58 protein-coding genes and 5 tRNA genes (2 of these 63 cut by a window edge) are annotated in these 55,821 nt (G+C 50.3%); 36 read left to right on the forward strand and 27 right to left on the reverse strand.

Annotation, left to right across the window (positions count from 1 at the left end; genetic code table 11):
* The 3 genes from pqiB to rmf all read left to right on the forward strand — a co-directional run.
* Nucleotides 1–1,072, forward strand: partial view of an intermembrane transport protein PqiB gene (gene pqiB / locus EDC52_RS08650; protein WP_131864929.1) — the 3' portion only. It extends 569 nt beyond the left edge of the window; the window shows 1,072 of its 1,641 coding nt (coding positions 570–1,641); its start codon lies off the left edge, out of view; the stop codon is at nucleotides 1,070–1,072.
* Nucleotides 1,072–1,638: a membrane integrity-associated transporter subunit PqiC gene (gene pqiC / locus EDC52_RS08655; RefSeq protein WP_131864930.1), complete on the forward strand. Its 567-nt coding sequence runs from the start codon at nucleotides 1,072–1,074 to the stop codon at nucleotides 1,636–1,638. Before pqiB ends, pqiC begins: the two co-directional genes overlap by 1 nt.
* Nucleotides 1,639–1,900: 262 nt before the next feature.
* Nucleotides 1,901–2,074 (forward strand): ribosome modulation factor, encoded by a 174-nt coding sequence (gene rmf, locus EDC52_RS08660; RefSeq protein WP_131864931.1) that lies wholly within the window; start codon nucleotides 1,901–1,903, stop codon nucleotides 2,072–2,074.
* Nucleotides 2,075–2,139: 65 nt separating this feature from the next.
* Here rmf and fabA read toward each other — a convergent pair whose 3' ends face one another.
* Both fabA and EDC52_RS08670 read right to left on the reverse strand, forming a co-directional pair.
* On the reverse strand, nucleotides 2,140–2,658 hold the full coding sequence (gene fabA, locus EDC52_RS08665; protein WP_131864932.1) for a bifunctional 3-hydroxydecanoyl-ACP dehydratase/trans-2-decenoyl-ACP isomerase: 519 nt from the start codon (nucleotides 2,656–2,658) through the stop codon (nucleotides 2,140–2,142).
* A gap of 57 nt (nucleotides 2,659–2,715) precedes the next feature.
* Entirely contained in the window at nucleotides 2,716–4,467 is a 1,752-nt protein-coding gene (locus EDC52_RS08670) for a S16 family serine protease (RefSeq protein WP_131864933.1), read from the reverse strand.
* A gap of 207 nt (nucleotides 4,468–4,674) precedes the next feature.
* Between EDC52_RS08670 and matP the strand changes: the two genes are divergently transcribed.
* Nucleotides 4,675–5,133: a macrodomain Ter protein MatP gene (matP, locus tag EDC52_RS08675; protein ID WP_131864934.1), complete on the forward strand. Its 459-nt coding sequence runs from the start codon at nucleotides 4,675–4,677 to the stop codon at nucleotides 5,131–5,133.
* Between the two features lie 108 nt (nucleotides 5,134–5,241).
* On the opposite strand, the gene ompA is transcribed toward matP, so the two are convergent.
* Complete coding sequence (gene ompA / locus EDC52_RS08680; protein ID WP_131864935.1) at nucleotides 5,242–6,321, reverse strand: porin OmpA; 1,080 nt, start codon at nucleotides 6,319–6,321, stop codon at nucleotides 5,242–5,244.
* A gap of 350 nt (nucleotides 6,322–6,671) precedes the next feature.
* The gene (gene sulA / locus EDC52_RS08685) at nucleotides 6,672–7,178 is read right to left on the reverse strand and encodes an SOS-induced cell division inhibitor SulA (RefSeq protein WP_131864936.1); all 507 of its coding nucleotides are present in this window, start codon (nucleotides 7,176–7,178) and stop codon (nucleotides 6,672–6,674) included.
* A gap of 218 nt (nucleotides 7,179–7,396) precedes the next feature.
* Here sulA and EDC52_RS08690 point away from each other — a divergent pair, with 218 nt between their 5' ends.
* Nucleotides 7,397–8,002, forward strand: a complete 606-nt coding sequence (locus tag EDC52_RS08690; RefSeq protein WP_131864937.1) for a TfoX/Sxy family DNA transformation protein — start codon at nucleotides 7,397–7,399, stop codon at nucleotides 8,000–8,002.
* Nucleotides 8,003–8,055: 53 nt separating this feature from the next.
* Here EDC52_RS08690 and yccS read toward each other — a convergent pair whose 3' ends face one another.
* Together yccS and EDC52_RS08700 are read right to left on the reverse strand one after the other, a co-directional pair.
* Nucleotides 8,056–10,191 carry a YccS family putative transporter gene (yccS, locus tag EDC52_RS08695; protein WP_131864938.1) on the reverse strand — a complete coding sequence of 712 codons (2,136 nt, stop codon included), beginning with the start codon at nucleotides 10,189–10,191 and terminating at the stop codon, nucleotides 8,056–8,058.
* Nucleotides 10,192–10,213: 22 nt separating this feature from the next.
* A complete protein-coding gene (locus EDC52_RS08700) occupies nucleotides 10,214–10,630 on the reverse strand; it encodes a YccF domain-containing protein (protein ID WP_131864939.1) in 417 nt (138 codons plus the stop codon).
* A 154-nt stretch (nucleotides 10,631–10,784) separates the two neighbouring features.
* Between EDC52_RS08700 and helD the strand changes: the two genes are divergently transcribed.
* Nucleotides 10,785–12,839, forward strand: coding sequence for a DNA helicase IV (helD, locus tag EDC52_RS08705; RefSeq protein ID WP_131864940.1), 2,055 nt, complete (start codon nucleotides 10,785–10,787; stop codon nucleotides 12,837–12,839).
* Between the two features lie 6 nt (nucleotides 12,840–12,845).
* Here the strand turns inward: helD and mgsA are convergent, their stop codons facing one another.
* Together mgsA and EDC52_RS08715 are read right to left on the reverse strand one after the other, a co-directional pair.
* Nucleotides 12,846–13,304 carry a methylglyoxal synthase gene (gene mgsA / locus EDC52_RS08710; protein WP_131864941.1) on the reverse strand — a complete coding sequence of 153 codons (459 nt, stop codon included), beginning with the start codon at nucleotides 13,302–13,304 and terminating at the stop codon, nucleotides 12,846–12,848.
* A 92-nt stretch (nucleotides 13,305–13,396) separates the two neighbouring features.
* Entirely contained in the window at nucleotides 13,397–14,062 is a 666-nt protein-coding gene (locus tag EDC52_RS08715; protein WP_131864942.1) for a YccT family protein, read from the reverse strand.
* A gap of 178 nt (nucleotides 14,063–14,240) precedes the next feature.
* Here EDC52_RS08715 and EDC52_RS08720 point away from each other — a divergent pair, with 178 nt between their 5' ends.
* A complete protein-coding gene (locus tag EDC52_RS08720; protein WP_131864943.1) occupies nucleotides 14,241–14,672 on the forward strand; it encodes a CoA-binding protein in 432 nt (143 codons plus the stop codon).
* Between the two features lie 79 nt (nucleotides 14,673–14,751).
* Here EDC52_RS08720 and hspQ read toward each other — a convergent pair whose 3' ends face one another.
* Nucleotides 14,752–15,069 (reverse strand): heat shock protein HspQ, encoded by a 318-nt coding sequence (hspQ, locus tag EDC52_RS08725; RefSeq protein WP_131864944.1) that lies wholly within the window; start codon nucleotides 15,067–15,069, stop codon nucleotides 14,752–14,754.
* A 74-nt stretch (nucleotides 15,070–15,143) separates the two neighbouring features.
* Nucleotides 15,144–16,334: a 23S rRNA (cytosine(1962)-C(5))-methyltransferase RlmI gene (gene rlmI / locus EDC52_RS08730; RefSeq protein WP_131865149.1), complete on the reverse strand. Its 1,191-nt coding sequence runs from the start codon at nucleotides 16,332–16,334 to the stop codon at nucleotides 15,144–15,146.
* Between the two features lie 88 nt (nucleotides 16,335–16,422).
* On the opposite strand from rlmI, the gene yccX reads away from it, so the two are divergent.
* Nucleotides 16,423–16,701, forward strand: a complete 279-nt coding sequence (gene yccX, locus EDC52_RS08735) for an acylphosphatase (protein WP_131864945.1) — start codon at nucleotides 16,423–16,425, stop codon at nucleotides 16,699–16,701.
* A gap of 3 nt (nucleotides 16,702–16,704) precedes the next feature.
* Here yccX and tusE read toward each other — a convergent pair whose 3' ends face one another.
* Complete coding sequence (gene tusE / locus EDC52_RS08740; RefSeq protein WP_131864946.1) at nucleotides 16,705–17,031, reverse strand: sulfurtransferase TusE; 327 nt, start codon at nucleotides 17,029–17,031, stop codon at nucleotides 16,705–16,707.
* A gap of 122 nt (nucleotides 17,032–17,153) precedes the next feature.
* Nucleotides 17,154–17,813: an FtsH protease modulator YccA gene (gene yccA, locus EDC52_RS08745; protein ID WP_131864947.1), complete on the reverse strand. Its 660-nt coding sequence runs from the start codon at nucleotides 17,811–17,813 to the stop codon at nucleotides 17,154–17,156.
* Between the two features lie 229 nt (nucleotides 17,814–18,042).
* Here yccA and EDC52_RS08750 point away from each other — a divergent pair.
* From EDC52_RS08750 to EDC52_RS08765, 4 genes are all read left to right on the forward strand, one after another.
* Nucleotides 18,043–18,130: transfer RNA gene (locus EDC52_RS08750), tRNA-Ser, on the forward strand.
* A 470-nt stretch (nucleotides 18,131–18,600) separates the two neighbouring features.
* Nucleotides 18,601–19,524, forward strand: a complete 924-nt coding sequence (gene nac / locus EDC52_RS08755; RefSeq protein WP_131864948.1) for a nitrogen assimilation transcriptional regulator NAC — start codon at nucleotides 18,601–18,603, stop codon at nucleotides 19,522–19,524.
* Nucleotides 19,525–19,724: 200 nt separating this feature from the next.
* Nucleotides 19,725–19,991, forward strand: coding sequence for a sigma-S stabilization anti-adapter protein IraP (locus EDC52_RS08760; RefSeq protein ID WP_131864949.1), 267 nt, complete (start codon nucleotides 19,725–19,727; stop codon nucleotides 19,989–19,991).
* A gap of 448 nt (nucleotides 19,992–20,439) precedes the next feature.
* Nucleotides 20,440–20,730 carry a hypothetical protein gene (locus EDC52_RS08765; RefSeq protein ID WP_131864950.1) on the forward strand — a complete coding sequence of 97 codons (291 nt, stop codon included), beginning with the start codon at nucleotides 20,440–20,442 and terminating at the stop codon, nucleotides 20,728–20,730.
* Between the two features lie 96 nt (nucleotides 20,731–20,826).
* On the opposite strand, the gene EDC52_RS08770 is transcribed toward EDC52_RS08765, so the two are convergent.
* The 3 genes from EDC52_RS08770 to wrbA all read right to left on the reverse strand — a co-directional run bounded on the left by EDC52_RS08770 (nucleotide 20,827) and on the right by wrbA (nucleotide 23,321).
* Complete coding sequence (locus EDC52_RS08770) at nucleotides 20,827–22,200, reverse strand: NAD-dependent succinate-semialdehyde dehydrogenase (protein ID WP_131864951.1); 1,374 nt, start codon at nucleotides 22,198–22,200, stop codon at nucleotides 20,827–20,829.
* Between the two features lie 142 nt (nucleotides 22,201–22,342).
* Entirely contained in the window at nucleotides 22,343–22,552 is a 210-nt protein-coding gene (locus EDC52_RS08775) for a YccJ family protein (protein ID WP_131864952.1), read from the reverse strand.
* Nucleotides 22,553–22,721: 169 nt separating this feature from the next.
* Nucleotides 22,722–23,321, reverse strand: a complete 600-nt coding sequence (gene wrbA, locus EDC52_RS08780; RefSeq protein WP_131864953.1) for an NAD(P)H:quinone oxidoreductase — start codon at nucleotides 23,319–23,321, stop codon at nucleotides 22,722–22,724.
* 536 nt (nucleotides 23,322–23,857) lie between these two features.
* On the opposite strand from wrbA, the gene EDC52_RS08785 reads away from it, so the two are divergent.
* A complete protein-coding gene (locus tag EDC52_RS08785; protein WP_131864954.1) occupies nucleotides 23,858–24,037 on the forward strand; it encodes a con-10 family general stress protein in 180 nt (59 codons plus the stop codon).
* Between the two features lie 237 nt (nucleotides 24,038–24,274).
* Here the strand turns inward: EDC52_RS08785 and EDC52_RS08790 are convergent, their stop codons facing one another.
* A complete protein-coding gene (locus EDC52_RS08790; protein ID WP_131864955.1) occupies nucleotides 24,275–24,532 on the reverse strand; it encodes a DUF1883 domain-containing protein in 258 nt (85 codons plus the stop codon).
* Between the two features lie 729 nt (nucleotides 24,533–25,261).
* Between EDC52_RS08790 and EDC52_RS08795 the strand changes: the two genes are divergently transcribed.
* The 4 genes from EDC52_RS08795 to EDC52_RS08810 all read left to right on the forward strand — a co-directional run bounded on the left by EDC52_RS08795 (nucleotide 25,262) and on the right by EDC52_RS08810 (nucleotide 28,276).
* Nucleotides 25,262–25,921, forward strand: a complete 660-nt coding sequence (locus tag EDC52_RS08795) for a helix-turn-helix domain-containing protein (protein ID WP_131864956.1) — start codon at nucleotides 25,262–25,264, stop codon at nucleotides 25,919–25,921.
* 178 nt (nucleotides 25,922–26,099) lie between these two features.
* Nucleotides 26,100–26,175, forward strand: a tRNA-Lys gene (locus EDC52_RS08800).
* Between the two features lie 562 nt (nucleotides 26,176–26,737).
* Nucleotides 26,738–27,037 (forward strand): anti-adapter protein IraP, encoded by a 300-nt coding sequence (iraP, locus tag EDC52_RS08805; protein ID WP_131864957.1) that lies wholly within the window; start codon nucleotides 26,738–26,740, stop codon nucleotides 27,035–27,037.
* A gap of 213 nt (nucleotides 27,038–27,250) precedes the next feature.
* Nucleotides 27,251–28,276, forward strand: coding sequence for an AraC family transcriptional regulator (locus EDC52_RS08810; RefSeq protein WP_131864958.1), 1,026 nt, complete (start codon nucleotides 27,251–27,253; stop codon nucleotides 28,274–28,276).
* 4 nt (nucleotides 28,277–28,280) lie between these two features.
* Here the strand turns inward: EDC52_RS08810 and EDC52_RS08815 are convergent, their stop codons facing one another.
* The 3 genes from EDC52_RS08815 to EDC52_RS08825 form a co-directional block, all read right to left on the reverse strand.
* Complete coding sequence (locus EDC52_RS08815) at nucleotides 28,281–29,312, reverse strand: PLP-dependent cysteine synthase family protein (protein ID WP_131864959.1); 1,032 nt, start codon at nucleotides 29,310–29,312, stop codon at nucleotides 28,281–28,283.
* Nucleotides 29,313–29,456: 144 nt separating this feature from the next.
* Nucleotides 29,457–29,798: a GlpM family protein gene (locus EDC52_RS08820; RefSeq protein WP_131864960.1), complete on the reverse strand. Its 342-nt coding sequence runs from the start codon at nucleotides 29,796–29,798 to the stop codon at nucleotides 29,457–29,459.
* A gap of 127 nt (nucleotides 29,799–29,925) precedes the next feature.
* Entirely contained in the window at nucleotides 29,926–30,150 is a 225-nt protein-coding gene (locus EDC52_RS08825) for a DUF2594 family protein (protein ID WP_131864961.1), read from the reverse strand.
* 645 nt (nucleotides 30,151–30,795) lie between these two features.
* Between EDC52_RS08825 and uvrY the strand changes: the two genes are divergently transcribed.
* From uvrY to EDC52_RS08860, 7 genes are all read left to right on the forward strand, one after another.
* Complete coding sequence (uvrY, locus tag EDC52_RS08830; RefSeq protein ID WP_131864962.1) at nucleotides 30,796–31,452, forward strand: UvrY/SirA/GacA family response regulator transcription factor; 657 nt, start codon at nucleotides 30,796–30,798, stop codon at nucleotides 31,450–31,452.
* The gene (gene uvrC, locus EDC52_RS08835; protein ID WP_407924208.1) at nucleotides 31,424–33,277 is read left to right on the forward strand and encodes an excinuclease ABC subunit UvrC; all 1,854 of its coding nucleotides are present in this window, start codon (nucleotides 31,424–31,426) and stop codon (nucleotides 33,275–33,277) included. The genes uvrY and uvrC overlap by 29 nt, the downstream gene beginning before the upstream one ends.
* Before the next feature lie 57 nt (nucleotides 33,278–33,334).
* A complete protein-coding gene (pgsA, locus tag EDC52_RS08840) occupies nucleotides 33,335–33,883 on the forward strand; it encodes a CDP-diacylglycerol--glycerol-3-phosphate 3-phosphatidyltransferase (RefSeq protein ID WP_131864964.1) in 549 nt (182 codons plus the stop codon).
* Between the two features lie 146 nt (nucleotides 33,884–34,029).
* A tRNA-Gly gene (locus EDC52_RS08845) sits at nucleotides 34,030–34,104 on the forward strand.
* Between the two features lie 424 nt (nucleotides 34,105–34,528).
* Nucleotides 34,529–35,287: a class I SAM-dependent methyltransferase gene (locus EDC52_RS08850; RefSeq protein WP_131864965.1), complete on the forward strand. Its 759-nt coding sequence runs from the start codon at nucleotides 34,529–34,531 to the stop codon at nucleotides 35,285–35,287.
* 358 nt (nucleotides 35,288–35,645) lie between these two features.
* Nucleotides 35,646–35,719 (forward strand) — tRNA-Cys (locus EDC52_RS08855).
* A gap of 19 nt (nucleotides 35,720–35,738) precedes the next feature.
* A tRNA-Leu gene (locus EDC52_RS08860) sits at nucleotides 35,739–35,824 on the forward strand.
* Nucleotides 35,825–35,984: 160 nt separating this feature from the next.
* Here the strand turns inward: EDC52_RS08860 and EDC52_RS08865 are convergent.
* Together EDC52_RS08865 and EDC52_RS08870 are read right to left on the reverse strand one after the other, a co-directional pair.
* On the reverse strand, nucleotides 35,985–37,244 hold the full coding sequence (locus tag EDC52_RS08865) for an AI-2E family transporter (RefSeq protein WP_131865150.1): 1,260 nt from the start codon (nucleotides 37,242–37,244) through the stop codon (nucleotides 35,985–35,987).
* Nucleotides 37,245–37,526: 282 nt separating this feature from the next.
* Nucleotides 37,527–37,820 (reverse strand): I78 family peptidase inhibitor, encoded by a 294-nt coding sequence (locus tag EDC52_RS08870; RefSeq protein ID WP_131864966.1) that lies wholly within the window; start codon nucleotides 37,818–37,820, stop codon nucleotides 37,527–37,529.
* Nucleotides 37,821–38,036: 216 nt separating this feature from the next.
* Between EDC52_RS08870 and rlmF the strand changes: the two genes are divergently transcribed.
* The 4 genes from rlmF to EDC52_RS08890 all read left to right on the forward strand — a co-directional run bounded on the left by rlmF (nucleotide 38,037) and on the right by EDC52_RS08890 (nucleotide 40,359).
* Nucleotides 38,037–39,002: a 23S rRNA (adenine(1618)-N(6))-methyltransferase RlmF gene (gene rlmF, locus EDC52_RS08875; protein WP_131864967.1), complete on the forward strand. Its 966-nt coding sequence runs from the start codon at nucleotides 38,037–38,039 to the stop codon at nucleotides 39,000–39,002.
* 32 nt (nucleotides 39,003–39,034) lie between these two features.
* The gene (locus EDC52_RS08880; protein ID WP_131864968.1) at nucleotides 39,035–39,490 is read left to right on the forward strand and encodes a GNAT family N-acetyltransferase; all 456 of its coding nucleotides are present in this window, start codon (nucleotides 39,035–39,037) and stop codon (nucleotides 39,488–39,490) included.
* Between the two features lie 132 nt (nucleotides 39,491–39,622).
* Nucleotides 39,623–39,934 carry a hypothetical protein gene (locus tag EDC52_RS08885; protein WP_131864969.1) on the forward strand — a complete coding sequence of 104 codons (312 nt, stop codon included), beginning with the start codon at nucleotides 39,623–39,625 and terminating at the stop codon, nucleotides 39,932–39,934.
* A gap of 131 nt (nucleotides 39,935–40,065) precedes the next feature.
* Entirely contained in the window at nucleotides 40,066–40,359 is a 294-nt protein-coding gene (locus EDC52_RS08890) for a hypothetical protein (protein WP_131864970.1), read from the forward strand.
* Nucleotides 40,360–40,481: 122 nt separating this feature from the next.
* Here EDC52_RS08890 and EDC52_RS08895 read toward each other — a convergent pair whose 3' ends face one another.
* Entirely contained in the window at nucleotides 40,482–41,651 is a 1,170-nt protein-coding gene (locus tag EDC52_RS08895) for a L,D-transpeptidase family protein (RefSeq protein WP_131864971.1), read from the reverse strand.
* A gap of 321 nt (nucleotides 41,652–41,972) precedes the next feature.
* On the opposite strand from EDC52_RS08895, the gene EDC52_RS08900 reads away from it, so the two are divergent.
* Nucleotides 41,973–42,671, forward strand: coding sequence for a phosphohydrolase (locus EDC52_RS08900; protein ID WP_131864972.1), 699 nt, complete (start codon nucleotides 41,973–41,975; stop codon nucleotides 42,669–42,671).
* Between the two features lie 50 nt (nucleotides 42,672–42,721).
* Here EDC52_RS08900 and EDC52_RS08905 read toward each other — a convergent pair whose 3' ends face one another.
* A complete protein-coding gene (locus tag EDC52_RS08905; protein ID WP_131864973.1) occupies nucleotides 42,722–43,090 on the reverse strand; it encodes a hypothetical protein in 369 nt (122 codons plus the stop codon).
* A gap of 609 nt (nucleotides 43,091–43,699) precedes the next feature.
* Here EDC52_RS08905 and EDC52_RS08910 point away from each other — a divergent pair.
* From EDC52_RS08910 to EDC52_RS19855, 3 genes are all read left to right on the forward strand, one after another.
* Nucleotides 43,700–43,882 carry a DUF2158 domain-containing protein gene (locus tag EDC52_RS08910; protein WP_131864974.1) on the forward strand — a complete coding sequence of 61 codons (183 nt, stop codon included), beginning with the start codon at nucleotides 43,700–43,702 and terminating at the stop codon, nucleotides 43,880–43,882.
* 215 nt (nucleotides 43,883–44,097) lie between these two features.
* Nucleotides 44,098–44,238 carry a hypothetical protein gene (locus EDC52_RS19850; protein ID WP_165911679.1) on the forward strand — a complete coding sequence of 47 codons (141 nt, stop codon included), beginning with the start codon at nucleotides 44,098–44,100 and terminating at the stop codon, nucleotides 44,236–44,238.
* Between the two features lie 25 nt (nucleotides 44,239–44,263).
* Complete coding sequence (locus EDC52_RS19855; RefSeq protein WP_165911680.1) at nucleotides 44,264–44,425, forward strand: hypothetical protein; 162 nt, start codon at nucleotides 44,264–44,266, stop codon at nucleotides 44,423–44,425.
* A 146-nt stretch (nucleotides 44,426–44,571) separates the two neighbouring features.
* Here the strand turns inward: EDC52_RS19855 and EDC52_RS08915 are convergent, their stop codons facing one another.
* Nucleotides 44,572–45,762: a beta-glucosidase gene (locus tag EDC52_RS08915; protein ID WP_230467983.1), complete on the reverse strand. Its 1,191-nt coding sequence runs from the start codon at nucleotides 45,760–45,762 to the stop codon at nucleotides 44,572–44,574.
* Nucleotides 45,763–46,104: 342 nt separating this feature from the next.
* Between EDC52_RS08915 and EDC52_RS08920 the strand changes: the two genes are divergently transcribed.
* The 4 genes from EDC52_RS08920 to EDC52_RS08935 all read left to right on the forward strand — a co-directional run bounded on the left by EDC52_RS08920 (nucleotide 46,105) and on the right by EDC52_RS08935 (nucleotide 52,929).
* Nucleotides 46,105–47,544 carry a phospholipase D family protein gene (locus EDC52_RS08920; RefSeq protein WP_131864975.1) on the forward strand — a complete coding sequence of 480 codons (1,440 nt, stop codon included), beginning with the start codon at nucleotides 46,105–46,107 and terminating at the stop codon, nucleotides 47,542–47,544.
* 495 nt (nucleotides 47,545–48,039) lie between these two features.
* A complete protein-coding gene (locus tag EDC52_RS08925; RefSeq protein WP_230468005.1) occupies nucleotides 48,040–49,539 on the forward strand; it encodes a glucan biosynthesis protein G in 1,500 nt (499 codons plus the stop codon).
* Nucleotides 49,532–52,069, forward strand: a complete 2,538-nt coding sequence (gene mdoH / locus EDC52_RS08930; RefSeq protein ID WP_131864977.1) for a glucans biosynthesis glucosyltransferase MdoH — start codon at nucleotides 49,532–49,534, stop codon at nucleotides 52,067–52,069. Before EDC52_RS08925 ends, mdoH begins: the two co-directional genes overlap by 8 nt.
* Before the next feature lie 200 nt (nucleotides 52,070–52,269).
* Nucleotides 52,270–52,929, forward strand: coding sequence for a hypothetical protein (locus EDC52_RS08935; RefSeq protein WP_230467984.1), 660 nt, complete (start codon nucleotides 52,270–52,272; stop codon nucleotides 52,927–52,929).
* 180 nt (nucleotides 52,930–53,109) lie between these two features.
* On the opposite strand, the gene EDC52_RS08940 is transcribed toward EDC52_RS08935, so the two are convergent.
* The 3 genes from EDC52_RS08940 to EDC52_RS08950 form a co-directional block, all read right to left on the reverse strand.
* Nucleotides 53,110–53,490 (reverse strand): MysB family protein, encoded by a 381-nt coding sequence (locus EDC52_RS08940; protein WP_131864978.1) that lies wholly within the window; start codon nucleotides 53,488–53,490, stop codon nucleotides 53,110–53,112.
* Nucleotides 53,491–53,662: 172 nt separating this feature from the next.
* On the reverse strand, nucleotides 53,663–54,889 hold the full coding sequence (gene mdtG, locus EDC52_RS08945) for a multidrug efflux MFS transporter MdtG (protein ID WP_131864979.1): 1,227 nt from the start codon (nucleotides 54,887–54,889) through the stop codon (nucleotides 53,663–53,665).
* Between the two features lie 243 nt (nucleotides 54,890–55,132).
* On the reverse strand, nucleotides 55,133–55,821 hold the 3' portion of the coding sequence (locus EDC52_RS08950) for a Kdo(2)-lipid IV(A) acyltransferase (protein WP_131864980.1). It continues 232 nt past the right edge of the window; the window shows 689 of its 921 coding nt (coding positions 233–921); its start codon lies beyond the right edge, outside the window; its stop codon occupies nucleotides 55,133–55,135.

A 55,821-nucleotide genomic window follows, 5' to 3' on the forward strand; every position in this document is an offset into this window, starting at 1 on the left:
CGAGTTCGATCCTGCGCTGCGTAAAATGAATTATCAGCTGTTTATCAATGCGCCTTATCATTCCCTGGTCACCAACAATGTTCGCTTCTGGAAGGACAGCGGCGTAGCGTTGAATATGTCGGCTCAGGGTATGCGGGTCGAAATGGGCTCATTGACCACCTTGTTCAGCGGCGGCGTCAGTTTTGATGTGCCAACCGGCTGGGAAGTAGGCGAAGCCGCCAAAGAGAATCAGCACTATCAGCTGTTCGACAATAAAAATAACATTGCTGATTCGCTTTATACCGCTCATAAGGATTACATTCTGTTCTTCTCCGACTCGGTGAGGGGGCTGCAGGCGGGCGCGCCGGTCGAGTTCCGGGGTATCCGCCTCGGCACGGTAGCGGAAGTGCCATTCCTGACGCAGGAAATCGAGCAGGGCATCGAGCGTGATTTCAAGATCCCGGTACTTATTCGTATTGAGCCGGACAGGTTCGACAGTAAGTTGGGCAACCACTTCAATATTGACCAAAGCATAAAAGATGCTCAGAATCGCGGCCTGCGGGCGGCGTTGAAGAGTGCCAACCTGCTGACCGGCGCGCTGTATGTGGATCTGGACTTTTATCCCCAGCAACAAGCCGAAAAGTCGGACAAGGTTATCAGCGGATATCCGGTGATGCCTACTACTAGCGCCGGTCTGGCGCAGATCCAGCAAAAGCTGATGGCCACCCTTGATAAGGTCAACAATCTGCCGCTGGATCCAATGCTTAATGAGGCCACCAAAACCCTGGCCCAGAGCCAGAAAACCCTTAACGAACTGCAACGTACCTTAAAATCAATTAATCAGATAACCGAAAGCCAGTCGATACAGCAGCTTCCCAAGGATATGCAGCAAACGTTGCGTGAACTCAACAGCAGTATGAAGTCGTTCCAGCCGGGTTCACCCGCTTACAACCATATGGTGGCCGACATGCAGCGTCTGGATCAGGTGCTGCGTGAACTGCAGCCGGTACTGCGTACCTTGAACAATAAGAGCAATGCATTGGTCTTCGAGGCCGAGCCAGGTCAAGATCCTAAGCCGAAGAGGGCAAAATAATGAAAAAATTCCTGCTGGTCGCCCTGCTGGTGTTAACCGCCTGCAGCAGCGAAAGTGAGAAGCAATACTACCAGTTGCCGGCGGGTGAAGGCGTGATCGCCCCGATGAACACCGACCGGGTTACTGCTCAGCGTCACCTGTGGTTGTCGCACATTACCGTATCGGATTACCTGGCCGGTACCGGGCTGGTTTATCAGACCAGCGACGTGCGTTATGTTATGGCCAGTTCAAATTTATGGGCCAGTCCACTGGAGCAACAGCTGCAGCAGACCATGACCGCTACCTTGAGTAAGGCTTTGCCCGGCTGGCTGGTCTCTTCGCAGCAGACTCATACCGGACAGGACAAACTCGAGATGGCGGTTACCGGATTTCACGGTCGCTATGACGGCCAGGTGATAATCCAGGGCGAATGGCTACTGACCCATGATGAGCGGGTGGTCAAACGCCCGTTCCTGCTCACGCTGAAGCAGAATGAGGATGGCTATGATGCACTGGTAAGAAGCTTGGCGCAGGGATGGCAGCAGGTAGGCCTGAATATTGCCAAAGAAGTTTCACTGCTTGAGTAATAACTATTTATTCTAAGGGTGAGCCGTCGGCCTGAAGTGCAGTATATCGTGCTAACCGCCGACGAGCAGCTTCCGAATTTCAACCAGTTAACAGTGCAACTTGTCTGATTAACAGCAATATCTCCCTAAGTTTAGTCAAGCCAAATGACGTTTTTGTGAATCATCGCATTGATTTTCTCCCTCATAATGGCTAATCATAAACAGGGTTCGCAGCAAATGCGGCCCATGCTTCTTTCCACCAGAAAAGAGAGGGAAACACGTTATGAAGAGACAGAAACGAGATCGCCTCGAACGTGCACATTCACGTGGCTATCAAGCTGGATTATCCGGGCGTTCACGGGAAATTTGTCCATATCAATCTCTGGATGCAAGATCTCACTGGTTGGGAGGTTGGCGAAAGGCCATGGAGGACAGGACGGTTACTGCTACCGCATAAGGCCAATTTCAGCTCAAGCTACGATTAACCTCCGCCATTCGCGGAGGTTTTTTCTTTTTGGCGCTTCAGAAGGCACCGGTATCTTTGAACAGGCCAACCTTCAAATCACTGGCGGTGTAGATAACTTTGCCGTCGCACAGCACTTCACCGTCTGCTAGCCCCATCACCAGGCGACGGTTGACGACGCGACGGAAATGGATGCGGTAGGTAACCTTTTTCGCCGTAGGAAGGATCTGGCCGGTGAATTTGACTTCACCCACCCCCAAAGCGCGGCCTTTGCCTTCAGCGCCCAGCCAGCCGAGATAAAATCCGACCAGTTGCCACATCGCATCCAGGCCAAGACAACCCGGCATAACCGGATCACCGATAAAATGGCAGCCAAAGAACCACATGTCCGGATGTATATCCAGTTCTGCCTCAACGTAGCCTTTATTATGGCTGCCGCCGTCTTCAGTCATCTTGACGACACGGTCCATCATCAGCATGTTGGGTGCAGGCAACTGCGGGCCTTCTTTACCGAATAATTCCCCGCGGCCGGAAGCAAGCAGGTCTTCTTTTGAATAGGATTCGCGTTTATCTACCATTTTTCTAAACCTTTATTTATGTATCAGCACGACATTAAACATATACGCCCGGTTGTCTTAACCTTGGTTAAACCAGTTAAGCCATCTAAAGCCCCAGGGTAAGCGTTGGCGCTCATGCTGATTAATATGAGCAATGCGCTCGCGTATAAAAGCAATCAAGTTGGGTTTCTGCTCTTCATCGTAGGGGATGCCAAGCAGTCGTTCCAGCGCCTCGTCGACGGTTTCAACCGGCCAGATGCGAAATTGCTCGCTTTTGACCGCTTCTACCAGTTCCTGATTGAGGCACAGATGGCGCACATTCGCCGTTGGAATAATGACCCCGTGCGAACCATTAAGCCCCCGCTCCTGGCAGAGAGCAAAAAATCCTTCTATTTTTTCATTTACCCCGCCAATCGGTTGTACCCGGCCAAATTGATCAACTGAACCGGTAACGGCGATCTGCTGATCGATGGGTTTGTCCGCCAGGGCGCTTATGAGTGCTACCAGCTCCGCTAATGACGCGCTGTCGCCATCTACCTCGCCATAAGACTGTTCAAACACCATCGAGGCGGAAAACGGCAGCTGTTGATCCAGCTCCAGCGAGGCCATCAGGAACGCCTGCATGATCATCATGCCTTTGGCATGTATGTTGCCGCCAAGTTCCGCTTTGCGTTCAACATCATTGATTTCGCCATCGCCCAAGTGTACCACGCAACTGATGCGGGAGGGTTCGCCAAAGGGTTCTGGATGACCGGGAAAATCCAGCACCGACAGGGCGTTGACCTGTCCAATCTGACTACCTTCCGTTTCAACCATGATCTGGCCTTCGGCAATCTCGGCCTGCATCCGTTCGCTGAGATAACTCTCACGCCAGATACGGATGCGATTGCTATTGTACAGCGCATCGCTGGTGATATGGCCCTTTTCACTGTACAGCATGGCTTCACGCAGGCGACGCGTCAGCCATTGAGGACACAGGGGCAGTTGGAACTGATCACCGCTGTACCGTACTGCCTGGCGAATCAGCTCCGGCCAGGCGTCGGCTGACAGCGGCGGCAGATCACGCGCCTGTGCCAGTGAATTGACGTAATCGCACCAGTTCTGCATATCCTCGGTATCAACAAGCCTGAGCTCAGACTCGAATTCGCCATAGAGCGCTAACTGGGTGATCCTGGGTTCCAGATCATTCAGGTCGGCTAAACTTTCACGATCACCGACGATGATAAGACGCAGGTCCAGCGGCATTGAGGGTATGGAAACCGGCAAAGGACGGCTTTCATCCGGTGCAAGCCAGTCGAAGCGCTGCTGTAGGATCATCTGGCGCAGCCGCATCCACAACAGTGGCTGACTGACCAGCGCGCGGGCGCCCAGGATCAGCACGCCGCCGTTAGCCTCATGCAGTTTACCCGGCTGGAGATCGATGGCGTCGCGATAGCATCTGACGCAGCCAAACAGCTGTTCCTGCTCAATCCAGGTCTGATAGACACTTCGATGCCTGCCGGCAAAGTTATCATCGGCTTTGGTCGCCGGTTGGATGCTCACGCCATAGCCATTGACGATATATCGGCTGCCGGTCAGTGCCGGGGATTCCGGCAATGCCTGGGTGACCGAGTCAGCGATTAGCTGGAAATATTCCTCATCCTCCTGAGCGGTGATAAGCATAAACCGGCTGGGAGATCTGGAATGGCAAAATTGCGCCAATCCATCCATCAGACGTGACTGGAGCTTCACCATCGGTGCGGGCAAGGGCTGGAAGGGGTTGGTAAATACCGTCGCGAAATCGGAAAGTTCGGGCAGTAAATATTTCCATTCTAATTGATTATTGGTCAAGGTAATAGTTAACGTCGCTAAAATGGGAAACGAGGATTATACAAGAATTTGCCGGCCGTCACCTCATCCATCTTGCCGACTGACCGTTTTTCCGAGCGACGCTCTGGATATGGTCGAAAAATCATCAATAAAAATATTTTACTAAGGTATTCATCAGCAAAACTGTTATTATTTGCTCAACGTTACGCGGTCACAGGCACCCTTCTCATGAAATACCAGCAACTGGAAAATCTGGAAACCGGATGGAAGTGGAAATATCTGATCAAAAAACATCGGGAAGGTGAGCGTATTACCTCATTGCTTGAGGACAGCGCAGCAGAAGAAGCCATCGGCTATTTAATCACTCTCGAGCACCAGCCCGAAAAAATCCTTAAATGGATAACTGAATTTATGAATCCGGCGCTCGAAAATCGCATGAAGCAGACCATCCGCGCCCGGCGAAAACGCCATTTCAATGCCGAACATATCCATACCCGCAAGAAATCCATTGATCTGGAGTTTCTGGTTTGGCAACGGCTGGCGGGTCTGGCGCAGCGGCGGGGATCGACCCTTTCAGATACCATCGTCAATCTGATTGAAGATGCAGAACGCAAAGAAAAATATGACAAGCAAATGTCGTCTTTGAAACAGGACTTGAAAGCCATTCTCGGCGAACCTAAACCCTAAAGACCTAAGCCGGCGAAAATAGCCAGTAGGTTACCCGTATAATATAGTAACGTGCAGCCCATAAAAAACCCCGCCGAAGCGGGGTTTTCTGTATCACGCGTGGATAACTTATGCCTGAGGCTGAGTTACAACGTCTTTGATACCTTTAACTTCGATCTCTACGCGACGATCCGGTGCCAGGCAGCTGATGACTGCAGCACGGCCTTTCACGCTGTTACAAGTATCGCCGGTAACCGGGTTGTTTTCACCCATGCCACGTGCGGAGATCTTGTCGGAAGGGATACCCTTGGATACCAGGTAGCTCACGACGCTCTGAGCACGTTCCTGAGACAGTTTCTGGTTGTATTGGTCAGAACCGATACGGTCGGTAAAGCCCAGAACAACAACAGAACCATCTTTAGGATCCAGTGAGCTCAACTGGGAGTACAGTTGATCCAGAGCTTGGCGGCCTTCCGGTTTCAGGGAAGATTTGTCGAAGTTGAACAGCACATCAGACTTCAGGGTGAAACGCTTGGTTTCAACAACTGGAGCCGGGGCTGGAGCCGGAGCCGGTGCCGGTGCTGCTTCATCCTGGCCGAAACGGTAAGCAACGCCTACAGACAGCAAGGTGTTATCAGGACGGGCGCCAACGGTGCCTGCATCGCCGATGTTGCTGACGAACTGGTAGTCCAGACGGGTGGCCCAGTTTTTGGTCAGCGCATATTCAAAGCCTACTGCTGCCAACGGAGAAACGCCGGTGTCATCATTGCTCAGACGACCATTGGCACCGTTGTTATAAGCTGCTTTGGAATCAGCACGCCATACCATACCGCCCAGACGGGTGTAGATGTCCAGATCGTCGGTCAGCGGGTAGCTGAGTTTGGCGGCTAATGAAATACCCTGAGCTTTAAAAGCACCGTTGTTCACGCTGCCTTTATAAGCCATACGGCCAAGCCAATCATAACCCAGTTCAAAACCCAGGTAAGGATTTGCCTGATAGCCCAGGAAAGCACCAGCACCTAATTGGTCGTCACGGGTAGGACCGTTGCCGATGCTGCTGTTATAACCGTTGCCGTAAAAACCGGTATCATGGAACTGAGACCAGCCCAGTTTACCACCTGTATACCAGGTATCATCTTTCGGAGCGGCTTGCGCTACGGTAGCGAAACCCGCTAGTGCCACTGCAAGTGCGATAGCTGTCTTTTTCATTTTTTGCGCCTCGTTATCATCCAAATAGGCAATGAGCTTATAAAGCTAATTTACATATCCATTGCCAGAGTCAGTGCTCTGCGTTTGTACATCGCCATCACATTGGCGTTATAGAGCAACCTGGCGAATTAAAGTCTACAACGAAGTGGAAAACTTACAAGTATGATGTAGTAAGCCATTAAACAACTGAGCGTCATAATTGACATTGAAATGTCTTTATTTGGCAAAAAATAATGAGTAAGTTAACCTAAGAAAACATCGCGGAACCGCGTGTCTGCTGGATCCCCAACACTTTGGCTTTCCTTACCAATCGACATTTGCGGTGCTACTGAGAAAAATCCTAAATTTACTTAATGATACAAAGTTGACTGAATTTTTAAGCTTGGAAACTGTCCAGATTGCCGGGAAAATCCCTTTTGCGGGTACATGACGAAGCCAAATGATCCTCCACGCTGTGCCGCATCACGAAGTCTTACCCTCTCTTCTTCAGTGAGTTCCTGGGGAAACCAGCCTAGAACGGCACTGTAATTTCCGGTCAGCAGCGCTTTTTCCATGCTGGCGATCGTATCGAATGCGGGCGATTCGCGAAGTTGAACCACTTTGCCGAGCGGTAGCCCGGATTGTTCCAGCCATAGCCGGCTTAACTTCCTGGAAGAGGTCAGCCACAATAACCAGCGGGACTGTTTACCCAGCTGGCGCAACAGCGGCAGCAGAATATGCCCGACGGCCTGCTGATCATCAAAATAAACCACTTCACTGATTATCCCCTGTCCTTGGCCTGAATGAACATGATCCGACGCGGTGTCCATCGCTGTCGGCTTTTCGGCAGAAAAAGGGTGTTGAAGTTGAGTGCGCATTTGATGAAAGCCCCTGGTTATTTATATAGCTGTACATAAACACAGTACTGATGTTCAAAGTAGAAATCAACCTTAAATGTTCAACCTTGATCGCAGAATTACCAGATATGTAAGCTGAACAGCGAATTAGATTGTTCAGCACAAAATAAAACCGTATTTTTTTATGGCTTGTCGCGAAAAGGATCTTTGATCACGCGTTAATTTACAGGGAGAACAACATGCAAGCTTCAGTCAAACCACAGATAATGCAGGCAATTTCACTTTTTAGCCCTCTGGGAACCATCACCACCCGTTCGCAGTTCGGCGGCTACAGTCTGGCTGCCGATCAACTGATGTTCGGCCTGATCCTGGAGGGGGAACTGTCGCTGCGCGCTACCCGGCGTAGTGAGCAGCACTTTATGTCCAGGGGAATGGAACGACTGATTTATACCAAACGCGGGATTCCGGTATCACTGAACTATTTTCGCGTCAGTGATAATTTATGGCGGCAGCACGATGTGCTGCTGTGTCTGGCTGGCCACGCGCTGGAAGAGGCACGGCGGGATCGTCAGTCAAGGCTCGATAATCAGCGGCTGAAGGACCTGCCCAATATAGGCCAGGGTATTGAGCGCCTGTTGTGGAAGGCGGGTATCCAGGATGTCGAAACCCTGCGGGCCTGCGGAGCCAAAAGCTGTTATCTCAAACTGAAAAAGATCAAACAGCAGCTCAACATCACCGTCCTGTTTGCGCTGGAGGGTGCGCTGGCGGGTCGACATGCCGCAGCCCTGCCGCCGGGACAGCGCGCCGCACTGATGGAATGGTACCAGCACCATGCCTGCCATTGACCGGACCACGCCAAGGGAGCTACGGCGGGCTGCCTGAGGCGGCAGTCTAGCCGTTAGCCGTGCGCAAACGGCGCTTTGCCGATCTCTCGTTTCAGTAAGGTCAGCTCAGGAATAAGCGCCAGTAATAGTCCGACCTGCTGCAGTACCAGCTGTTCCCGGGATTCGCTATCTGGAGCTGTCGACCGTATTCTGCTCATCAACTGTTCCAGCTGTTGCTTAAGCCGGTCGGCAAATTCCGCCGAGTGTTGCACGGCATCATCGAGATAACGGGCGGCATCATCCAGAATCTGCAGCACCTGAGCATTAGGCAGTTTGTCACGGTGGGCACCCAGGGTTGAAATATAGCTTAGCAGAGTGTGATTAAGACAAAGCAGACGAAAGGCCGGTTCAAGCATCTCCCGGCCTGTTTTCGGTTCAGCAGACATATTAGAGACGACCGAAGCCAGTTCCGCATCGCGGTTATGAGCGTCTCGACGGGCAATTCGGTACTCCAGTCGGTTATCCTTACCTTGGTGATACTGAGTCAGTATGGCATCCAGGTAGCGGCAATTGGCCGCCAGACTGCGCTCCAATACCGACGGCAGATGGCGGAAGCGCCAATCGGGCCAGATAAATGTCACCGCCGCCCAGGCGATGGCGCAGCCGAGGAAAGTATCGAATACCCGCGGCAGTGCAACCTCGAAGCCTTCTCCCAGCAAATTGAAACACAGCATCACCAGCAGGGTAATGAACATAGTAGCCTGCGCATACTGGACATTTCGAAAGGCAAAAAAAAGCGTTCCGCTGACGACGATTAGCAATAGCTGGCCCTCGACCGAGGGCACAAAATACAATATAGGCAGACCAATCAGTATTCCGGCGATGGTGCCTGCGATACGCAGCGCCAGCCGTCGCCGGGTCGCCTGATAGTTTGGCTGGCAGACAAACAGGCTGGTCAGCATTATCCAGTAGCCATAATGCATGCCGCTGAGCTGGATGAAGGTATAGCCCGCGCACAGCACCACCGACATGCGCACCGCGTGGCGAAACAGCGCTGATTCCGGACTCAGGTTGAGCCTCAGCCGGGTGCGAATATCGGCCCAACCGGTGAGTTTATCGTCCGAAAGATTGTTTTCCTCCGGGCTGTGTTCGGCAATGGTCTGTTCGGACTCTATCGTTGCCAGTTGTGCGTCAATGGCCCGCAGATTGCTGAGCAGATGCATCAGCGTTTTGACCTGACCGGGTTCGCCTATGCGGCCGATAGCGGCCGTCAGGTGACTGAAAACCGAATCAAACCGGCTGTCATGCTGATATTGTTGATGGGCGAGTATCGACTGGCTCAGTTTTTCGCAGGCCTTGGCCTGCATTGCCAGCAATCGCTGAAAGCGGAACAGTACATCACTGTGGCGCAACTGTTCACGCAAGCGGCCGTACTGCACATGTGCCGAGCTGACCCGCTCATGAATATCCTGCAGCACAAAGTAATAATGCAGGGTCCGGCGGGTGCCGCGCTGCCCGCGATCGCCACGCAAACGGGTCAACAGTGAGGCTTTGGTCTGGTTGAGCGACTCGACCATGCGGCTGTTGGCCATTGCAACGTCAATCAGCGGCCGATCATCGGTTTCATCGATATCAGGATCGAAAAGACTGGCTTTGGCGTCGAGATACAACGATAGCGAGTGATAGCAACGGGCAAGGTTATCCTGCAGCGGGCGGATGGGAAACAGGCCATGCCCTATCAGTGTCAGCAGGTTGTACCAGATTGCGCCGGTAATCAGCAGCAACGGCTGGAGATACCAGTTCTGATACAGAGTGGCGCCGAGCATGGTATAGACTGCAATAAGCAACGCGCCGAAGGCGATGGTCGCATAGCGCTGTCCCAACGCGCCCAGCAGGATAAAACCGCAGGTAGATACCGCCAGACCGATGATAAAAAACCAGGGGTAGGGATAAAGCAGCTCGATACAGACCGCGGCGACGAAAAAACTGACCAGGGTAATCAGCAGATTGCGCAGGCGTCCGCTGAGCCTGTCGTCCAGGTCAGCCAATGCAGCGGCGACGACCCCTAGGGTCAGGGGAATGGTCAGCATGGTCATGTCGAGCCACCAGGGCAGCGCCGCCGCGCCTCCCAGGGCAATAAATATTCGCAGGTTATAGCGCCAGCGGCTGTTGAATGCCAGACCGCGCATCCCTGATGAGAGAGTGCTCACGCTGGGTCCTTGAAGGTCGTCATCAATTGAAGCCGGTGCTGTCTACCGGCACCACGCGCTGCCCGACTGGCCATAGTGCGATTAATGCCAGTTTGAAATTGGCGATACCGAGCGGAATGCCGATGATCGTCAGGCACTGTGCTACCCCGGTCAGGATATGGGACAGGCAAAGCCACCAGCCGAAAAAGATAAACCACAGTACATTGAGCAGCGTCCCGCCGGCCGACAGCAAGGCATTACGTCCGGCCGGGTCCAGTTGATCGACATGCACCGTGGTGTTGCCGAAGGGGACCAGGGAGAGTTTGGTTATTTCCCAGCAGGATCGGCTAAAGGGCCAGCTGAAGATCAGCAGGATGCTTATTACCGTTGCCAACAGCCAGGCCAGTGTGGTGAAGACTCCACCCATGAAAAAATTAAGAATGTTAAGTATTGTACGCATAATCACCCAGAGCCCCCGAGGGCGTTTAATCAATGAAATCAAGCATCCGTGCCGGCACCTGATTATTCTACCCTGATTTCCAGACTGGAGCAGGACAACTTAATACGGTTACACTAACCCTAGACGCATCAATGACCGGGAACCTGCCAGACTTATGGAACTTAAAGCGACCTCTTTTGGTAAACACCTCGCCCAGCATCCTTATAACCGGGTGCGTCTGTTACACGCCGGCGTGGAGGTCAGTGGCGATAAACATCAGTATCTCATTCCGTTTAATCAGATACTGGCTATTCACTGCAAACGCGGTATCGTCTGGGGAGAACTGGAATTTGTCCTGCCAGAGGATAAAGTTGTTCGTCTGCATGGCACCCAATGGCAGGAAACCCAGCAATTTTATCACTATCTGCAGAAATCCTGGCAGGAGTGGAGCAGCGAAATGAGCGTGGTCTGCGTTCAGGTCCTGGAAAAACAGGCCGCTGCAATAACACAGACAACCGAGCGTGATGCATGGTTTAACGCCGATCGGTTGGGCACCCTGCAAAAGGACATCCTTGAGGCGTTTTCCGCTCTGCCGCTGCCGGTGGCAAGACTGGATGAATTCGTTGCCTGCCGGGAAAACTATCAGCTTTGCCTGCGCTGGCTCGAACAGGGGCCGGAAATGATCACACTGCACAATCAGCAGTGGACTTCCCGGATGCTGGAAACCCACCGGACGTTTTTCGATGAAGTCGAAAGCTCGCCTCTGAACCCGTCGCAGTGCCGAGCGGTGGTCAATGGGGAATCCTCTTTGCTGGTGCTGGCAGGCGCCGGCAGCGGAAAAACATCGGTACTGGTGGCCAGGGCCGGCTGGCTTCTGCGGCGGCGCGAGGCGGATCCTGAACAGATCCTGCTACTGGCTTTCGGGCGTCAGGCGGCCAGAGAAATGGATGAGCGGATCCGGCAACGGCTGCAGGTGAATGGCATCAAGGCCAGCACCTTCCATGCCCTGGCCCTGTCAATTATCCAGCAGGGCAGTAAAAAAGCCCCGCGCATTACTCAGCTTGAGTCCGATGACCAGGCACGCCGGGCACTGATCATTGCCCACTGGCGAGAGCAGTGTGCTACCAAGAAGGCGCAGGCCAAGGGATGGCGCCAGTGGATGACCGAAGAATTAGGCTGGGAGGTGCCGCCGGATGATTACTGGAACAACGACGCGCTGGCCAAACGGCTGTCGGTACGGATTGAGCGCTGGCTCGAGCTTATTCGTTCACGGGGCGGCAGTCAGGCTGAAATGATTGAGCTGGCACCCGCGGAGATACGCGATGAGTTCCAAAAACGCATCAGGCTGCTGGCGCCACTGCTTAAAGCCTGGAAGCAGGCGCTGAAGGAAGAGGGTGCGGTCGATTTTTCCGGCCTTATCCATCAGGCCATAGACATCGTACAGAAAGGGCGGTTTATCAGCCCGTGGAAACATATCCTGGTGGATGAGTTTCAGGATATATCCCCTCAGCGAGCCCGTTTGCTCAGCGCAATTAAGGACCAGAACCGGCGCACCAGTCTATTTGCCGTTGGTGATGACTGGCAGGCCATTTATCGTTTTAGTGGCGCTGAACTGTCGCTGACAACGGCTTTCGCCGAGACTTTCGGCGGTGGACAACCGATTGCACTGGATACTACTTATCGTTTTAATCAACGCATTGGTGAAATTGCCAACGGCTTCGTTTTGCAAAATCCCGCTCAGTTGAAAAAACCGCTGGGAAGCCTGACCAAAGGGACAAAAAAATCGGTGATGGTATTACCGGATGACAGACTTGAGCCTTTGCTGGATAAACTGAGCGGCTATGCCCGGCCGGAAGACTGTATTCTGGTGCTGGCGCGTTACCACCATCTTCGTCCGGCCATCCTTGATAAGGCCGCTACCCGCTGGCCGAAGCTGAGCATTGATTTTATGACTATCCATGCCAGTAAAGGACAGCAGGCTGAGTATGTGATTATTGCCGGCATGTCAGCTGATCGGGATGGTTTCCCCGCGCCGGCCCGTGAGTCAGTGATAGAACAGGCCCTGTTGCCGCGACCGGAGGCATTTCCCGACGCCGAGGAGCGCCGGTTGCTTTATGTAGCCCTGACGCGGGCCAAACAACAGGTATGGCTGTTAAAGGATAGCGATGCGCCCTCAGCGTTTATTGATGTATTGCTACGACTAGGCGCCGTTTACTCGCGTAATCCGTGATCTGCATTAGCGCAGGCGATCTTTCAGATAGCGTTGATAGTCAGGAATGTCGATATCAAACGAGCTGCTGAACAGCGCTGAAGCTATCAGGAAATCTGCGGTCGAACGATTGGTCGCGACCGGGATATTCCAGACCGTTGCCAGACGGAGCAGGGCCTTCACGTCCGGATCATGTGGAACCGCGTTAAGCGGGTCCCAGAAAAAGATCATTACATCAATTTTGCCTTCGGAAATCAGCGCCCCTACCTGTTGATCTCCTCCCATCGGCCCACTCAGCATACTGTTGACCGATAGGCCGGTACTACGCTCAACCAGGTTACCGGTGGTGCCGGTAGCGTAAAGTTCATGTTCGGCAAGCAATGCTTTATTGGCTGAAACCCAGTTCATTAACGATTGTTTGCAATGATCATGGGCGACCAGCGCGATGTGTTTACGTACGGCAATGGTGCGAGTCGTTAACTCCATTTCCTTTTCCCTTTTAAGATAAGCAAGACACAGATTACTGAAACTGAGTTTCAATGGATAGGGTTAAACGATGGCGTGGTGATAATAAAGTCTCATTTATGTGAGGGGGGTGTTATTTCGTCTGACTGGTGATGCTCAGCCCAGCGCATAAAACGGGTGCGGGTGGGCGTATCAGCCTGCAGAAACCAAAAGCGCAGCATCTGTTCTGTCTGACTTTCAGCCGGCGATTGAGATTTCCTTGCCGCTACCGACGAGGCAATATCCTGGGGAGTTGATTGTGGGTGAATCAACGATTCAAGTCCATGACGGCGGTTATAGTTATTGACCGCCTGCATCAAGCCTTGGCGATCGGTATCCAGGCGAGCAACAGTGGCCTGGACCGGTGTGCCCCGATGGTCTACCAGCTTTACAGACGGTTGCCGACTGAACTTTTCAGCCTCCTTTTGCGTGGTCAGCGCCGGTAACTCGAATTTCACCCGAGCAGCATTAAGTGGGTCGAAAGTGATAATGATGAACGGCGAGGTATAAAGATGCTGTTTATCGCCCGGAGCGCTCACTCGTTGTTTAAGGGTAAACACAACCTGATGATGGCCTTTTTCCAGCTCCAGGCTGGCAGCGCCTCTGAGTAGAGAGCCCCCTAAAGCCTTGCCATCGACAATCAGTAACTCAAGCTCTTCAGGCAGTTGCAGACTGGTCGCCAAAGCCGGGAACCCGATTACCAGGGAAATCCCGATGACAATGGCGCGCAGGAAGTTCATCGCGTCTCCTCATTGACCCAATACAATATCCTGTTTCAGGACAGACCTGCCCATCATAAATTTTTTGTAGCATTTAGTCACACTCATTTTTATTTTGATAATATTTCGATTGATCCAAACGGCGTGCTATATACGGGATGGTATACAATTAATGCACTAATTATTTTGGAGGATCGTCATGACAGATGCTGAAATTACCGACATTCTGACCGCCGTCCGAACGGTTGCTGTTGTAGGGGCAAGCGACAACCCGGCACGCCCCAGTTATGGTGTTATGGCTTACCTTCTTCACCAGGGCTATCACGTATTCCCGGTCAACCCGACCCTTGCGGGTAAAGACATTCTGGGGCAGAAAACCTATGCCAGCCTGGGGGATATTCCCGCCAAGATTGATATGGTGGACGTCTTCAGGCGGTCTGATGCGGTTTATGATTTGACCCAGGAAGCGATTGCAATAGACGCAGGGGTATTGTGGATGCAGTTGGGGGTAATTAATGAGCAGGCCGCAGTCTTGGCAAAGAATATCGGCATGAAAGTGGTAATGGACCGCTGTCCGAAGATTGAAATTCCCCGGTTAGGCCTGGAAAATGTACTGTCCCGCCGGATGTGATGCATCGGTCTGACACCCCTTTTTCACTGGGGTGCAAAAAATGACGCGGGCTAAAAGCCCGCGTCTATTGTTTTTATCGTCAATTTCTCAACCGGGGAGCCTGTAATTGGGCTCTGACCGATTCAGCCAATTCATCCAGGGAAGATTGTTCCGGATGAATCGGTGATTCTTCATAGCCCAGCTGGACCTCAGCAAGATAAGTATGCACCGGCTGTCCGTCATCATCTTCCATGACCACATGATACCAGGGTGCAGTACGTAGCTTGTCATCGGCGGCGATCTCGTCCAGAGATGGCTTATCCAGAGAATATTCAGGGTCAACATCAATGATGACACCCAGATAGCCCAGCAGTTTATGCCGAACCTGTTGTCCGATACCGTATTTGCTGGCAATCATAAGCACCTCCCGAGAAAACCTACCTTATTATTAATATGAGGGATAACTAGGTATTTTCAAGGGAGGTTATCGAATTAAAGCACCCGGCAGGCAAACCCTTTCAGGTACAGACCCTCGGGGTAGGGGGCGATAACCGGATGATCGGCTGCCTGACGGAACTGCTCGATAAACTGGACATCGCGGTGCGCATCCAGAGCGGCGTCAGCGATAATTTTCTGAAACAAATCGGTGGTCATTAATCCAGAGCAGGAAAATGTCATCAGGATACCTTCCGGAGCCAGTAGCTGCATTGCCAACATATTGATGTCTTTATAACCGCGGCAGGCGCTGGCCAGCTGATTTTTGTTTTCAACAAACTTGGGCGGATCCATGATAATGAGGTCGAATTGCCTGCCTTCTTCACGGTAACGGCGCAGTAACTGAAATACATCGTCGCGCACGAACTCGGCGCGACTACTGTCCAGACCGTTTAATTCTACGTTTTGGCTGGCAATATCCAGCACATGCTGAGAGGTATCTACGCTGACGACGTGACTGCAATTTCCTTTCAGAACCGAGACCGAAAATGCACCAGTATAGGAAAAACAGTTAAGCACACGCCGATTGGCTGCGTATTTACGCGCCGCCAGCCTGCTGTCGCGCTGGTCCAGATAAAAACCGGTTTTATGACCCTCGGCAATATCCACCAGGATCTTCATATCATGCTCGCAGATAGTCAGCAGTAACGGTGGCGTATCACCGGTCACCAGACCACGAGTCGGTTCCAGACCTTCTTTTTTCCTCACTGCGACATCGGAACGATCATAAAGCGTACATGCCGGGTAGCATTGCTGTAATGCCTGAATCAGCGTGGCTCGCTGGTATTCGGCACCGGCGGACAACAGTTGCAGCACCAGAAAATCGCCGTAACGATCGATGGTAATCCCAGGCAAACCATCCGATTCGCCGGCGATAAGCCTATAGGCATCAAGCCCATCCCTGGCCGCCAGCAGGTCTCTGAGGCGCTGGGCGGCATTAAGGCGCCGAACAAAAAAAGCCACATCAATTTCTTCTTCGGGGTTGAAACTCCACACCCTGGCCCGGATTTGCGATTGAGGCGAATAGGCTGCCCGCGCCAGCCATTTACCTTTGTCATCGCAAATATCAATGGTTTCACCTGAATCGGCCTTACCTTCCATGCGCTGAACTGCACCAGAGAAGATCCACGGATGGCGGCGAAGCAGTGATTTTTCGCGGCCCTTGGCAAGAAATAGACGTTTTGTCATCATGAAGTATGCTAAACCCTAGGGAAAGAGCGCCATTTTGCGAATAAGTGGTGTTAATTGCAAATAGTTAAGCCTACTGGAGCAGTGTATGAGCAAAGTATGTGTTGCCGCCTATGTGTACGGTGCGGTACAGGGGGTAGGTTTTCGCTACGCCACTCAGCAGCAGGCCAGGCAACTGGGCCTGACCGGCTACGCCCGTAATCAGGATGATGGCGGCGTAGAGGTCGTAGCTTGCGGCGAAGCCGATACCGTAGAGCGGCTGTTGAACTGGTTGAAACAGGGGGGCCCGCACAGTGCCCGAGTCGATAAAGTATTGACCGAGCCGAAGGGCGGGGCTGACTACAGTGAATTCAAGATTCGCTACTGAAGCTCAGATACAGTTAACCGGTTTTGGTAATCCCGCTATTTTGGTGGCCTGTTTGGCTGGCCCTTTGGGGAACAGGCGATAGAGATAGCGACTGTTGCCTTTTTCTTCGCCGTACTGCTGCGCCATGGCTTTAACCAGCATCCTGATGGCCGGTGAGGTGTTATATTCCAGATAGAAATTCCTCACAAACCGAATAACTTGCCAGTGGGATTCGGACAGTTCGATCTGTTCCTGCCGCGCGATCGCCTGGGCCAGGTCCTCATTCCAGTCTTTGGTGTTTTTCAGATAGCCTTGGCTATCCGTCTCGATTTCCAGCCCATTAAAGTTCACAGTTCCTCCGATTACGCGACGCTAATTCAGCCTTGTAGCATCAGCTAGTGTATCAAAGGGCAGCGGCGGAAAAAACAAGGCCCCGCTCAAGAGCAGGGCCTTGTTTTACCGTGGACATCTCGTCAGTTGCTGCGAGACATACCGAGAATGCTCAGCAGGCTGACAAAAATATTATAGATGGATACATACAAACCGACCGTAGCGCGGATGTAATTGGTCTCGCCGCCGTGGATGATATTACTGGTTTCCCAAAGAATAGCGCCCGATGAGAACAGAATAAACAGTGCGCTTATCGCCAGAGAGAGCGCCGGAATCTGCAGGAACAGATTGGCGATAACGGCAACGATCAGCACCACAAAACCTGTCATCATCATCCCAGACAGGAAAGACATGTCCTTGCGGGTTGTCAGCACATAGGCTGAACAGCAGAAGAACACCAATGCCGTACCGCCCAGCGCCATCATGATGACTTCACCAGCCCCCGAGGCAATCAGCATACTGAGCATTGGCCCCAGGGTGTAACCCATAAAGCCCGTCAGGGCAAAGGTGGCCAGGATACCCGCCGGACGGTCAGCCAGCCGATAGGTCAGAAACATCAGGCCGTAAAAACCAACCAGCATGATCAGCAGACCCGGCGCAGGAAGCTGCAGCAAGGTGCTGGCGGTCGCTGTTAACGCCGAGAAACCCAGCGTCAGTGATAAAAGAAAGTACGTATTGCGGAGCACTTTATGCGTACTTAATAAAGAACGCTCACGCGAGGAAGTCGCAACTAAACGATCCATTGTTTTACCCCGTGGTTAGTAGTGTAGCGATTAACATTTAATAGACAGATTAGTGGGTTGATGGCAGCGGTCCTACACGTTTTACCCTTCTTTACGCTGTCGGTGCCTTACGAATGCCCGTAAATGCGCAAAGATTATCCGCTTAAGCGTCTGCTGCTGATTTTTAAAGCAATTGAATGAAAACAAGCTTTACAAGCGAATCGAGTCTGTTTATAGTGCGCGTCATTGCGGAGGAGTGGCCGAGTGGTTGAAGGCACCGGTCTTGAAAACCGGCGACGCGAAAGCGTTCTAGAGTTCGAATCTCTACTCCTCCGCCACTTCACTCTCAGCGGCATATCTGCTTCATCACTCTCTGATTGTTACCAAAATATTCCCCCAGTAATCAACGGTTAATCAAACTCCTTTATTTTCTGGTATCGCACTATACGGTCAGAGGCCGACGGTTGTGACAACGCATTCGTTCCAACTCAGGTTGATAGCGCAGCGACCGCTGGCGTTCCCATCAGCTGCCATCAGCCTGATAGTGACCTTGAAGCGTAATACAGCCCAAAGCTATTGGACCCTGCATTCTGGGGCATCGTGCGTCCTGATGGTGCATAAGTTGTTGCGTGGACGCATGAATTGGCCGCTGTTAAATCCCGCCACAGATGGTTTTAGCGTCATAACTTATTCTTATTCAAAGTCAAAATCCCTTAGTCAGCATCCTTTTACGCTTTTAAGCATTGATTGGTCCGGTTATTGCATATATTTCTGAGTAAGTAATGGCAGAATTGCGATGGGGGCAGACATGAATTTAAGACGACTCAAATACTTTGTAAAAATCGTCGATATCGGTAGCCTGACGCAGGCGGCGGAAGTGTTGCATATTGCCCAGCCAGCGCTGAGTCAACAGGTTGCTACCCTCGAGGGTGAACTTTCACAGAAGTTGCTTATCAGGACTAAACGCGGAGTCACGCCTACCGAGGCCGGCAAGATCCTTTATTCTCATGCTCGGGCTATCCTACAGCAGTGTGAATTGGCGCAGAAAGCGGTGGGTAATGTAGGGCAGGTGGTAAATGGCCAGGTGTCCATCGGCATAGCGCCAGGCACTTCGTCCTGTCCATTGATCATGCCGCTACTGCAATCGGTGCGTGCAAAGTTTCCCCTGTTGACTATCAATCTGCACGAAAACAGTTCTTTGGTGTTGAATGAGAAAGTCAGCAATGGTCACCTGGATATGGCAATTCATTACGATCCGGCGACATATCAGGGTATTAACAGCGTCACGCTGTTAAAGGAAGACCTTTATCTGGTAGGCACCCATGATAACCCGGGCAAAAATATCGAGCTGAATGAGGTAGCGCTACGGCAATTATTTCTGGCACGCGATTTCTCAGCGATTCATAAACGCATGGCTGAGGCGTTTACGCTTCGTAGGCTCAGTGCCAAAATCATCGGTGAAATTGATGCGATAGCAACGTTGAGTGCAGCGATCGCCAGCGGCATGGGTGCAGCGGTACTGCCTGAATCATCCGCCTCTGCCGTGGTCCGCACGGCCAATGCCTGGATGTCACGCATCACCAGCCCGGGCCTGGCCTTACCGTTGACGCTTAATCTGTCATCCAGGATGCCTTTGTCCCCGTCCGCTGCAGCAGTCAAGAGCCTTCTGACTTCACTGGCGACCCAATCGATGCCTCTGGTTACGCCACATGAGCTGTTGTTAGCCAGTTAGCAACAATTAACCAGGGCGGGGTGATGAAGGCTGCGTGCCGGCAGAACCCTGATGAGCGACTTTAAATGAATCGGCTGCCTGTCCACTGGCGGCCGATTTTGTTGTGCTAGAGGTTTAAGTAAATGTATTCAACATCTTCCACAAAACATTTTATGTTGCTATAAATTTAAATCCACACTTGCGAGTCTTGAAGAGTCATCATGAACAGTTTGCTATCCCAACTCCTCATCAATCTGGCACAAAAAGAGGCTGCGGAAAAAGAGCTTCTTGCTACCGTCGAATCCCTGGAGATCCTGGTGGCTGCCATCTTAACCTCATTGGGTGAAGAAAAAACGGATGAAGTCATTTCTACTATCAACCGCGCCCTGGATGAGATGAGAGCCAGAAAAGATGAAACACGCGTCAGTGATATAGATTTACTGAGTGCCAATATTGAACGCATTACGGCGGTTGTTCGTCGCCGATGAAAACGGGCAATATTTTACGAGGTCACTGCGTTTTTATCACTCTACGCGGGCGCGCTATATATCCCAATATGCATGATATTTATAAATCATATCTATTTATATAAATATTCATTAAAAACATTGGTTTAAAAATAACATTTTAGGAATTTGTGAGTGTGCTAAATTAATAAGCTTCGTAATTTTAACGTTAGCGAGGGATAACGAGATATACATCCCTGCTTAAGATTTAACCACTGCGTGGGGCGGATTGTGCAGTTTTCAACGGTACAATGCCCTGATGTGAATGTATTGTTAAGAATATATGTCCGAAAAACCAATTTTATGCAGAGTTATGTAATTTATTGGCCTCTAAGGGGCGCATTCTCCGGCTCAATGAATATACTATTTCCTTGTAATAAAGTTTTGGTCCTCCAGACCACTGTGGTTTTTCATTCGTAGGTTAACAATCATGAAAACACTAGGGTTAATTCTTGAGAATATTCTCGAAGAAATCTGCACGGGTAAAAAAATCTTCGCACCTGAAGCAGACACTCAGGAAGCTATAGTCAATTTTCAGCAAACAGCGAAAGCGATAAGTTTTGCTGACAGTGAAGGATTAATCGAGCAATGCCAGTTTGCTATCGATGAATACACTGAAAGACTTACCTTTTCTCGAGTGATGGTTACAGGAGGTGTGACTGCTCGCGGTCATGATTTCTTGAAAAAGCGATTTTCAGAGCGCCATCAGAAAGTAAGTTAGTCTTAATATTAATTCATTCCATACGATGGTGATCCCAGGGAGCTATCCCTGGGTATTATGCAGCCTTAAGGGGCTTAGACCCCTTAATGAGAAAGCTTATTGATTTGCGATGACCACCAGCTTCTGATTGACGAATTCCTTGATACCAAGATCAGACAATTCACGTCCATAACCTGAGCGTTTCACGCCACCAAAGGGTAATTCGGCAGAGGTATCGGTGGGTGAATTGATATACACCATACCTGTTTCAATCTTGGACGCCATTTTCTTTGCGCGCTCTATATTCTGCGAAAAGATGGCGCCGCCCAGCCCATAATGTGAATCATTGGCCAGCGTTATCGCTTCCTCATCACTTTTTACTACATATACCTGCGCCACCGGGCCGAAAAACTCTTCAAAGTAGGCATCATTGTCACGTGAAATACCCAGCAAAATCGTCGGCTGGTAAAAATTGCCGGGTCCCTTGATCACCTCCCCGCCAATGGCCAGTTTTGCTCCCTGGCTTACAGCCTTATTGACCTGCTCAGCCAGTCCATCCAATGCTTCACGTGAGGATAAGGGACCCAGTTCCGATGATTCATCCAACGGGTCGCCGGTTTTTACTGAGGAAAAGGCGCTGGTGAGTTTATTTATAAATGAATCGGCGATTTTTTCATGGACAATAAATCGCTTGGCAGCAGTACATACTTGGCCTGCGTTGCTCAACCGACCCTGTACTGCACAGGTGATTGCCTGGTCCAGATCGCTGTCGTCCAAAACGACAAAAACATCATTACCGCCCAGTTCGAGGGTCGATTTCTTGACATTTTTCCCCGCAGCTGCGGCAATACTGGCGCCCGCTTTTTCTGACCCGGTGAGTGCCACACCCTGAATGCGCTCATCATCGATCAGTCGAGCCACCTGGCTGGAATCAATAAAGAGATTGGTATAGGCTCCTTTGGGCGCGCCGGCTTCATTAACCAATTGCTCAAAACGTTCCGCGCAATGGGGCACAATACTGGCATGCTTAACCATTACCGGATTACCGGCTGCCAAGTTAGGTGCTAAAACGCGCATCAATTGGTAATAGGGAAAGTTCCATGGTTCAACCGCCATGATTACACCGATAGGATGATGTTCGACCCAGGCCTCGCCCAGCTCAGAAGAGTAGGGCACATCGGCAAGGAATGTCTGGGCATGCATAGCGTAGAAGCGAGAGATATTAGCGGATAGCGTCACTTCAGCACGGCTTTGTCCAATCAACTTACCCATTTCTGTGCTGGCAATGCGCGCCAGCTCTTCGTTGTTGTCATCCAGCAGGTCCGCCAGCTTATGCAGTATATGCACTCGGGATGCAACGCTATCCTGCGACCAGGAGGATTTATAAAGCTGATGGGCTGTATCCAGTGCTTTATCCGCATACGCATTATCATGCTGCTGATATTCTTTGAGCAACTTGTTGGTCGCTGGATTAATAGTTTTATAAGCCATCAATGGCTCCTTAAAATTAGATAGTTATAACGATTAACGACAAGCTAATTAAGCCTGAAAATGAGGGATGCCAACATGATAAACAAGGCTATCCCCGAGGCGGGGCAGAGGGATAACGCCTTTAATAATGTGACGGCACAGCTTATACGTTCTTGCGCTCGACCGTTTCCTCGCCCCAGAACAATTTATTCTGATCTGTTTTAGTAAAAGCTAATTGCAAGGCCTCGTCACTGCCTTCTTCCCAAATTTTCTGGGCTAAAACTTCATCATCATCAGCTAATTCGAAAATAGCCTCGGCAATTTCAATCGATGTCTGACGTATTTCAGCCCAAGATTTGATGTTTTCCGCCATATGACTACTCCTCAATATCGGTGATTCAAAAAGTTTTTATAACAACTTATCCAATAAGCTATCTCGCATAGAACAACAACTATAGACTACATCATGCAATCCTGCCTGGCCGGCAATAATGCCATGTCATTCCCAGGCAGCATCCTTTTAAATTCCGATAGCTGTATAATCATCCCTTCAATTTCAAGGTAATCGCAGCCACGTGCTGGCCCTGGTAGCGGGCTATGGCCAATTCCTGTTCGCTCGGCTGCCGTGACCCATCGCCGCCGGCAAGCGTAGAAGCGCCATATGGCGTTCCGCCGCCAACCTGGGTTACATCAAACAGTTCCTTCGCACCGTAGCCGATAGGCACAATAATAAATCCATGGTGAGCAAGGGTGGTCCAGGTTGAGCTTATGGTATGCTCTTGTCCGCCACCGGTGCCGGTTGAGGTAAAAACGCTGCCAACCTTGCCGTAGAGGGCACCAGAGGCCCACAAAGCGCCAGTCTGATCGAGAAAATTGCGCATGGCGCCCGCCATATTGCCGAATCGGGTGGGGGTTCCGAAAATGATAGCATCATAATCCGCCAGTTCTTGTGGGGTTGCTTCTGGCGCGGCTTGAAAAGCTTTACCTCCTGCTTTGGCAAAAACGTCTGCCGGCATGGTCTCAGGAACGCGTTTAATGGTGACTTCAGCGCCGCTCACCTTAGCGGCGCCTGCTGCCACCGCCTGCGCCATGGTCTCTATATGTCCATACAGTGAATAATAAAGCACAAGTATCCTGGCCATATGTTCAGTCCTCAAAGGAAATGTGATTCTCAAATGTGACTCTAAGTGAGCCGCTATGATGACGTTTTACCGTGTCAATATTGACTTGCAATAAATAATGATAATAGGTTATAGCCACTATGCAACATATGACGGAATTATAAAAAGCGTCTAAACCAAGTCAGTCCATGATTGGCATTAAACCAAGTCATTTTATGACAAGCATTAAACCGAGCCGGTTTATGATTGGTATATTATGTCAATAATGATAATGGATGTTTCAGTAAGCGTAGAGCGATCCTATTTATACGGCATCAAAAAAATATGCGTAAACAACGAATTACTTATTTACATACGGTTTCTATTAAGATTGCTGACTGAGGAGTGTTTCAGATTGTTAATATTGCCGATTCCCCCCGTCGGGCGACTATACTGTTATTCACACGTAAGATTGCAAGAATCAATCACTGTCCTGACGTGGGGACAATAAAGGAATGCATCTTCTGTCTCCTTTATTATCATCTATGATCTCTTCTTGCAGCAAAAGGAGGTGAATAATGTCCAATCACAGAGGCGGATCAGGTAATTTCGCGCAAGACCGTGAAAGAGCATCGAAAGCAGGCAAAAAAGGTGGCCAGCACAGTGGGGGAAATGTTAAGAATGATCCTCAGCGTGCTGCCAGAGCCGGGGCAAAGGGCGGTCGCAGCAGCAGCAACGGACCCAACCGGTCTCAATAGGCTCCCATCATGGCGCAACGTTTCATTAAGGTACCTGCCGAGAGGTTGGGGCCGTTTGCGCTAATGGCAGGTTAGCGCTCCGATTGTCACTATGGTTAGACGTTGAACTCGCCGTTATCACGGCAACCTCATTAGGTCACCCGGCCGCGGCTGCCCAGCGCGGCCGGGTTTGCTTATGAGGTTAATCAGTCCTTAAGCGCGCCCAAGTACCCATTTCATCAGTCTGATAAACCGATATCAGGCAGGCAAATAGTTGACTGAATGTTCGGGGCTCTCGCTTTCAGCATCTATCACCACACTCCAAAGACCGTTATAAGGTACGCCTAGATAGGCGGTTTTCCGGTCGTTTACGCCTAGGATATCGCCAAAACCGAGCGAAGGTATCATCGCTTGAGGTTGATTATCACAAATAAGATGAATGCTGCATTTTTCTGAGCATTTAACCACGACGGTGTCCCCGCCAAACAGCTTTAAGCGTGTACGAATGATAGACATTAACGGATTCCCCTAGTCACAATGACATAAAATTACGCTAAAACAGGCAGGCGGTAGGCTGATGTTGTCATCGCGGCCAAACGGTTGCCTAGGTGCTATAAAATCATCGTATGGCTGGACAAATAATGACCTTAATCAAATTTTATTGAAACTCATAAACATTGTTTTAAGATTAACCCACAAAAAGGCGTGTTGGCCCCGGTATGCGCAGCCACAGCCACAGCGACAGGACAGGGCGGTACTAAACCCGCTACAGTACTTGGGATTTTCATCTAAAAGGAGTGCGGCCGACGCCCTGGCCATACCCCCAGCAAAAAAATATCTATTTTTGAAAATGGCCGCTGCTTTTTCAATTGAAAAATACATTCGCTATTCAAGAGTAATATGTACATTTACCCCTGGGAACTTACTATCTCGCACCATGAGAGGAGGATTGAGGTAAACATGCTTACAGTGCTGAAAATGCCAGCGATCGGGGAGTGGGAGCGTATTGATTTGCCAAAAAAATAACCTCCCGTTACCCAAGACAGTTTCTCCCACGGCGGGATCAATTTCAAATTTCGCTCTTTTTTTCTATTACCGCCGGATTGGCGTTTTGATTATGTTGCGGTTGAGCAAGTTTGCTGTAAATAGTAAATCTGACTTTGTTTTGCGAAAATAGCAAAAGGATTTGACTTAGCAATGAATAGTATACAATTTATACTTTTTAAAAAAACTGGAACGTTATGCATGCAAGGGAAAATATTTACCATTCCACAAAAGCATATAGTTGTTGCCGGCGAAAATGTCTCGCTAATTAACTCAAATCCAGAAGACCGAATTATCATTACCTGTTATCCGACAAATCTGCTCTCTCTTCATCAGCAACTGATAGCACAGGCCGCATTGACCACCATAGAGGACAGCTGTACCTTGACCGGTTATAAAACTTTGCCAGTGGATGACTGCCTGATCCACAGCACTGAAAAGTTGATGCTAATTGAAAAAAGCTTACCTATATGTCTGCTCTATCTGTACTGCCTAGGAACGGACAAGCATTACTTTTCCATGTTATTTCATCAATTAGTATCGTTCAATATCAACAGTACGCTATTGGAATTTTTTGATAGGCATTACCTGAAGCAATGGGCGGTCTCTCGTTACGCTACCGAACTGGGTATATCTGTACATAAATTAAACGTTATATTTCAGCAAAAATACGGTATGCCCGTCAAACAATGGCTTATCGAGCAACGCTTGCGAAAAGGCGGAGAGTTACTGCTGACAACCAACCAGCGGGTGGCAGATATTGCGCTTGAATGCGGCTTCAGTAACCACGCACATTTTACTGCACTGTTTCGTCGACGTTTTGAACTCTGCCCCTCGGTATTTCGGGCTATGGGGAAATGAAACGTACTACCAGCTCAGTTATATAAGCTACCTACTGCTGATTGGAGGTTAAAATAACGTACTGTTGGCTATTATTCGAGCAAATATAGCTTTTCTGCGCCAGACGCATCTTTTTTGTTCTTTTGTTGCCATGAAACATTTGACATAGGCTGCTAACAGGAGAATAATTCATGGCGTTGGGTCGTTAGCTCAGTTGGTAGAGCAGTTGACTCTTAATCAATTGGTCGTAGGTTCGAACCCTACACGACCCACCAACATTTCTAATACAGATTTATGTATACATCTTATTCTGCGCTGCCATCTCATCTTCCGTTTTCATTACGCCTTTTAGCAAATCCTTGTTTAAAGCAGTGCAGCTCGTTGCGCCATTGAGATATTATTTCATGGCTTACATGCCATGCAATTGGCTGTTAATAAACGTTCAGCAGTTTCAATCGACGGGATAATTATAATAACAATAGAGTGGCCATTGTTAAATCGCATACCATCATGTAACAAATTTTAAACAGTATGAGCAAACAAGCGTCAATGTATAGCGTGGACCCAGGGTATGGCATGACAGCCCGTAGCGAAGGATGTCTTCGTCCAAAGGCGCCGTACAAGAAAACAGTAATTTCACTTAGCTTCTATTTAAGGTACTATTTGCTTAGAGTTCTAATACTCTTCTTGTTGGAAAGGATGCCGTTGTCAAAATCGTAACGCTTAGATGGTATTCTGGCTTCAGGGATGTAATTTCGGACTACCGCAAAAGAATTAATCCGCGCTTCACCGTAGGCGCAATGACTTCTAGCGGCGCACCTATTTTTGAGTAAATCCATGAAAAACCTTGTAATTGATATACTGCACAAGCTGGCCAAGACCGATACCCAAATGAAGGATCTCACGGCTCAGATAGAAGCTCAGTCTTTAATAGTAGCGGCTCTGGTGCTTACTGCCGGTGAGGGGCGGTCTGACATCATCAGCACTAATATTGAGAAAGCCATCCATTCCGCCCGCGCCGCTTCTGACGAAATTCTCCAATCTGATGCTGACTTGCTTATGGCTCATTTGATAAGGCTCATCAACGTGTCGCAGTTCGTCGAGTATAAAGCTGAAACAGAAACAGATATTCAATAACTTGCGTTTTTTTAATTTGATCAACGACTTAAGTGCTAACATCTTTATCTGGCGACAGAGGCGCATAAGTCGAGTAAAGCCGTTGGATGAGGACCGCTGCCGAGCTTACGTTGAGCGGACCCCGGCAAAGCGGAATTATCCTAAAAATCTATTGTGCGCTGACACTCAATTCGTTATAACAGTTTGTTGATTACTTTATGGGTAACACAGACCGTGCATCCTGGCCGCATAATAATTGATCACTCCAATGAACGTGAAAAGCGTGCTTCGAAAATTGAGCGCTGGCGTGCTGGTGTTAATGCTGCCTTGCTCGATTCTGAATTTACCCGTTCCCAGAGCGAGGTCTTACGCTGGTCCGTTGAAGCCCATCATTTCAATATTTTCATCTGTGGAAAATTAACTTCTACGGCGCAGATGCTTGGTAATCTGTCATCAAAATATGACAACTTAAATGATCATTTCATATTAATGATTCTCCTTACAGGTGGGATTGAAATCAAAATAGGCCATTACGCTTCGGTGTTAGATCCTGGTGATTTGATCATTCTTGATATCCTGCAACCCATGAAAATGAAGTTATTAGAAAGTAATAAAACAAAATCTATTGAAGTAATCTATGTTGCTATCCCCCGACTGTTTTTATATGATGCTGAAGACGGTTGTCATCTGCATGGTAAAGTCCTTGAGCATCGGGATATCCTCAACCGCTTAATTACCTCCCAGATTTTATCCTTAATTGACTCCAGCCCTGGTTTGTCTATAGATGATGTCAACAGGGTCGCGCGGCCGGTAATGGAGTTCCTTGTACACGCAATCAAATCCTCTTGTAGCCAATGGCAACCTCTTGCCAATGATGTCAGTGAGCAGGTACTGAGTCGGGTATGTGATTTCATTTATGCCAATTTACGACTGCCGCTGTTGACGCCTGAGTTGATTGGTAAAAATTTCGGGTTATCTCGCTCTTCGCTTTACCGGTTGTTTGAATCTTATGGTGGGATTGTGGCGCATATCCGTCGCAAACGCATTACTGCCGCTACGCGTATGCTGCTGCATCCGCAGTATCGGCACTGGCAGGTAGCCGAAATAGCCTATTACTGGCAATTTGAACCGGCGACATTCAACCGGCTTTTTGCTGCTATTTACGACACCACTCCCAACCTGGCAAGAAAAGAGCAGCAGAAGCTTTGGGCCCTGGATTCGGTCAACGAATCTCAGGTGCTTTGGCTTAAATCGCTATGATATTTCAGCAGGTATGAATCGGCCTGCTGCAATTAAAAAACTCCTCTCCTTGTAGCCGGTCAGCGTCGCTTCCAGCATCGGCAAAAAGTGTTATTACTGTCTCCTCCGGACCCATGGTAGCTGCCAGATGATAGGCGCTTTGCCAGTTTGCCGCTGATGACGATCCAATCTTCATACCGGTTAATTTATAAAATTCAAACATTGCGCTCAGCGACTCCTGCCAACTGACTGGGTAAAAAGGGATGTCGAGTACCTTCATCCGGGTAATAAAAGGCTGCCTGAAGCCAAATCCCATACCGCCGGCGCCAGCGAACTTGTTTCGCCCATCGGGCGGTGCCATCGTGCCAAACGGCAGTTCCGCCGGGGTGGTTCCCTGTACTTTGACCTGAGGATTGTCTTCACTCAGGGCTGCATAAACTCCGGACAGCGTGCCGCCGGTACCGACCGCCGCCACCCAGCCATTGGCTGTTAGGCCATGCAGCTGTCGCCGGATCTCTTTGCCGGTCTGGTGCTGATGAACAGCCACATTGACCAGGTTCAAATGTTGTGAGAGCAATGTCCAGCCAGGCTCTTGCTGGGCGATTTCCTGAGCCTTGGCAATCAGTCCGAGTAAAAAATACTGATGATCGACTTTTGTAATCCGGGCATTGTGCTGTTCGAGTATATCGACCAGCGCCTGCGGCGAAGAATCTGGTATCACCAGATGCACCGGGATATCGCAGAGATGGCACATCATCGCCAGAGCTTTGCCCATATTACCGCCTGAGGCATCCAGTAATTTTAGCGGCCCGCGGTCCGGATCATGCCTGTCGATGGCGTCACAGAACATGCCGAATGCCGCGCGGTCTTTGACTGATCCAAATGGATTTTCATATTCACACTTGGCCAGTATTTTGGCACCACCATGGGGACTCGGCACGGGTATCAACGGCGTATTGCCAAGATGAGAATAAAAATCCGCTAATTGAGGGTAACGAGCAAGTGCGTTGGAAGGATTTGGCGCACCATGTTGAGGATTAAACAGCTCAAAATTCATGATGATTCCTTGAGGGAAGAGACACAATTTACAATGGGGACGGTCCTGTCATCGAGATGTGCAATTTTTAGCAATGGTTTCACCCCCAGGTCAATATATAAGCCGCCAATGACTTATTTCACTGGAGTGTCTGGGTAGGGGTATTTACATGCTGTACCAGCGCCGCCACAACACAATCAGCAGCCAGGCGGCCACGCACCAACATGCCGTGGCACTCAGCAGGGCATAGGGCAGACGCAGGCAACCGACCAGCACAAACAGTGAAAGCAGGTAAATAATATAGGGAATAATCGCCCACAGGCCGAAAATGAGGGTTGTGCGCAGCGCTTCAATACCGCGCTCGTTGCCGACGATATAATGGGCAATGAGCCCAAAGGTGGGAAACAGCGGTACCAGCCCGGCGATGTAATAGAGTCGGCTTTTAGACAGCAGAGCGATAACTATGACTACGGCTGCGCCAATAATTGCTTTAAACAGAAGAGACATGTTGCTGATACTGATTATGAAGTGAATGAACGGATACTAGCATGGATTTATCCATTCAACATCTGAGCTGCCTGGCAGCGCGGCGTAGGGAAACTTCACAACGCCACGCCTACCGGGCCGGCGGGATTTATTGCCGATAAGCGTGAGTAATCTGCTTGATGGTGCTGCTGAAAATGGCAGCCTGGGTAGGATCATCAAGCTCGGTGATATACTTCTCCATCTTGAGGATCACCTTTCCTGCATCAGCCTGGCCAAGCGCTTTGAGCAGCAACGTCAACATAGCCTTCATACAGTTGAGCTCCTGAGCCATTACATCCAGGTCGTTGTCAGTTGTAAATTCAACCTTACCCATAACTACTCCTCGTTACAAAATGTTGTTTGTTATGATGCCGCTGCACTCAGTGCGCATCTATGATATCCGGCGAGGATTATACCAGATTTTGTGTTGAATAATTAATGAAAGCAAAAACACCCAAGCGAGACGGTACAGGAAAGGAGATGCCCCAAAAGCGGATATAATCGGCTGACACCGCCCGCGGTATTGTTTGAAAAACACGCAGCATGGACCGGTTATTACTTATCGCGTGAGAAAGGAAGGACAAAGTAATAAGAGAGTATTATTTTTTATAATATACTTTCCAATCAAAAATTATCGTTATTAATCTTTCATCAAAAAACTGAAATTGAAAGGCGTGTTGACTATCTCATTGTAATGTAACGGGTCGTCGATATACTCTCAGCCTAAGGTGAACGGTCATGTTTGATAAATTCGGGTATTTTTCAGTTCAATAATTTTTGTAGCCAGGCAAAGGTTTTTTTTGATGAATTTCCTTGCGATGCAATAACCTATCTGACTAAAATGGTCCCCAGAAACAGCAGATTAGAATCTATTAGCCGAGCGGATAATCATTATTCATTTTTCACTTAAAAAGCGTTAATATTAAGTCATAAAATTTGATTCGCTTTACATCACTCCCTTTTTTTGGAGAATTCCTCTTTGATTAGCGTTTTTCTTGTTGATGACCACGAATTGGTGCGCGCAGGGATCCGACGCATTCTTGAAGATATCAAAGGCTTCAAAGTGGTTGGCGAGGCTGACTGTGGCGAGGATGCCGTCAAGTGGTGCCGCAGTAACAGCGTCAACGTGGTATTGATGGATATGAATATGCCCGGTATAGGAGGATTGGAAGCAACGCGTAAAATTGTGCGGTTTTCGCCGGATACCAAAATTATTATGCTGACGATCCATACAGAAAACCCATTACCTGCTAAAGTTATGCAAGCTGGCGCAGCAGGTTATCTCAGCAAGGCTGCAGCTCCTCGTGAAGTGATATGCGCCATTCGCGCGGTCAATACGGGCAAACGCTACATCGCTTCCGACATTGCTCAACAAATGGCCCTCAGCCAGCTTGAGCCTCAGAGTGAATCGCCTTTTGAATGCCTCTCTGAGCGTGAACTGCAGATAATGCTGATGATCACTAAAGGTCAAAAAGTAAACGATATTTCAGAGCAGCTCAATCTGAGTCCCAAAACCGTTAACAGTTACCGTTACAGAATATTCAGCAAACTTAATATTAATGGTGATGTAGTGTTGACCCACCTGGCGATTCGGCATGGGTTGTTAAATGCGGAGATCATGCTTAGCAGTGACTGAACGTTTTAATCCCAAAGAATTCCTCAAAACGGTAACCAGCCAGCCAGGCGTTTACCGTATGTATGATGCAGCGGATACCGTGGTTTATGTCGGCAAAGCCAAAGACTTGAAAAAGCGGCTGGCAAGCTATTTCCGCGTGCAGGTCGCCAGTCGCAAGACCGAAGCCCTGGTCAAGACCATCGCGCAAATAGACGTTACCGTCACACATACTGAAACCGAAGCGCTATTGCTTGAGCACAACTATATCAAGTTGTATCAGCCGCGCTATAACGTGCTGCTGCGTGATGATAAATCCTATCCCCTCATTTTTCTCAGCAGTGATACACATCCTCGCCTAAGTATTCATCGTGGCGCCAAACATGGCAAAGGGGAATACTTTGGCCCGTTTCCCAATGGCTACGCGGTGCGTGAAACCTTGGGGTTACTGCAAAAGCTGTTTCCCATTCGCCAATGTGAAGACAGCGTTTATCGTAACCGCTCGCGTCCTTGCCTGCAGTATCAGATTGGCCGCTGCCTCGGGCCCTGCGTCAAGGGGCTGGTCAGCGATGAGGAGTATCTCCATCAGGTGGATTACGTGCGGCTGTTTTTATCCGGTAAGGATCAGCAGGTGCTGAACCAGCTGGTCGAGCGGATGGAGCTGGCGAGTCGGGCGCTGAATTTCGAAGAGGCCGCGCGCGCGCGCGATCAGATCCAGGCGGTGAGAAGAGTCACTGAAAAACAGTTCGTTTCAGGCGATCATGATGATCTTGACGTTATCGGTGTAGCCTATGATGCCGGCATGGCCTGCGTTCATGTGCTGTTTATTCGGCAGGGGAAAGTGCTGGGCAGCCGCAGCTATTTCCCCAAAGTACCGGCAGACACCGAGCTGTCCGAAGTAGTGCAGACTTTTGTCGGACAGTTTTATCTTCAGGGCAGCCAGATACGTACCCTGCCGGGAGAGATCCTGCTGGATTTCTCCTTGCCGGAAAAAGACCTGCTGGCAAGCTCTTTGAGCGAACTAGCCGGTCGTAGAATCCAGATTCAGGCTCATCCCCGCGGAGATCGTGCGCGCTATCTCAAGCTTGCTGCCACTAACGCGACCACTGCCCTGGTGACCAAGCGAGCTCAGCAGTCGACTATTCATCAACGGTTGTCAGCCCTTGCCGACATGTTGGGTCTGGAAACGATAAAACGTATGGAATGTTTCGATATCAGCCATACCATGGGCGAACAGACCATTGCATCATGCGTGGTGTTTGACGCTAATGGGCCGGTTCGTTCGGAATACCGCCGTTATAATATCGAGGGCATCACGCCTGGTGATGATTATGCGGCCATGACTCAAGTACTTCGCCGTCGCTATGGTAAACCGCTTGAGCCGTCTAAAATTCCTGACGTCGTGGTCATCGATGGTGGTAAAGGCCAGCTGGGTATGGCTAAAGATGTTTTCGCCGCTCTGGATGTTCCTTGGGATAAGTCTCAGGTAATCTTGCTTGGCGTCGCCAAAGGCACGGAGCGTAAAGCCGGGCTGGAGACCTTGTTTCTCAAACGCCATGGCGAAGGGATTTCTCTGCCGCCCGACTCTCCGGCGTTGCACGTGATCCAGCATATTCGTGATGATTCCCATAACCATGCGATCACCGGGCATCGTAATAAACGTGCCAAAGTGAAAAATACCAGCGCATTGGAATTAATTGAGGGTGTAGGCCCCAAACGTCGTCAGCAGCTGTTAAAATATATGGGCGGATTGCAGCCATTGCGCAACGCCAGTCTAGAGGAAATTGCACGGGTACCGGGTATTTCACATGCATTAGCAGAAAAAATTTTTAATGCGTTGAAACACTAACAGTAATGTTGCAACATACTCTTTATCTTCACTCCAGCCAGACAGTTACGAAGCGATATGCAATTGAATATACCCACATGGCTTACGTTGTTCCGCGTCGCGATGATTCCGTTCTTCGTTCTGGCTTTTTACCTGCCATTTCATTGGGCTCCCCTGGTTTGTGCCGCCATTTTTGTCATTGCGGCCATCACCGACTGGTTTGATGGTTTCCTGGCAAGGCGTTGGAAGCAGACCACCCGTTTCGGCGCTTTTCTCGATCCTGTAGCCGATAAAGTCATGGTGGCAATGGCCCTGGTGCTGGTGGCTGAACATTTTCACTCCTGGTGGATTACGCTGCCGGCGGCGACAATGATCGCCCGCGAAATCATCATTTCTGCCCTCAGGGAGTGGATGGCGGAAATCGGAAAGCGCAGCAGTGTGGCGGTTTCCTGGATTGGTAAAGTGAAAACAACTGCGCAGATGCTGGCACTGGTTGCTTTACTGTGGCGTCCGGATCAAACGGTGGAAGGCATTGGTATTGTCGCCTTGTACATTGCCGCGGTGTTGACATTTTGGTCCATGTTCCAGTATCTCTACGCCGCCCGGCATGATCTGTTTGAAGGTTAAACAAAGCGCTTTATTAATCATCAAACGGCGGGCCTGGAGAATAATTCTGTTGACTCATTTAGCCAGGTCAGTAGAATGCAGCGCATTGAAGCAGCAGGCCATTATGTTGCCTCAAGTCAGAAGATAGCCAGTCAGTACAGTACCCTGCGGGAATAGCTCAGTGGTAGAGCACAACCTTGCCAAGGTTGGGGTCGCGAGTTCGAGCCTCGTTTCCCGCTCCAATTTTTAATATGTCCGCTTCTTCTCTACTCCGCCGTTTTTATCACAGTGCAGCAGCACTCGCGCTGCAGTCGTCTTATCTTAGTCATCCAACCCTGATGTATTACAGCTCCTTTGAAATATGCTTTGGCTGCCTTGCCTGCTCCAACTGCTCCAACTGCTCCGGTTGCTTAAGCTGATTTGGCAATCGGCCACGGGCCCGATCCAACGGCTGCTTGTCATAGCCTAATTCCGGCCGGTCATAGGCCCGTTTACTGGCTCTTGGATGTTGGATGGTTCTATCCCAGGGGGGAATAAGGGTTATGACCAAACCTTCAGAATCGACTTGCCTGCGGTGCTTCTCAAGTCCGTTTGTACCGGCTTAAATGTTGCCTTATAGTGATCATTATTGAGTCAATCAGGGATGCCGCACGGGTAAACGAATCTATGAAATTGAATCATCATGAGTTGATTGAGCAACAGTTTGGCGACCAGGCTCAGGCTTATCTGAACAGCAGCGTTCATGCGCAGGGTGCAGACTTGAAACGGCTGGACCAATGGCTTGATGCTCATCCTGACGCCAGGCTGCTGGACCTGGGTTGCGGAGCAGGACATGCCAGCTTTGTGGCGGCGACGAAAGTGACTCAGGTGATAGCGTATGATTTGTCCGAGAAGATGCTTACGGTGGTCAAGCAGGCTGCTAAAGAACGAGAACTGAGTAATTTACAGACCTGCCAGGGAAAAGCGGAATCGCTACCTTTTGATGATGGAAGCTTTGATGTGGTGGTAAGCCGCTACTCCGCCCATCATTGGCATGATGTCGGCCGGTCGCTAAAAGAGATCAAGCGTATCCTGGTCCCTGGCGGCAAGTTTATCTTGATGGATATCGTTTCTCCCGGGCATCCCGTGCTGGATATTTATCTGCAGACCGTGGAAGTGCTCAGGGATACTTCCCATGTCCGTGATTATTCGCAGGGTGAATGGATGAGATGGGTAAATGAAGCCGGTTTAACCGTTAGAACGATGACGACCGAACGTCTTTATCTGGACTTCGGCCTCTGGGTCGCACGCATGCGTACTCCGGATAATAGGGTTGAGGCGATAAGAACACTGCAAAAATCGCTCTCCGAAGAAGTAAAAAGTTACTATCAAATACGAGAGGATGGCTCTTTCAGCCCGGACACCATGATGCTTATGGCGCAATAGCATAGGGAAATTGCAGACTGAAGGGGAAGGGGGGCAACCTGGGCATTGATACTGGGCGGATCCAGCAAGTGATAAAAAAGGGCGGTCGGTGATTAGCGAGCAACTGCTCAAAACGTAGCTATAACAACCTGCTGCAGGGCTGGTAATATCAAGGCATTTAGGGTCGTTGAACGGCCGTCGAACTTTTGAGCGGTCAGCCAGCCGCGGCCAAAAAAGGCTTGCCATCTAATGCGATTAAGTCCATAATTGCGTCCATTCCTCGGTTGAGGAGTGAAAAAAGTCTTTGTTAATCAACGGGTTGATGTCAGGATTAAGTCCTGAATTTTCTCTCGTCAGGAAGGCAAAGCATCGTTGAAATGGCGCGTTGGCAGAGTGGCCATGCTGCGGATTGCAAATCCGCCTACCTCGGTTCGACTCCGGGACGCGCCTCCAGATTACCTTATTTCCCGATGCCCGGGTGGTGGAATCGGTAGACACAAGGGATTTAAAATCCCTCGGCCTTTGGCTGTACGAGTTCAAGTCTCGTCCCGGGTACCATCAGGAAATAGCGAATTAAAACAATAAGTTGTTGTATAATTGATGCCGCCTATAGGCGGTTTTTTTTGTGTCTGAAATTCGGGTTTTATGCTTTCTGCTCATGTTAGCAGCATGGCTACCGCCACCCCCTCCCGGTAAGAAGGGGTGGCGAATACCGTTTTCAGGCGTTACGTGACGGCTGGTCTGATTGCTCCTGTTGCTCCTGTTGCTCCTTTCTTTCCTTTTGCTCTTGTTCTTGCTGTTCTTTCTGTTCTTTCTTTTCCCTAATTTCTTGCTGCAGGACTTCTTTCTCAGCCGCTTCCTGCTGGGCCAGCATGATTTCATTTTCCCGGGCTTCTGTAATGATGTCCTTGTCTATCTCTTCGATATTTCCTTTGTGATCACGCCCGGAGAGCAAGTTCCAGCTGGCTATAAAAAGTGCTGCAATTAATGGGCCTATGACAAAGCCATTAATGCCAAAGAGTTCCATCCCGCCAAGTGTCGATATAAGCACCAGATAATCGGGCATTTTGGTATCTTTACCGACCAGAATGGGTCTCAGTATATTGTCTACCACTCCAACTACCACGACAAAAAATACTATCAGAGCGATGCCTTTCCACACCGGGCCAGCTATAATGAAATACAGCGCGACCGGTGCCCAAATAATTGCCGAGCCAATAGCGGGAATGAGTGACAAGAAGGCCATCAGTGCCCCCCATAGTATGCTTCCCTCAACACCGACAAAATAAAATGCCATTCCGCCCAATGCACCCTGCACGATAGCCACCACCGCAGTGCCTTTAACCGTGGCTTTAGTCACCGCAGCAAATTTAACAAATAAATGATGCTTAGCATGTTTAGATAACGGAATAGCATCGAGAATGAGTTTAATCAGATAGGAACCATCTTTAAGCAGAAAAAACAGCAGGTACAGCATCACCACGAAGCCAATGGTGAAACTGAATGTGCTTTCGCCAATCAGTAACGCGCTGCTGGCCAGCGTTTGGCTTCCCTGCATGAAAAGATCGGCTATTCTCTGCTGCAGTTTTACCGGGTCACTGAGCCTGTGTTCAGTAACAATATCTTGGATATTGTCGGGTAAATGGCCAACAATATTATTGATAAGTGTTGGAAAAGGAATCTGATTTTGCTGAATGCTGTTGTATAGCTCGTTTGATTCAATAGCCAGGGAGGTAGTGACTAAAGACAGCGGTATAAATACAATCAAACAAATGACAATAACGGTGATAAAGGACGACAGGCCATTCCTGTCACTAAGCTTTTGTCGTAAAGTGGTTTTTAGCGGGTAGAAAAGTACCGCAAGAATCGCCGCCCAGAATATGGCAGAAAAATAAGCTTTAAGCACCAGGATAAATGCAATGGAGCTTATTAACAGCAGTAGTACAAAAAAACCTTCATTAATTCCCTTTAGTCTCATTTCTGTATCTCGTTTCATTGATGAAATTATGCATCAGTATAAGTCAATAAACTAATATCAGGGCATTTATCACTTTGCCCGCAGGAAATTGGCCTGGACGATCCCGCGGTGAAATACCGACCGGCTAACCGATGAAATAGATGCTCGGACAGCAGGCCAGCAATGGGGTAACCGGGATGGCAATGCGCTTAGCCTGGGTAAACGCATCGCAGGCAAGTGTGAAGGGGGAAATCGAGCATCTGCGCCTGGGTTGATGCGCTGATAAACAGGGGGTTCACCGAGTCATGAACAGCTCACCCGTGTTATGATCCCTTTTTCGTCAGCAATAAAATTGATCCTTTCTGGATTATGATCCATGGTCACGGCTTGGCCGGGCTTTATCAAGCGGACAGGGCCGGCGAACTTCATGGAATCCAACACCGTTTCAGGTTTACCGATCAGATGATTAAATTCAACCGCGCGGCAGGAATCCATTGATGCTGGCTGCTCATCTGTGGTCTTCGGCTCAGAATGCGTCTGACAGGCACTCAACATAGCCATGGTTATAAACGCCACTGGAATCAACTTGTTGTTCATTATCGTTCCTTTTAGAGAGAAGTTTGATTATAACGGAGACTTAAGGAGGAGCAAGAATTTGTCATTGCGTGCCAGTCCGTTGCCGATCGCTGCTTCCGTCATTGCCGAACCCGGAAGTCTGCTATCTGCCTGCCTGCCTTCCTGGCCCAGGTAGGGGATAAAAAAGAACGTTTATGCTATCGTAACCGTCAAAGATTTCATTTATGAGTTATCCCGGTGGACCTGAAAAAAACTTTCCCGCAGCAAAAAAAAGATTTGCATCCACGCAATCGCCATCGTGACCGATATGATTTTCCGGCGCTTATTTCGACCCATCCACCGCTCAAACCCTTTGTGAGCGAAAATAAGTGGGGAGACGAATCGGTAGATTTCGCTGACCCTGACGCCGTAAAAACACTCAATCAGGCATTATTGCGCCATTATTACGGCATCGCGCACTGGGATATCCCCGCTGGCTACCTTTGCCCGCCCATCCCGGGCCGCTCAGATTATATACATTATTTGGCTGACTTGCTCGCACAGAGCAATAATGGCGCAATACCGGGCGACAAAAGAGTGGCCGTGCTGGATATCGGCATAGGAGCAAATTGTATATATCCAATCATTGGCCTGAAAGAATATGGCTGGCGGTTTACCGGTTCAGAAATAGATCCCGTTTCGCTTAATGCGGCAAAAATGATCATTGCCATGAATCCGACCTTGAAAAACAGTGTTAGGCTGCGCCAGCAAAAAAGACCGGATGCTATTCTTGAAGGGATAATCAGCGTTACAGACATCTTTGATGCAGTGATATGTAACCCGCCGTTTCATGGCTCTGCAGAAGAAGCGTTAGCCAGCACCCGACGTAAGCTTCACAAATTGGGAAAAGCCGACGTATCTGACAACCCAGTTCAAAATTTCGGCGGCAAGAATAATGAATTATGGTGTGAAGGCGGAGAGCTCACTTTTGTCAGCACGATGGCGAGGGAAAGTGTCAGCAAAGCCGGAAATTGCCTATGGTTTACTTCGCTCATTTCCAAAAGTACCACCTTGCCGCCGCTTTATGAGCTGCTAAAAGGGTTGGGGGCGGCAGATATCCGCACTATCAATATGGCTCAGGGGCAGAAAATCAGCCGCATGATTGCATGGACATTCCAAAACCCGCAACAACAGGCTGAGTGGGCGGCGAAGCGCTGGCAATAGTCAATCCTAGGCTGCACGAAGGGAAACCATCAATGTTCACGATAAGTCAGGAGACAGCGGGTCAGCCAGAAGCAGTTGGTCTTATTGCACAACTTGATAAGTACCAGAATGCGCTATATCCCGCCGCGTCCGCGCATACACTTGATCTTAGCCAACTGGGTGATGAAAGCCTGATATTTTTGATGATACGTCATGAAACGGGGCGCGCAGTTGGGTGTGGCTCAATCGTGCTGTATCCTGATTATGGTGAAATCAAGCGCGTTTTCATTCTTGCCGAATATCGCAGGCGGGGTTTGGGGGATAAATTGTTAATGGCGCTGGAACACGCTGCTGTTGGTAAGGGCGTATCCATATTAAGGCTTGAAACCGGGGTAGAGCAGCCGAGTGCTGTTACACTCTATCAACGTAACGGTTATCACTTTTGCTCCCCCTTCCCGCCGTATCAGGCGGATCCGCTAAGTCATTTCATGGAAAAAAAGATTCAATAATTCTGTTGGCCAGAATACGCTGGAGGGTAACATTACGTTTGTATTCAGTGATTAGCAGGGGGAAAGGGTCGACCCTGGCAATCACATAAGTTACTTTTTATGCAAATATGATGATTTTTCATGCGAGGGCTTATGATAGTACGTACATGGCATGGCTGCGTACCGGTAACTAAGGCAGACGGGTTTGCCGAACAGCTCCAGATTACCGGAGTCGATCACGCAAAAGGGATCGTTGGCAATCTTGGCGCCACGGTGAAGCAGGTAAGTCAGGAAGGTTATGTGCATTTTTTCCTGGCCACTTACTGGCGCGATCTGGAGGCGGTGCAAGCATTTGCTGGTCACGATTACTCAGTGGCGGTCACTTACCCGGATGATGAACAATTCGAGCTGCTGTCGGATCCCTACGTGTTTCATCATGAAGTCAGCGCTGTTCGATCATTATAATTTCCTGCTGTTCAATCATTTTAATCTCCTGCTGCTCGTTTTCACATTTTCCACTATCTCCGATCATTTTTCTGCAAGAGAGTTGCTACGATAATGACATCTCCACTTTATTGCAGAGGTGAATGCGGGCCATGTCTCTTTACCGGAGTTTATCGCTTGCCATTGCGCTGGGGCTGGGGCTGGGCAGTTCAACCTATGCAGCCTCCACCTCATCCCTGAGTAATAACCGCATCAAGCAGTTGATCATTCAGCAATCGATAGCAGCCTATAGCGGCAACTGCCCTTGTCCTTACAGCACTGCAGCTAACGGCAGCCGTTGTGGTAAACGTAGTGCCTGGAGTCGTCCAGGAGGTGAGGAGCCGATTTGTTTCAAGGACGATGTTACGGAAGAAATGATAAAAGAATGGCGGTCTTCACACCGTTAGACCATGGTGAGAATGGAATGCTGATTACAACGCTTTGCAGCGGGTAGGGCGTCGGAGCCTCGATCAGGCTCCGATGTGAAGCTTTTACTGTGAAGCCTCAATCAGGCTCCGATATTAAGCTTTTACTGTGGAGCCTGGACTTCCTGCCCATCGCTGCCTGGTACCTGGGAGATGGGCGCCTGATTATCAGGGGCCGCAATAGCCTGATCCTGGGTCTGGCCGCTGGTGGCTTCAGGCTCCATCGGCTGGACCTGGGAACCATCAGCCGGAACGCGCACGTCGGTCGTTACCGGGGTGGCGTCTGTCGCAGGCGCTGAGGGGTCAGCCGCTACCGGCTGCGGCTGGGTATTTTCTGACCCGTTGGCATCCAATGTGGTCACGTTTACCGGCATGCCGCTGCGGGTATTCAGTGCCTGGTCTACGCTGGTCTGATTCACTCCGGCCTCGACGATGACTTTGCTCACGTTTACCGGCAGGTTGATCGGTACGGGTTCGCTGGAGTTGAACTGTTCTTCAGTGGTGGAAAGCGGGTTATGCACTTCAATATAGCGCGAGCCGTCTGGCTCTACGGTGGCTTTCACCGGCTCATTGATAAACTGTACTCTCGTGCCGACCGGCACGTTGTCGAACAGGTATTTGATATCATCCGCCCGCAAACGCACGCAGCCATGGCTTACGCGAAGGCCAATGCCAAAGTTGGCGTTAGTGCCGTGAATGGCATACAAGCGGCCGACGTACAATGCATAAAGGCCCATTGGGTTATCAGGACCGGCCGGAAAAACCTGTTTGAGGGTTTCGCCGCGTGCTGCGTATTCAGCATGCATTGCCTTGGTCGGCGTCCAGGTCGGGCCATCTTTTTTACGCTGTACGGTTGTCACCCAATTAAGGGGGGTATCCTTACCGAGTTCGCCGATACCGATGGGAAGCACGACCACGGTTTTAGATCCTTTGGGGAAATAGTAAAGGCGCATTTCGGCACTGTTGACGATGATACCTTCACGAGGCGTATCAGGCAGAATCAACTGATGAGGAATGGTCAAGCTACTGCCCGGGGTGGGAAGGTAAGGATCGACGCCCGGGTTAGCTTCCAGCATATTACTCAGACCCATCTGGAACTGGGCAGCAAAATGTTCCAGCGGCAATTTACTGTCGGCCGGAACAGTCACCTGCAGGTTTTGTCCTACCAGACGACTGTTAGCCGGGGGCAGAGGATAAACAACGGCAAGGGCTGATTGACTGAACGCAGCAACTGCCAGAATAATCATGTAAAGCGCGCGAATGTTCATTTTCATCTTATTCAGGTGTAAACGCCATGAAGGCAGTAATGGGAACCGTTAGCCCAATCAGTGTTGATCGGGTGGGCATTATATGTTCACAACGGGTAACTAGGGAAATAATATGTGTAAAGCTTTCCGTGGCTAGTTCAATTCGGCAACATTTACATTTGTTTTCAATTTGGGGGGCATCCAACAATGCATAACTTTTTTTTGCAACAGCGACCGCCGTATGGGAGCGCCAATGATCAACATTGAGCGGCGTAATGGCTATCCGGTGGATCCAGCTGCAGTAGGGTTTATCTCGGCAGTGCTGCCCGCGGGCAGAGAACGTAATCCATGAACATACTCGATTGGGAAGAGTCTTTTCAACACTACTTTCAGCACCAGATCGGTAACGAGGATAAAGCCCATGATCTCTCCCATTTCATCCGTGTGTGGCAGACTGCACGCCGTATCATGCAGGCGTCCGGCGCTGATGAGCTTATCGTTTTAACCGCCTGCTATTTCCACGATGTGGTCAGTCTTGCCAAAAACCATCCTGAACGGCATCGGTCGTCGCTGCTGGCGGCCAATAAAACCATTCAAATTCTACAGGAGAATTTTCCGACATTTCCGCTGCAGTCAATTCCCAAGGTCGCTCATGCGATAGAAGCTCACAGCTATAGCGCCTCGGTTACTCCGCTTACGCTCGAAGCTAAAATAGTGCAGGATGCCGACCGGCTTGAATCTTTAGGCGCCATAGGGCTGGCACGCGTTTTCCATATATCGGGACAATTGGGCCGCAGCCTGTTCCATCCAGATGATCCTTTGGCCTTGGATCGCTCGCTGGATGATGGCCAGTACGCCTTTGATCATTTCCAAACCAAATTATTAACCTTGCCGGACACCATGCAGACCGAGCGTGGGCGCGAGATGGCGCGGTCCAGCTGTAATTATATGATTGATTTCATGGCCAAGCTTTGTGCCGAACTGAGGGGGGATCACGAGCAATTCGATTATGCTGCGTTGGACAACATCGGCATTGGCAAGCGTTAACCCGTAACGCCAGTCCGCCATAGCATGCGCTATCGTGATGAATCTGCCTCTTAATGAGCAGGAGGCAGTTCGGGTTTCATCAAGGTCAAATGCGCGGGTAGTACGCCCAGGAATGTGATTCTTACTGTGCTGCCAGTGAGACTGTCATACGCGATGTTGCCACGGTTATCGACGGTATTTTCCCACCGCTGGCCATCCAGGCTCCTGGTCAAAGCGAATCCCGCTGGGGGGAGTATCGGTTTATTTAAATAGCTGTCGGGAGGTAGACGGGAGCCGACACAAAGATATTCCACGGTTGCGCAAAGATATTCCCTCGTCTGTGGATGGGCGCAATAAACCACCATCCATCCTGAACGTATCGCGGTTCCTTCATCATCCAAAATTGCCGTTGCAAATTCAGTTGAATAATTTTTGATCATTAAGCCGCCTGTGAAGATACACTGCTGCGTCATGCCAAATGCCGATGACCCTACATACTACACTATCATTCATTAATGGTGGTTAAGTATCATTAGAAACTTAGTATTTGTCATCAAATAATTAATGGCATAATTATTAAGTTTTGTGTGTCAACCCTGCCAAAACCCCCGTCATGGCGGCTTGCCGCGGCGCTGCTACCGGGCAACACGCCATGCATCATGCGCTGAGTAAATGAGAGGGTTATGCATTTTAAGAGCATAATCTACGCTTTCCAGGCATAAATTCCCATTAGCGTGCATACCTGGCGCCAAGTAACTTAAAGTGCTGTTTTATCGTTATTTATTTGTTTTTGTGGGCTGGTGGAGACGTATGATCAGTGATTAATGAAATTTATAAATAACCGGTTTGACGGCCAGACGCCAGCATCCTACGCTTAACCAAATGGGTCTACACCGCTTTTGCGAACCGTCAGGCGAGCGCTTTTGCGGGCCGTCTCTCACGCTTGCTAAGCGGCAACCGCAGCAACCGAAGGTAAATATTCGCTCATCACAAGCGGCAGGGCGTTACAACTCTGTATGGAATTTTTATGACATTGAAACAGGTGATTTATGACATTCGAAACTGGTGATATAGTTCAGCCCCTTAAAGGCGGGCCGGCAATGACGGTCGTCAAGGTGGAAAATGGCGTGGTTTATTGCGGTATGATGGACTCAGGCATTGAAAATGCCAAGCCTTTTAAACCTGAGGAGTTGAGTCTGTATAAAGAAGAGGGCGATTTTGGCGTATGCTGACTCTGCTTGGCGCGCTGTGGCGTCTAATGTTGCTTGGTTACGTTATAGGCTCATATTCTTATTAACCTGAACCTGAACCTGAACCTGAACCTGAACCTGAACCTGAACCTGAACCCCATGACGGTTGCAAGCTTAATGATTTTGCCCTAACGTAATAGGGGTTTTGCCATGAGGGCTGGGCCAGCCGTTATCCCTATATTGCTAAAAGTATTTACGTGAAAAAACGCCGTCCGAGTCATCGCTTTAGAGAGTACCAGGAAACGCTGAATGACGCCCAGTTTGCGATTGCGGTATTGATCATCGCCTCAGTAACGCTTATCAGCTTTATTATCGTAGTGACACTCTGGATTATCTGATTTTCAGACGGGAGAAGGAGTAGACATGGAAATGGACAAGCTTGACGACACCAGGCTGCTCGCTATCATCGGACTGCTGGTTTCGGTGTTGATAGCGGTATTGGTATTATTTGGCATTGCCTGGTTGAATGACATCAAGCACAGCGATCCCGTTGATGTGCAATCCTGCTATCGAAAAAACCTCTGAACTCAATGTTATCCGCCCGGTGTAGCATGCTGATAGCTCTGGTTTTCAATGCTAGACTGATGCCTGTTAAACATGGCCAGGCAGGCAAAGGTACCGCGCCAAAGCCTGTCATGCAGGTTTTCGAGGCGATACCGGATAACTAGAAATCACGCTGGCAGCGCTTGCTGGTGTGGTGGAACGTCCTGCAGCAAGCCTTTCAGCCTGATTTGCTGGCTCCTTATTTCCAGCAATAAGGGTTCAAACAATGAACGGCACCCATTGACGTCCGGCAGCCCCATTAGCCCGAATGGCAGATGCTTGTCACCACTCCAGCTGCGAAAATCGGCTACCGGATAGAGACAGATACCTTCTACGGTTACATCAGCCTGCATCGCCAGTACGGTTTGCTCAAACACGTAGCGTAGCCAGGGCACTCGAAAATCGTGTTCGGCACCGGTTTCAGCAATCAGCAGCGGGCGCCGATAGCGCAGATAAACTTCCTTCAGCATCGTGTTCAGCGGCCGATAATGGCTGTCGCTCATGTCTATCGGATCTCCTTGATGGAACCACTGATTGCCAGGGCGATAGTTGACGCCAATGATGTCCAGATAGCTTGGGTTGCCGCCGAGCTCGGGGTGAAGCTGCCCGATCAGCATGTCCCATACTTCAAACTGCGCCAGGCGGAGCAGCTCAGCCTCTTCCTCCCGTTCGGGTTTTCCCTGGGGCGCATTGATATGAACAATCGGTTCTGGCTGAACAAAACGCGCGCCGGGGTCAACCGCACGTATCGCTTCAATCGCCGCTATACTGGCCTTGACCAGCTGAAATTTGAGTCTCTTGCTCTTTTGAGAGGCCATCGGTTGGATATGCGCCATATCGCCTCCGGCCCAAGACCAGAAAGAGATGGCGTTTATCGGTGTGTAAAATGGGCAAGCAATACCTTCTTCTTTGACCTTGGTCGCCACCGCCGCCGCGAAACGAGCGAAGTTATCTACAAATTCGGGCTGCCAGATATCGTAGTGTTCAGGCCAGCCGAAGTGACACAGATCCCAGATAACCTGGGTTTTACTGAGCTGGGCGGCGTGCAGCATCGGTAGAAAACTGGACCAGTCATACCTGCCCGGCACGGCTTCAATCAAGTGCCAGCGCAAACCATCACGCACGGTGGTGATGCTGTGCTCTGCCAGCAGTTGATAATCTTTGGCGGCCAGCATTTCATGACCGCTGGAATTGATGAGATCCAACCGTCGTCCATCGCCGCGTATCTCGGTTGAACAGGCGAAACCGCCCTGAAAGAAGCTGGAGAACAGTTCTGGGTAATGCATGGCTGAAAATTGATGATTAATTTGATCTTGCATCAGGCTGCCCCTTTTCTACGACAGTCTTTGCCTGCCAGGGTGAGTCAAACTACGCTTATCTATAGATAGACAAGCCAGTCAGAAGATGGATAGTGAGTGTGGGCCTATTACGCCCTTATCTGAGTAGGCTGATAAATGTGACTCTGAATTTTTTGAACCACCACCAGCAAAATGGTTCAGTTCTGCAGACGAGTTATTTTCACTTACGTGAGATGAAGCAGATTGGGGTCAGCCGACATAGCTGCCATAAAAGCGTAAAAACCGTGCTGATAACAGCTGCATCCCATAAACCGCAGAGACAGTGAGATAATATGCTGAATGATTTTTTGTTGAGAGCGCACAATGCGTCCTGTTAATAGCCGAATTGGCCAGGAAATATCTCGTCTTACCCAGCACCATCCGGAATTGTCCGGAATTTATACCTTATCCGATGGACTTGATGCCTTTGCCGCCCGGATGAAGCTTGCCGATCTGGCTGAACAGACGTTGGACCTACAGTACTATATATGGAACAAAGACATGTCCGGCATGCTGATGTACAGCGTTATCCAGCGCGCCGCCGATCGTGGGGTAAAGGTCAGGTTGTTGCTTGATGATAATAACACCCGTGGCCTGGATAATATTCTGCTTGCCCTGGACCGGCATCCCAATATTGAGGTGCGGCTGTTTAATGCGTTTAAAACACGAAAGATACGCGCCCTATCTTATCTTACTGATTTTTCAAGATTAAATCGTCGAATGCACAACAAAGGTTTCACTGCTGATAATCAGGCAACCATTATTGGCGGTCGTAATATCGGCGATGAGTATTTCAGCGCCGGCGGCGAACAATTGTTTTCTGACCTGGATGTTCTGGCGATAGGCCCGGTGGTAAGCCAGGTCAGCGAGGATTTTGAACGCTACTGGAATTGCCCATCGGTTAATCTGTTGACCGAGGTTATCCGACCCAGACCCTGGCGAGGCAGAAAAAACACTATCAGCAGCATGATGGGGCAGGTAAGTCTGAATCCCCACGCCGAACGTTATGTAAAACGATTGGAGCAAGCGGACTTTTTCGTTCAGCTGGCCGGCGGCAAGCTGCCGTTGATCTGGGCCAAAACCCATCTGATAAGTGATGATCCCGCCAAGGCGCGTGGCGAAGCGCCCGATAATGGTCTTATCACCAGCCATATTATCAGCGCCATTAATGAACCGATGCACCAGCTGGATATCATATCTCCCTACTTTGTTCCCACCCGTGCCGGGGTCGAGCAATTGATAGCGCTGGCTGAGAAAGGAGTGGATATCGCCATACTGACCAATTCTCTGAAAGCCAACGACGTAGCCATTGTGCATGCCGGCTATGCTAAGTGGCGTCGTCGGTTATTACAGCACGGCATCAAGCTATATGAGCTTAAAAGAGATACCAGCGACGGCAGGCAGCCTCGCGACCGCGGTCTTACCGGTAAGTCAGGTTCAAGCCTGCACGCCAAAACGTTCAGTGTCGATTGCCGGGAAGTTTTTGTCGGCTCCTTCAATTTCGATCCCCGGTCTGCCATGCTAAACACTGAAATGGGATTCGTAATCGCCAGTGAGTCGCTTTCTGACACTATACATCAGATATTCATCGGCACTCTTAACGAAAAAGCCTATCAGGTCTGTCTTGATGAAAAAGGCAAAATGTATTGGCGAGAATATGCAGAAGGGCGGGAGCGGATTCATCAGAGCGAACCCGGAACGCTTATTTACGAAAGACTGTTTATCCGTGCGCTCTACCATCTGCCAATAGAGTGGCTATTATAAAAAAACAGAGATTGCGTTAATTACTCGCAACTTGTAATAAAGTAATAAGATTGTTCCTATAAAGTCTATTAAAATTAATCACTTTGGCTCGATACCTGCAACCCTGACCTCAAGGCCCGTATGAGACGGGCTGCGGAGAAGCTGTTGGGTTGCAATACGTAGATTTTTACTAATAAGTTGTTGGTAAATGATAAAAATGATTAACCCCCCGCGAAGGTGTCAGGTAAAATCAACCGGGATTACGCTTGCCGGGAATTTATCAGCATTGACTAAGTTAATCGTTTGATAAAAGTTACCCGGGCTATTGATTAAACGCTGAGCCGATGAGGCTAATGTGAGGAACCATCGCTGTATCACGCTGTCGGAAAAGCGATTTATCAATTAAGATTGCTTTAAATGATTAAGAGCACACGCATAGGGGGGGATGTGCCAAATAATAAATTTTTCGTCAAATCACCTAAAGCGGGTCTCCGTTTGCTGGGAGCAACGGTGTTGATGTCGTTATACGCTTTGCCTTCATGGGCATTTACGATTGACGATGTGGCAAAACAGGCGCAGCAGTTAGCTGCGAAAGGCTACGAGGCTCCAAAAAGCAATGTGCCTTCCCAATTTCGTGAAATGAAATTCGCTGATTATCAGCAGATTCGTTTCAACCATGATAAAGCGTACTGGCACGATCAGCCTACGCCTTTCAAACTTGAGTTTTATCACCAAGGGATGTATTTCGATCTGCCGGTCAAGATTAACGAAGTGACCGCCACCACGGTTTCTGAGATCAAATATTCCTCGGACCTGTTCAACTTCGGCTCGGTGAATCATGACCCTGAAGCGGTCAAGAATCTGGGTTTCGCCGGATTTAAAATCCTTTATCCCATTAATCAGGCGGATAAGAGCGACGAAATTGTCAGTATGCTTGGCGCCAGCTATTTCCGCGTTATCGGCAAAGGTCAGGTTTACGGCCTTTCGGCGCGTGGACTGGCGATTGATACGGCCCTGGCGTCCGGCGAGGAATTCCCCCGTTTCCGCGAATTCTGGATTGAGCGGCCGCAGGCCAATGACAAGCACTTGGTGATGTATGCTCTGCTCGACTCTCCAAGAGCGACCGGTGCCTACCGTTTCGTCATTTACCCTGGCCGTGATACCAGTATCGATGTGCAGGCCAGAGTCTATTTGCGTGACAAAGTTGGCAAACTTGGCCTGGCGCCGTTGACCAGTATGTTCCTGTTCGGCAAGAACCAACCGGCGACCACCATGAACTTCAGACCTGAACTGCACGATTCCAATGGTTTGTCGATTCATGCCGGCAACGGTGAATGGCTGTGGAGACCGCTGAATAACCCGCGCCATCTGGCGGTCAGCCAGTTCCAGGTAGAAAACCCGCGCGGCTTTGGCCTGCTGCAGCGTGGCCGTTCATTTGAGGATTTCGAAGATCTGGACGATCGTTACGATCTGCGTCCAAGCGGTTGGGTTGAACCTCGTGGCGACTGGGGCAAGGGGCATGTGGAGCTGGTTGAGATTCCGACCAATGATGAGACCAACGATAACATCGTTGCTTTCTGGACGCCGGAGAAACTGCCGGAAATTGGCAAACCGTTTGATATCGCCTACCGGATGCATTTTTCGCGGGATGAAGACAAAATCCATTCACCTGAACTGGGCTATGTAAAACAGACGCTGCGCTCGGCTGGTGATGTCAAACAGTCCAATCTGGTCCGGCAGCCCGATGGCACCTCAGCGTTCCAAATGGATTTCATCGGACCTGCGCTGAAGGCGCTCGATGAGCATACACCGATAACTTCGCAAATCAGCGTGGGTGATAACGCCGAAGTGGTGGAAAACAATGTCCGCTATAATCCTGTGACGCATGGCTGGCGTCTGACACTGCGCTTGCGCGTGAAAGATGAGAAACAGCCGACTGAAATGCGCGCCGCATTGGTAAACGGCGAAACGACATTGACTGAAACCTGGAGCTATCTGCTACCTGCCAATGAATAATCTAACCGAACCCAGCCTCGATTATATCGAGGCTTTGCCGCTGTCCGCCGAGCAAAAACAGGCTATCAGGGCGAAAATGTTGCCGGAGGGTAACGACTCGTTATCATCGCTGCATCACCATATCGGGGACTGCTCCCCCGGTTCGGTGACCGAGGGTGATGACGCCGCTCTGGACTCAGTTAAATCACGCCTTAACATGGCATGGCCGCAAACTATGACCCGTGAAGGGCTGCTGGCTGAAGACAGCCAGGGCCGTACGGCAATCAAATCGATGCCCTCCGTTCACCGGACTACGATGTTTCCGGAACCCTGGTTTACCAATCCGTTGGTGCGGTTCTGGGATAAACTGCGGGGCCGCACGCGTGTATCGCGCCATCCAGCTGATGAAGCGAAAAGCGAAGATAACTGGCGCATGGTCGGTACGCTGCGCCGCTATATCCTGTTGGCGCTGACCCTTTTTCAGACCGCTATCGCTACCTGGTATATGAAGACCATCCTGCCTTATCAGGGCTGGGCGCTTATAGACCCGCTGGATATGATCCATCAGGATTGGCTGCAGTCGGTATTGCAGCTGCTGCCGTATGTATTGCAAAGCGGGATCCTGATCCTGTTCGCCATTCTGTTCTGCTGGGTGTCCGCCGGCTTTTGGACTGCGCTGATGGGTTTTTTGCAGCTGCTTATCGGCAAGGACAAATACAGCATTTCAGCGAGTACGACCGGCAATGAGTCTATCAATCCTGAACACCGCACTGCGCTGATCATGCCTATCTGTAATGAAGATGTGGAGCGGGTGTTCGCTGGCCTGCGTGCGACCTTCGAATCGGTTGCCGCCACCGGCCAGATTGAGCATTTCGACGTCTATATCCTCAGTGACAGCTACAATGCCGATATCTGTATTGCCGAGCAGAAGGCCTGGATGGAGCTTTGCGAGGAGACCGGCGGCTATGGCCGTATTTTCTATCGCCGCCGCCGTCGCCGGGTAAAACGCAAGAGCGGCAATATCGATGACTTTTGCCGTCGCTGGGGCGATCGCTATAGCTATATGGTCATCCTAGATGCCGACAGTGTGATGAGCGGCGACTGCCTGACCAATCTGGTGCGGCTGATGGAAGCCAATCCCAAGGCCGGGATTATCCAGAGCTCGCCCAAGGCATCCGGCATGGATACCCTTTATGCCCGTTGCCAGCAGTTTGCGACCCGGGTATACGGACCGCTGTTTACCGCCGGCCTGCATTACTGGCAATTAGGTGAATCACATTACTGGGGCCATAACGCCATTATCCGCGTGGCGCCGTTTATCAAGCATTGTGCACTGGCGCCGTTGCCGGGGGAAGGCTCCTTCGCCGGATCAATACTGTCCCATGACTTCGTCGAAGCGGCATTGATGCGTCGGGCCGGCTGGGGGGTGTGGATTGCATATGATCTGCCCGGCAGTTATGAAGAACTGCCGCCCAACCTATTGGATGAACTCAAACGTGACCGGCGGTGGTGCCACGGTAACCTGATGAACTTCCGGCTGTTCCTGGTAAAAGGTATGCATCCGGTCCACCGCGCAGTGTTCCTGACCGGGGTGATGTCCTACCTGTCGGCCCCGTTGTGGTTTATGTTCCTGGCGTTATCGACCGCCCTGCAGGTGGTGCATACCCTTATGGAGCCACAATACTTCCTCCAGCCGCGGCAGCTGTTTCCGGTATGGCCTCAATGGCGTCCCGAGCTTGCCATTGCGCTGTTTTCCACCACCCTGGTATTACTGTTCCTGCCCAAGCTGCTGAGCGTGGTACTTATTTGCGCCAAGGGTGCTAGAGAATACGGCGGCGCAATCAGGCTGTTCATTTCCATGCTGCTTGAGATGCTGTTCTCGGTACTGCTGGCACCGGTGAGGATGCTGTTCCACACGGTGTTTGTGGTCAGTGCATTTCTGGGCTGGGCGGTACAGTGGAATTCCCCGCAGCGTGACGATGATGCTACTCCCTGGAGTGAGTCCTTCGTCCGACATGGGCCTCAGATGCTGCTTGGACTGGTTTGGGCCGGCGGTATGGCCTGGCTCGATCTGCGTTTTCTCTGGTGGCTGTCGCCTATCGTGTTTTCGCTGATCCTGTCGCCGTTTGTCTCGGTGTTTTCAAGCCGGGCCAATATCGGCCTTGCCTGCAAGCGGGCCAGTTTGTTCCTTATCCCGGAAGAATATGCACCGCCTAAAGAGCTGGTCGATACTGAAAAATACCTGCAGCTCAACCAACGGCGGATTTTGAGCGAAGGTTTTAAACAGGCAGTGATCAATCCGGCTTATAATGCCCTGGCGGTCGGAATGGCGACTGCCCGCCACGGGGTTAATCAGGCGATTGAACGCACCCGGGAAGAGAATGTTCAGTTAGCATTGCTACTGGGACCGCAGAAACTCAACGGTGATCAACGTCTGGCGGTGATCAACGACCCGGTTACTCTTAGCCGGCTGCATTTTCGCTTATGGTCCCAGCCTGAAGCCTGGCCAGCCTGGCAGCTGAGCGGTGGCGCAAAAGGACCAACTGAATAACGCGTTGTGCCGCCAGTCAACGCGAAAATAAGCCATCCTTCGGGATGGCTTTTTTATGGACATAATAAAGCTTGCGTCACAAAGCTCGGCATCTACATTAGATTTACTTAACAAATAGTTTAAAAGTTAGCATTAAATGTGACTCGTCTATCTTTTTACATCGCTAAAATCGCGACACTTAAAGGAACCCAGGATTTTCAATGCGCAGTGACTTAACATTTATAATGAAAAAGCTCGGGGTCTTTGCGATCTATGGGCTGGTGTTGTCGTTATTGTTCTCGCTACTATTTATTGATGCCATAGTACTGAATGATATCGTTAAAGAATCATCATTAACTGAAGTGGCCCAGGAGCTGTTGCTGTTGGCCATCATTCTGTTACACCTGAGTCTGTGCCGGGATTCGGCATCACGTTATGCCAGTAGTCTGGTCGCTGGCTTCTTCGCCTGCATGTTGATACGTGAGATGGATTTTGCTTTCGATGCGATTAGCCACGGTTCATGGGTGTGGGCCGCTTTGGCGGTCACCCTGGTCTCGGTAATCTATGCCGGCACATCACCGTCGAAAACCGTACGGGGGGTGGCTGCGTTGTTCCGACACCCCAGTTACGGATTACTGCTGGCCGGCCTGCTGAACGTGCTGGTGTTCTCTCGGTTGTTTGGCATGGGGGATCTGTGGCGGGCGGTGCTGGATGATGGGTATATTCGTACGGTGAAAAACGTGGCGGAAGAGGGTAGCGAACTGTTTGGCTACGGTCTTTGTCTGCTGGCGACGCTATCGTATGTGATTGACCGGCGCAAGCTCAACAGACTGGCAGCCGACAACGTTAAACAGCGCTCACAGCCTCACGCTCAAGGTTGATTATGGCCAAACTGTGTTTTCTGGTCGTCGCGGTGCTGTCGCTGGTAGTGGATACGCTGCTGCTGCCGGTGGATATGCGCTATGGGCGATACGAATAACACCAGCGCTGTCAGCCGGCTGGGGCCTTGCCTCGGCCCAGCCGGCGTTGATCATCAATCAACCGTACCCCCTCCTGGCTAATCAGCGAGCGTCCCATTCGTCGGATGCTGCCTGGCCTTCTTCGGTATCCAGCGACGGCTCGTATTGATATTCCCCCTCATCCCATTCATGCAGCGTATTCTCTTCAAGCCATTCCAGTCGCAATTCCGACTCATCAAAATCTCCGTCAAATATCGCCTGTGCCGCTTCTCCGGTCCTGAAGGGAAACGTCTCGGGCGCTTCATTTTCGTCAGCCAGGAATTCGGCTTCCCACATAATCTCACCATCCTGCATGACATACTTCTGCAGGCTGAACTGGGCTACTGAGGGGTTCTCATCCTGATCGACGATGTCCCGCGACGCTTCGATAAATTCCTCACGGGCCACATCGATGGCTTCTTCCAATGTTGCGTACATGCTCATTATGGATCTCCTGTCATCTGGACGTAGGTTTGTCCGGCCTGGCTTAAGGCAGCGGCGTAAGGTAATTGTTGTCGCAGTTTGAAAAGTTGCAAGTCGATGAGAGGGATTGCCGTCGGGTTTTTTTCAGCATTCGGCTGTCGGCGCTGAAATGCGAGGGGATATGCGGCCCAAATCAGTCGTTGGGCAGGCGGATACGGGCCGGTTTACGCTGCAGCGTCCACCAGGAATAAACCACATTGAACATCACCACGCCGGCGGTGACGCAAAACACCGCGCGAAAACCATAGCTGGCGGAGACCATCGCTCCAATCAGTGGTCCGCTGACGTTACCTACATCACGAAAAGACTGGTTGTAACTGAAGATCCTGCCTGCCACTTGATTGGTCGCATTGTAAATCAGCAGGGTCTGCACCGCCGGCAGCATCGCGCCATCGGCGGCGCCGAGCAGAAAACGCAGCACTCCCAGCTGTAACGGGGTCTGCACAAAAGCCATCGGGATGAGTAGCAGCACGGAAATCGCCATCATCGCCACCAGGATACGCTCCGGACCTATCCGGTCGCCCAGCTTACCCAGTCGAGGCGCACTCAGCAGGGCGGCTACGCCCGGCACTGCAGCTATCATGCCGCTGACAAAGGCCAGATTATTGATATTCCCGGCCAACTCACGGACATATAACGTCAAGATTGGCGCGATCGAGCCGGTGGCCACCTGGATGATCATGGTAGTGATAAACAGACTTATCACCAGCCGGGGATTTTTCAACGTGGCAAACACCTGGCGACCGCTGAGCATGTCTTTCTTCAGTACTGGGGTAAAACGTTCGTTAACCCACAGCAGCGTGGTGATAAAGCAGATGAACAGCACCACCGCGGTAATGTAAAATACCAGGCGCAGGCCATAGGCATCCGCCAGCACGCCGCCGATAAGCGGCCCGAGCAGTGCGCCGCTGACGGCTCCGGTAGAAAGCGTTCCCAGCGCCCAGCCGCTCTTGTTACGCGGCACTTGTGTGGCAATCAGCGCATTGGCATTGGGGACGAACCCGCCAAGCAGGCCAAGTAGCGCTCTTAATATCAGCAACTGCCATACATTCTGCGCCAGTCCCATCAGCACCATGACAACCGACATGCCCAGCGCCGACCTGAGCAGCATCAGTTTACGGCCTTTCCGATCGGCTAACGCCCCCCAGAAGGGGGAAGCGATAGCTGAAAAAAGGAAAGTAATGCTGAAGACCGCGCCGGACCAGAGATTTAGGCTTTCAGGGTCGGTAACGCCGAGTTGTTCAACATACAGAGGCAGGAATGGCATAACCAAACTGAAAGCGGCACCGGTCAGAAAACATCCCAGCCAGGCAATATAGAGATTACGTTTCCAATTGATTAACTCGGGTTCAGGCGTCATAACATTCTGATAGTCAGTGGATTTCGGCGGTCAATGATAGTGCCTGAGAGGCCGGCGGTTATCGTCGGTATAGTAATAGATAAAGGATAAGTATGCGCCCTAAGCGTCCGGCAGGCAATTTTTACTAAAGTTTGATATGGTTTTTTGAGTTAATGATTGGCGCAGCCTGAGTTCCGCGGGCTGCGCTGACGGCATGAATAACCACTCGGCCATGAGCCGTGTCATCCTTATCGCCCGATGCTATCAGTAGACCGAAGGTTCACCTGGTGGACGGGTCTTGAAACGCCGGTGCAGCCACATGTACTGATCGGGGGCCAACAGAATCGCATTCTCCAGCACCTTATTCATGTAAGTGGCGGTGGCGAGTTCATTGTCCAATGGCAGGGCCTTTTCATCAGCCAGGATATAAAGTTCGTAACCTTTTCCTTCCGGCAGTCGGCGAGGGACGAAAGGGATTACCGCCGGTTTTCCCAGACGGGCCAGCAGGTGCGTACCGGCGGTCGTTGCGGCGCGATCAACCGCGAACAGCGGAGCAAAGACACTGCTTTTCGGGCCATAGTCATGGTCGGGGGCGTACCAGATAATTTCGCCGTTTTTCAGTGCCCGCACCATGCCTTTGATGTCTGCCCGGTCAAGCATGGATTTATTCGAACGCATGCGGCCCCAGGTCTGCAGCCAATCGATAAGCTTATTATCATTCGGGCGATAAACACCAATGCCGGGATTATGGATGCCGAAAATTCTGGCGCCTAATTCGAGCGAGAGAAAATGAAGGCCGATTAACAGCACACCCTGGTTTTTTTGCCGCGCGAGGCTGATATTTTCCAGGCCACAGACATGAAACCATTTCTTTATCCGCCAGTCAGGCCAGAACCAGGCCATGCCGGTTTCAATGAGACCCATTCCCACAGATTCAACGTTTTTATTCAGCA

The organism is Biostraticola tofi, assembly GCF_004343195.1.
GTDB classification, from domain to species: Bacteria; Pseudomonadota; Gammaproteobacteria; order Enterobacterales; family Enterobacteriaceae; genus Biostraticola; species Biostraticola tofi.

Excerpts from the sequence above, each read along its gene's own strand:
- EDC52_RS08925 (WP_230468005.1), top strand. The coding sequence starts at position 48,040 with ATGTCGTTATACGCTTTGCCTTCATGGGCATTTACGATTGACGATGTG.
- EDC52_RS08790 (WP_131864955.1), bottom strand. The coding sequence starts at position 24,532 with ATGTCTATCATTCGTACACGCTTAAAGCTGTTTGGCGGGGACACCGTC.
- EDC52_RS08940 (WP_131864978.1), bottom strand. The coding sequence starts at position 53,490 with ATGAGCATGTACGCAACATTGGAAGAAGCCATCGATGTGGCCCGTGAG.
- EDC52_RS08885 (WP_131864969.1), top strand. The coding sequence starts at position 39,623 with ATGATAGTACGTACATGGCATGGCTGCGTACCGGTAACTAAGGCAGAC.
- EDC52_RS08935 (WP_230467984.1), top strand. The coding sequence starts at position 52,270 with ATGCGCAGTGACTTAACATTTATAATGAAAAAGCTCGGGGTCTTTGCG.
- mdtG (WP_131864979.1), bottom strand. The coding sequence starts at position 54,889 with ATGACGCCTGAACCCGAGTTAATCAATTGGAAACGTAATCTCTATATT.
- EDC52_RS08825 (WP_131864961.1), bottom strand. The coding sequence starts at position 30,150 with ATGGGTAAGGTTGAATTTACAACTGACAACGACCTGGATGTAATGGCT.
- EDC52_RS08785 (WP_131864954.1), top strand. The coding sequence starts at position 23,858 with ATGTCCAATCACAGAGGCGGATCAGGTAATTTCGCGCAAGACCGTGAA.
- EDC52_RS08770 (WP_131864951.1), bottom strand. The coding sequence starts at position 22,200 with ATGGCTTATAAAACTATTAATCCAGCGACCAACAAGTTGCTCAAAGAA.
- EDC52_RS08905 (WP_131864973.1), bottom strand. The coding sequence starts at position 43,090 with ATGATCAAAAATTATTCAACTGAATTTGCAACGGCAATTTTGGATGAT.
- EDC52_RS08865 (WP_131865150.1), bottom strand. The coding sequence starts at position 37,244 with ATGAGACTAAAGGGAATTAATGAAGGTTTTTTTGTACTACTGCTGTTA.
- EDC52_RS08880 (WP_131864968.1), top strand. The coding sequence starts at position 39,035 with ATGTTCACGATAAGTCAGGAGACAGCGGGTCAGCCAGAAGCAGTTGGT.
- EDC52_RS08715 (WP_131864942.1), bottom strand. The coding sequence starts at position 14,062 with ATGAACTTCCTGCGCGCCATTGTCATCGGGATTTCCCTGGTAATCGGG.
- EDC52_RS08815 (WP_131864959.1), bottom strand. The coding sequence starts at position 29,312 with ATGAATTTTGAGCTGTTTAATCCTCAACATGGTGCGCCAAATCCTTCC.
- EDC52_RS19855 (WP_165911680.1), top strand. The coding sequence starts at position 44,264 with ATGGAAATGGACAAGCTTGACGACACCAGGCTGCTCGCTATCATCGGA.
- EDC52_RS08920 (WP_131864975.1), top strand. The coding sequence starts at position 46,105 with ATGCGTCCTGTTAATAGCCGAATTGGCCAGGAAATATCTCGTCTTACC.
- EDC52_RS08910 (WP_131864974.1), top strand. The coding sequence starts at position 43,700 with ATGACATTCGAAACTGGTGATATAGTTCAGCCCCTTAAAGGCGGGCCG.
- nac (WP_131864948.1), top strand. The coding sequence starts at position 18,601 with ATGAATTTAAGACGACTCAAATACTTTGTAAAAATCGTCGATATCGGT.
- iraP (WP_131864957.1), top strand. The coding sequence starts at position 26,738 with ATGAAAAACCTTGTAATTGATATACTGCACAAGCTGGCCAAGACCGAT.
- hspQ (WP_131864944.1), bottom strand. The coding sequence starts at position 15,069 with ATGATTGCCAGCAAATACGGTATCGGACAACAGGTTCGGCATAAACTG.
- rmf (WP_131864931.1), top strand. The coding sequence starts at position 1,901 with ATGAAGAGACAGAAACGAGATCGCCTCGAACGTGCACATTCACGTGGC.
- mgsA (WP_131864941.1), bottom strand. The coding sequence starts at position 13,304 with ATGGAGTTAACGACTCGCACCATTGCCGTACGTAAACACATCGCGCTG.
- matP (WP_131864934.1), top strand. The coding sequence starts at position 4,675 with ATGAAATACCAGCAACTGGAAAATCTGGAAACCGGATGGAAGTGGAAA.
- EDC52_RS08850 (WP_131864965.1), top strand. The coding sequence starts at position 34,529 with ATGAAATTGAATCATCATGAGTTGATTGAGCAACAGTTTGGCGACCAG.
- rlmI (WP_131865149.1), bottom strand. The coding sequence starts at position 16,334 with ATGACAAAACGTCTATTTCTTGCCAAGGGCCGCGAAAAATCACTGCTT.
- EDC52_RS08900 (WP_131864972.1), top strand. The coding sequence starts at position 41,973 with ATGAACATACTCGATTGGGAAGAGTCTTTTCAACACTACTTTCAGCAC.
- EDC52_RS08775 (WP_131864952.1), bottom strand. The coding sequence starts at position 22,552 with ATGGCGGAAAACATCAAATCTTGGGCTGAAATACGTCAGACATCGATT.
- fabA (WP_131864932.1), bottom strand. The coding sequence starts at position 2,658 with ATGGTAGATAAACGCGAATCCTATTCAAAAGAAGACCTGCTTGCTTCC.
- EDC52_RS08915 (WP_230467983.1), bottom strand. The coding sequence starts at position 45,762 with ATGCAAGATCAAATTAATCATCAATTTTCAGCCATGCATTACCCAGAA.
- EDC52_RS08760 (WP_131864949.1), top strand. The coding sequence starts at position 19,725 with ATGAACAGTTTGCTATCCCAACTCCTCATCAATCTGGCACAAAAAGAG.
- yccX (WP_131864945.1), top strand. The coding sequence starts at position 16,423 with ATGAGCAAAGTATGTGTTGCCGCCTATGTGTACGGTGCGGTACAGGGG.
- sulA (WP_131864936.1), bottom strand. The coding sequence starts at position 7,178 with ATGCGCACTCAACTTCAACACCCTTTTTCTGCCGAAAAGCCGACAGCG.
- EDC52_RS08700 (WP_131864939.1), bottom strand. The coding sequence starts at position 10,630 with ATGCGTACAATACTTAACATTCTTAATTTTTTCATGGGTGGAGTCTTC.
- EDC52_RS08895 (WP_131864971.1), bottom strand. The coding sequence starts at position 41,651 with ATGAAAATGAACATTCGCGCGCTTTACATGATTATTCTGGCAGTTGCT.
- wrbA (WP_131864953.1), bottom strand. The coding sequence starts at position 23,321 with ATGGCCAGGATACTTGTGCTTTATTATTCACTGTATGGACATATAGAG.
- EDC52_RS08890 (WP_131864970.1), top strand. The coding sequence starts at position 40,066 with ATGTCTCTTTACCGGAGTTTATCGCTTGCCATTGCGCTGGGGCTGGGG.
- EDC52_RS08690 (WP_131864937.1), top strand. The coding sequence starts at position 7,397 with ATGCAAGCTTCAGTCAAACCACAGATAATGCAGGCAATTTCACTTTTT.
- mdoH (WP_131864977.1), top strand. The coding sequence starts at position 49,532 with ATGAATAATCTAACCGAACCCAGCCTCGATTATATCGAGGCTTTGCCG.
- EDC52_RS08795 (WP_131864956.1), top strand. The coding sequence starts at position 25,262 with ATGCAAGGGAAAATATTTACCATTCCACAAAAGCATATAGTTGTTGCC.
- pgsA (WP_131864964.1), top strand. The coding sequence starts at position 33,335 with ATGCAATTGAATATACCCACATGGCTTACGTTGTTCCGCGTCGCGATG.
- EDC52_RS08820 (WP_131864960.1), bottom strand. The coding sequence starts at position 29,798 with ATGTCTCTTCTGTTTAAAGCAATTATTGGCGCAGCCGTAGTCATAGTT.
- EDC52_RS08870 (WP_131864966.1), bottom strand. The coding sequence starts at position 37,820 with ATGAACAACAAGTTGATTCCAGTGGCGTTTATAACCATGGCTATGTTG.
- EDC52_RS08720 (WP_131864943.1), top strand. The coding sequence starts at position 14,241 with ATGACAGATGCTGAAATTACCGACATTCTGACCGCCGTCCGAACGGTT.
- EDC52_RS08765 (WP_131864950.1), top strand. The coding sequence starts at position 20,440 with ATGAAAACACTAGGGTTAATTCTTGAGAATATTCTCGAAGAAATCTGC.
- uvrC (WP_407924208.1), top strand. The coding sequence starts at position 31,424 with ATGCGGAGATCATGCTTAGCAGTGACTGAACGTTTTAATCCCAAAGAA.
- helD (WP_131864940.1), top strand. The coding sequence starts at position 10,785 with ATGGAACTTAAAGCGACCTCTTTTGGTAAACACCTCGCCCAGCATCCT.
- pqiC (WP_131864930.1), top strand. The coding sequence starts at position 1,072 with ATGAAAAAATTCCTGCTGGTCGCCCTGCTGGTGTTAACCGCCTGCAGC.
- ompA (WP_131864935.1), bottom strand. The coding sequence starts at position 6,321 with ATGAAAAAGACAGCTATCGCACTTGCAGTGGCACTAGCGGGTTTCGCT.
- yccA (WP_131864947.1), bottom strand. The coding sequence starts at position 17,813 with ATGGATCGTTTAGTTGCGACTTCCTCGCGTGAGCGTTCTTTATTAAGT.